51 protein-coding genes and 2 tRNA genes (1 of these 53 running past the window's edge) are annotated in these 56,258 nt (G+C 65.9%); 17 read left to right on the forward strand and 36 right to left on the reverse strand.

All coding sequences use genetic code 11. The features are described from left to right. The first annotated feature begins 207 nt into the window (after positions 1 to 207). The 6 genes from AC1RQG_RS11510 (at position 208) to AC1RQG_RS11535 (ending at position 8,625) form a co-directional block, all read left to right on the forward strand. Positions 208 to 2,415, forward strand: coding sequence for an ATP-binding protein (locus AC1RQG_RS11510; RefSeq protein WP_493131373.1), 2,208 nt, complete (start codon positions 208 to 210; stop codon positions 2,413 to 2,415). A gap of 4 nt (positions 2,416 to 2,419) precedes the next feature. Then, the gene (locus AC1RQG_RS11515; protein WP_493131375.1) at positions 2,420 to 3,577 is read left to right on the forward strand and encodes a GGDEF domain-containing protein; all 1,158 of its coding nucleotides are present in this window, start codon (positions 2,420 to 2,422) and stop codon (positions 3,575 to 3,577) included. Between the two features lie 8 nt (positions 3,578 to 3,585). Further along, positions 3,586 to 3,822 carry a hypothetical protein gene (locus tag AC1RQG_RS11520; protein ID WP_493131377.1) on the forward strand — a complete coding sequence of 79 codons (237 nt, stop codon included), beginning with the start codon at positions 3,586 to 3,588 and terminating at the stop codon, positions 3,820 to 3,822. 75 nt (positions 3,823 to 3,897) lie between these two features. Further along, the gene (locus AC1RQG_RS11525; protein WP_493131379.1) at positions 3,898 to 4,452 is read left to right on the forward strand and encodes a phasin family protein; all 555 of its coding nucleotides are present in this window, start codon (positions 3,898 to 3,900) and stop codon (positions 4,450 to 4,452) included. 133 nt (positions 4,453 to 4,585) lie between these two features. Next, positions 4,586 to 6,226 carry a VRR-NUC domain-containing protein gene (locus AC1RQG_RS11530; RefSeq protein WP_493131381.1) on the forward strand — a complete coding sequence of 547 codons (1,641 nt, stop codon included), beginning with the start codon at positions 4,586 to 4,588 and terminating at the stop codon, positions 6,224 to 6,226. 50 nt (positions 6,227 to 6,276) lie between these two features. After that, entirely contained in the window at positions 6,277 to 8,625 is a 2,349-nt protein-coding gene (locus AC1RQG_RS11535) for a helicase C-terminal domain-containing protein (protein ID WP_493131941.1), read from the forward strand. Here AC1RQG_RS11535 and AC1RQG_RS11540 read toward each other — a convergent pair. From AC1RQG_RS11540 to trhA, 3 genes are all read right to left on the reverse strand, one after another. Continuing rightward, entirely contained in the window at positions 8,612 to 8,773 is a 162-nt protein-coding gene (locus AC1RQG_RS11540) for a hypothetical protein (RefSeq protein ID WP_493131383.1), read from the reverse strand. The two genes, AC1RQG_RS11535 and AC1RQG_RS11540, sit on opposite strands and share 14 nt — an antisense overlap. Positions 8,774 to 8,958: 185 nt before the next feature. Then, positions 8,959 to 9,840 (reverse strand): LysR substrate-binding domain-containing protein, encoded by an 882-nt coding sequence (locus AC1RQG_RS11545; protein ID WP_493131385.1) that lies wholly within the window; start codon positions 9,838 to 9,840, stop codon positions 8,959 to 8,961. Between the two features lie 39 nt (positions 9,841 to 9,879). Continuing rightward, the gene (trhA, locus tag AC1RQG_RS11550; RefSeq protein ID WP_493131387.1) at positions 9,880 to 10,497 is read right to left on the reverse strand and encodes a PAQR family membrane homeostasis protein TrhA; all 618 of its coding nucleotides are present in this window, start codon (positions 10,495 to 10,497) and stop codon (positions 9,880 to 9,882) included. Positions 10,498 to 10,794: 297 nt separating this feature from the next. Between trhA and AC1RQG_RS11555 the strand changes: the two genes are divergently transcribed. Together AC1RQG_RS11555 and AC1RQG_RS11560 are read left to right on the forward strand one after the other, a co-directional pair. Then, on the forward strand, positions 10,795 to 11,889 hold the full coding sequence (locus AC1RQG_RS11555; protein WP_493131389.1) for a patatin-like phospholipase family protein: 1,095 nt from the start codon (positions 10,795 to 10,797) through the stop codon (positions 11,887 to 11,889). 122 nt (positions 11,890 to 12,011) lie between these two features. Beyond that, positions 12,012 to 12,596 carry a DVUA0089 family protein gene (locus tag AC1RQG_RS11560; protein WP_493131391.1) on the forward strand — a complete coding sequence of 195 codons (585 nt, stop codon included), beginning with the start codon at positions 12,012 to 12,014 and terminating at the stop codon, positions 12,594 to 12,596. A 96-nt stretch (positions 12,597 to 12,692) separates the two neighbouring features. On the opposite strand, the gene AC1RQG_RS11565 is transcribed toward AC1RQG_RS11560, so the two are convergent. Continuing rightward, positions 12,693 to 13,034: a hypothetical protein gene (locus AC1RQG_RS11565; RefSeq protein WP_493131393.1), complete on the reverse strand. Its 342-nt coding sequence runs from the start codon at positions 13,032 to 13,034 to the stop codon at positions 12,693 to 12,695. A gap of 428 nt (positions 13,035 to 13,462) precedes the next feature. Here AC1RQG_RS11565 and AC1RQG_RS11570 point away from each other — a divergent pair, with 428 nt between their 5' ends. Beyond that, the gene (locus AC1RQG_RS11570; RefSeq protein WP_493131395.1) at positions 13,463 to 14,548 is read left to right on the forward strand and encodes a type II asparaginase; all 1,086 of its coding nucleotides are present in this window, start codon (positions 13,463 to 13,465) and stop codon (positions 14,546 to 14,548) included. Positions 14,549 to 14,683: 135 nt separating this feature from the next. Here AC1RQG_RS11570 and AC1RQG_RS11575 read toward each other — a convergent pair whose 3' ends face one another. Further along, positions 14,684 to 15,316: a flavin reductase family protein gene (locus AC1RQG_RS11575; protein ID WP_493131397.1), complete on the reverse strand. Its 633-nt coding sequence runs from the start codon at positions 15,314 to 15,316 to the stop codon at positions 14,684 to 14,686. 227 nt (positions 15,317 to 15,543) lie between these two features. On the opposite strand from AC1RQG_RS11575, the gene AC1RQG_RS11580 reads away from it, so the two are divergent. Then, entirely contained in the window at positions 15,544 to 16,005 is a 462-nt protein-coding gene (locus AC1RQG_RS11580) for a GNAT family N-acetyltransferase (RefSeq protein WP_493131399.1), read from the forward strand. Between the two features lie 6 nt (positions 16,006 to 16,011). Here the strand turns inward: AC1RQG_RS11580 and AC1RQG_RS11585 are convergent, their stop codons facing one another. The 7 genes from AC1RQG_RS11585 to AC1RQG_RS11615 form a co-directional block, all read right to left on the reverse strand. Further along, entirely contained in the window at positions 16,012 to 17,121 is a 1,110-nt protein-coding gene (locus tag AC1RQG_RS11585; protein WP_493131401.1) for a 6-phosphofructokinase, read from the reverse strand. Between the two features lie 92 nt (positions 17,122 to 17,213). Continuing rightward, on the reverse strand, positions 17,214 to 19,586 hold the full coding sequence (locus AC1RQG_RS11590; protein ID WP_493131403.1) for a DNA polymerase II: 2,373 nt from the start codon (positions 19,584 to 19,586) through the stop codon (positions 17,214 to 17,216). A 77-nt stretch (positions 19,587 to 19,663) separates the two neighbouring features. Then, entirely contained in the window at positions 19,664 to 20,788 is a 1,125-nt protein-coding gene (locus tag AC1RQG_RS11595; protein WP_493131405.1) for an HPP family protein, read from the reverse strand. A gap of 101 nt (positions 20,789 to 20,889) precedes the next feature. Continuing rightward, a complete protein-coding gene (gene cfa / locus AC1RQG_RS11600) occupies positions 20,890 to 22,059 on the reverse strand; it encodes a cyclopropane fatty acyl phospholipid synthase (RefSeq protein ID WP_493131407.1) in 1,170 nt (389 codons plus the stop codon). A 248-nt stretch (positions 22,060 to 22,307) separates the two neighbouring features. Continuing rightward, positions 22,308 to 23,225: a LysR family transcriptional regulator gene (locus AC1RQG_RS11605; protein ID WP_493131409.1), complete on the reverse strand. Its 918-nt coding sequence runs from the start codon at positions 23,223 to 23,225 to the stop codon at positions 22,308 to 22,310. Between the two features lie 97 nt (positions 23,226 to 23,322). After that, positions 23,323 to 23,399 (reverse strand) — tRNA-Arg (locus AC1RQG_RS11610). A 77-nt stretch (positions 23,400 to 23,476) separates the two neighbouring features. Further along, a tRNA-Pro gene (locus AC1RQG_RS11615) sits at positions 23,477 to 23,553 on the reverse strand. A gap of 813 nt (positions 23,554 to 24,366) precedes the next feature. Between AC1RQG_RS11615 and AC1RQG_RS11620 the strand changes: the two genes are divergently transcribed. Continuing rightward, on the forward strand, positions 24,367 to 24,798 hold the full coding sequence (locus tag AC1RQG_RS11620) for a hypothetical protein (protein WP_493131411.1): 432 nt from the start codon (positions 24,367 to 24,369) through the stop codon (positions 24,796 to 24,798). A gap of 137 nt (positions 24,799 to 24,935) precedes the next feature. Here the strand turns inward: AC1RQG_RS11620 and glmM are convergent, their stop codons facing one another. From glmM to AC1RQG_RS11640, 4 genes are all read right to left on the reverse strand, one after another. Beyond that, positions 24,936 to 26,285, reverse strand: coding sequence for a phosphoglucosamine mutase (gene glmM, locus AC1RQG_RS11625; protein WP_493131413.1), 1,350 nt, complete (start codon positions 26,283 to 26,285; stop codon positions 24,936 to 24,938). A gap of 39 nt (positions 26,286 to 26,324) precedes the next feature. Continuing rightward, on the reverse strand, positions 26,325 to 27,164 hold the full coding sequence (gene folP, locus AC1RQG_RS11630; RefSeq protein WP_493131415.1) for a dihydropteroate synthase: 840 nt from the start codon (positions 27,162 to 27,164) through the stop codon (positions 26,325 to 26,327). Positions 27,165 to 27,252: 88 nt separating this feature from the next. After that, positions 27,253 to 29,133, reverse strand: a complete 1,881-nt coding sequence (gene ftsH, locus AC1RQG_RS11635; protein WP_493131417.1) for an ATP-dependent zinc metalloprotease FtsH — start codon at positions 29,131 to 29,133, stop codon at positions 27,253 to 27,255. Positions 29,134 to 29,315: 182 nt separating this feature from the next. After that, positions 29,316 to 30,011, reverse strand: coding sequence for an RlmE family RNA methyltransferase (locus tag AC1RQG_RS11640; RefSeq protein ID WP_493131419.1), 696 nt, complete (start codon positions 30,009 to 30,011; stop codon positions 29,316 to 29,318). A gap of 41 nt (positions 30,012 to 30,052) precedes the next feature. On the opposite strand from AC1RQG_RS11640, the gene AC1RQG_RS11645 reads away from it, so the two are divergent. Beyond that, the gene (locus AC1RQG_RS11645) at positions 30,053 to 30,523 is read left to right on the forward strand and encodes a YhbY family RNA-binding protein (RefSeq protein ID WP_493131421.1); all 471 of its coding nucleotides are present in this window, start codon (positions 30,053 to 30,055) and stop codon (positions 30,521 to 30,523) included. A 57-nt stretch (positions 30,524 to 30,580) separates the two neighbouring features. Here AC1RQG_RS11645 and AC1RQG_RS11650 read toward each other — a convergent pair whose 3' ends face one another. The 7 genes from AC1RQG_RS11650 to AC1RQG_RS11680 form a co-directional block, all read right to left on the reverse strand. After that, positions 30,581 to 31,027 (reverse strand): DUF4149 domain-containing protein, encoded by a 447-nt coding sequence (locus AC1RQG_RS11650; protein WP_493131943.1) that lies wholly within the window; start codon positions 31,025 to 31,027, stop codon positions 30,581 to 30,583. Then, complete coding sequence (greA, locus tag AC1RQG_RS11655) at positions 31,024 to 31,500, reverse strand: transcription elongation factor GreA (protein ID WP_493131423.1); 477 nt, start codon at positions 31,498 to 31,500, stop codon at positions 31,024 to 31,026. The genes AC1RQG_RS11650 and greA overlap by 4 nt, the downstream gene beginning before the upstream one ends. Positions 31,501 to 31,598: 98 nt before the next feature. Next, entirely contained in the window at positions 31,599 to 34,829 is a 3,231-nt protein-coding gene (carB, locus tag AC1RQG_RS11660) for a carbamoyl-phosphate synthase large subunit (protein WP_493131424.1), read from the reverse strand. Then, entirely contained in the window at positions 34,830 to 35,993 is a 1,164-nt protein-coding gene (carA, locus tag AC1RQG_RS11665) for a glutamine-hydrolyzing carbamoyl-phosphate synthase small subunit (protein WP_493131425.1), read from the reverse strand. It abuts the gene before it with no gap. Positions 35,994 to 36,192: 199 nt separating this feature from the next. Further along, positions 36,193 to 36,597: a GlcG/HbpS family heme-binding protein gene (locus AC1RQG_RS11670; protein ID WP_493131427.1), complete on the reverse strand. Its 405-nt coding sequence runs from the start codon at positions 36,595 to 36,597 to the stop codon at positions 36,193 to 36,195. 41 nt (positions 36,598 to 36,638) lie between these two features. Then, on the reverse strand, positions 36,639 to 37,550 hold the full coding sequence (locus AC1RQG_RS11675; RefSeq protein ID WP_493131429.1) for a patatin-like phospholipase family protein: 912 nt from the start codon (positions 37,548 to 37,550) through the stop codon (positions 36,639 to 36,641). Between the two features lie 105 nt (positions 37,551 to 37,655). Continuing rightward, complete coding sequence (locus AC1RQG_RS11680) at positions 37,656 to 38,564, reverse strand: DMT family transporter (protein ID WP_493131431.1); 909 nt, start codon at positions 38,562 to 38,564, stop codon at positions 37,656 to 37,658. Positions 38,565 to 38,688: 124 nt separating this feature from the next. Here AC1RQG_RS11680 and AC1RQG_RS11685 point away from each other — a divergent pair, with 124 nt between their 5' ends. After that, positions 38,689 to 39,615, forward strand: a complete 927-nt coding sequence (locus AC1RQG_RS11685) for a helix-turn-helix domain-containing protein (RefSeq protein WP_493131433.1) — start codon at positions 38,689 to 38,691, stop codon at positions 39,613 to 39,615. 21 nt (positions 39,616 to 39,636) lie between these two features. Here the strand turns inward: AC1RQG_RS11685 and AC1RQG_RS11690 are convergent, their stop codons facing one another. The 8 genes from AC1RQG_RS11690 to pstS form a co-directional block, all read right to left on the reverse strand. Continuing rightward, complete coding sequence (locus tag AC1RQG_RS11690) at positions 39,637 to 39,993, reverse strand: carboxymuconolactone decarboxylase family protein (protein WP_493131435.1); 357 nt, start codon at positions 39,991 to 39,993, stop codon at positions 39,637 to 39,639. Between the two features lie 249 nt (positions 39,994 to 40,242). Next, complete coding sequence (gene phoR / locus AC1RQG_RS11695; RefSeq protein ID WP_493131437.1) at positions 40,243 to 41,556, reverse strand: phosphate regulon sensor histidine kinase PhoR; 1,314 nt, start codon at positions 41,554 to 41,556, stop codon at positions 40,243 to 40,245. Between the two features lie 4 nt (positions 41,557 to 41,560). Next, positions 41,561 to 42,250 (reverse strand): response regulator, encoded by a 690-nt coding sequence (locus AC1RQG_RS11700; RefSeq protein ID WP_493131439.1) that lies wholly within the window; start codon positions 42,248 to 42,250, stop codon positions 41,561 to 41,563. Between the two features lie 18 nt (positions 42,251 to 42,268). Further along, positions 42,269 to 42,973, reverse strand: a complete 705-nt coding sequence (phoU, locus tag AC1RQG_RS11705; RefSeq protein ID WP_493131441.1) for a phosphate signaling complex protein PhoU — start codon at positions 42,971 to 42,973, stop codon at positions 42,269 to 42,271. A 40-nt stretch (positions 42,974 to 43,013) separates the two neighbouring features. After that, positions 43,014 to 43,814 carry a phosphate ABC transporter ATP-binding protein PstB gene (gene pstB / locus AC1RQG_RS11710; protein WP_493131443.1) on the reverse strand — a complete coding sequence of 267 codons (801 nt, stop codon included), beginning with the start codon at positions 43,812 to 43,814 and terminating at the stop codon, positions 43,014 to 43,016. 28 nt (positions 43,815 to 43,842) lie between these two features. Further along, positions 43,843 to 44,700 (reverse strand): phosphate ABC transporter permease PstA, encoded by an 858-nt coding sequence (gene pstA, locus AC1RQG_RS11715; RefSeq protein WP_493131445.1) that lies wholly within the window; start codon positions 44,698 to 44,700, stop codon positions 43,843 to 43,845. Next, complete coding sequence (pstC, locus tag AC1RQG_RS11720) at positions 44,700 to 45,644, reverse strand: phosphate ABC transporter permease subunit PstC (protein ID WP_493131945.1); 945 nt, start codon at positions 45,642 to 45,644, stop codon at positions 44,700 to 44,702. Before pstC ends, pstA begins: the two co-directional genes overlap by 1 nt. A 268-nt stretch (positions 45,645 to 45,912) precedes the next feature. After that, positions 45,913 to 46,959 carry a phosphate ABC transporter substrate-binding protein PstS gene (pstS, locus tag AC1RQG_RS11725; protein ID WP_493131447.1) on the reverse strand — a complete coding sequence of 349 codons (1,047 nt, stop codon included), beginning with the start codon at positions 46,957 to 46,959 and terminating at the stop codon, positions 45,913 to 45,915. Positions 46,960 to 47,262: 303 nt separating this feature from the next. Between pstS and ppk1 the strand changes: the two genes are divergently transcribed. The 3 genes from ppk1 to AC1RQG_RS11740 all read left to right on the forward strand — a co-directional run bounded on the left by ppk1 (position 47,263) and on the right by AC1RQG_RS11740 (position 50,107). Continuing rightward, entirely contained in the window at positions 47,263 to 49,359 is a 2,097-nt protein-coding gene (ppk1, locus tag AC1RQG_RS11730; RefSeq protein WP_493131449.1) for a polyphosphate kinase 1, read from the forward strand. 63 nt (positions 49,360 to 49,422) lie between these two features. Beyond that, a complete protein-coding gene (sixA, locus tag AC1RQG_RS11735) occupies positions 49,423 to 49,890 on the forward strand; it encodes a phosphohistidine phosphatase SixA (protein ID WP_493131451.1) in 468 nt (155 codons plus the stop codon). Positions 49,891 to 49,984: 94 nt separating this feature from the next. Then, positions 49,985 to 50,107: a hypothetical protein gene (locus tag AC1RQG_RS11740; RefSeq protein ID WP_493131453.1), complete on the forward strand. Its 123-nt coding sequence runs from the start codon at positions 49,985 to 49,987 to the stop codon at positions 50,105 to 50,107. Positions 50,108 to 50,202: 95 nt separating this feature from the next. On the opposite strand, the gene AC1RQG_RS11745 is transcribed toward AC1RQG_RS11740, so the two are convergent. From AC1RQG_RS11745 to alr, 5 genes are all read right to left on the reverse strand, one after another. Continuing rightward, positions 50,203 to 51,330: an extracellular solute-binding protein gene (locus AC1RQG_RS11745; RefSeq protein ID WP_493131455.1), complete on the reverse strand. Its 1,128-nt coding sequence runs from the start codon at positions 51,328 to 51,330 to the stop codon at positions 50,203 to 50,205. 77 nt (positions 51,331 to 51,407) lie between these two features. Continuing rightward, complete coding sequence (gene fliD, locus AC1RQG_RS11750; protein WP_493131457.1) at positions 51,408 to 52,202, reverse strand: flagellar filament capping protein FliD; 795 nt, start codon at positions 52,200 to 52,202, stop codon at positions 51,408 to 51,410. 127 nt (positions 52,203 to 52,329) lie between these two features. Further along, on the reverse strand, positions 52,330 to 52,707 hold the full coding sequence (locus AC1RQG_RS11755) for a PilZ domain-containing protein (protein ID WP_493131459.1): 378 nt from the start codon (positions 52,705 to 52,707) through the stop codon (positions 52,330 to 52,332). A gap of 116 nt (positions 52,708 to 52,823) precedes the next feature. Next, positions 52,824 to 54,200 carry a DNA repair protein RadA gene (gene radA, locus AC1RQG_RS11760; RefSeq protein ID WP_493131461.1) on the reverse strand — a complete coding sequence of 459 codons (1,377 nt, stop codon included), beginning with the start codon at positions 54,198 to 54,200 and terminating at the stop codon, positions 52,824 to 52,826. A gap of 1 nt (position 54,201) precedes the next feature. Next, positions 54,202 to 55,290 (reverse strand): alanine racemase, encoded by a 1,089-nt coding sequence (alr, locus tag AC1RQG_RS11765; protein ID WP_493131463.1) that lies wholly within the window; start codon positions 55,288 to 55,290, stop codon positions 54,202 to 54,204. A 162-nt stretch (positions 55,291 to 55,452) separates the two neighbouring features. Between alr and lplT the strand changes: the two genes are divergently transcribed. Beyond that, positions 55,453 to 56,258 carry the 5' portion of a lysophospholipid transporter LplT gene (gene lplT / locus AC1RQG_RS11770; RefSeq protein ID WP_493131465.1) on the forward strand. 457 nt of this gene lie beyond the right edge of the window, so the window shows 806 of its 1,263 coding nt (coding positions 1–806); the start codon lies at positions 55,453 to 55,455; its stop codon lies off the right edge, out of view.

The following is a 56,258-nucleotide window of genomic DNA, read 5'->3' on the forward strand; positions in this document are numbered from 1 at the left end:
AGGTCCATGTGCCGCAAGGTGTGGGGGTTCGAGTCCCTCCGTGGGCACCACTCTACCGGATACGCGAAAAAGCCGCGAACTTTCACGAGTTCGCGGCTTTTTTCATTTCCGCGCCACACCACGCGCCCAGCGTTGTCCAAAATTGACGCGCCGCCGCACGGAACCGCCCTGCCCTCTCCCATCTTGTACTACACTTGCATTACCCGAATGCAACCTGCCCCACCCATGACCCAGCTGCCCCCTTCCGGCCTGCCGCACACCGTCCTGATCGCCACCAGTTCGGCGCCGGACTTGTCAGAGCTGCAGCGCCTGCTGTCCGGGCATGGGCTGCTGCTGCAATCGGTCAGCAAGGGCGACAGCGTGCTCAGCGCCGCCAGCGAGGGCAACATCGCGCTGGTGCTGCTCGACGTGACGCTGGCCGGCAGCGCCAGCTTTGAACTGTGCCAGCGCCTCAGCCATGGCGCGCGCGTGCACGCCCCCGTGTTCCTGCTGTCGGCCACGCCGAGCGAGGACGAGCGCGCGCGGGCCACGGCGGCCGGCGCCAGCCGCTACCTGGCGTTGCCGTTCCAGCCCGGCGCGCTGGCCGAACAGATCGTGGCGCAACTGGGCACGCCGGCCGCCACGCCGCCGGCGCCGCGCCTCGATGACCTCGAAATCAATTACCACACCCTGCTGGCCGGTTCGCCCGATGCCGTGCTGCTGCTGGACCTGGAACAGAACCGTCTGGTCAACGTGAACCGCAGCACCTGCCAGATGCTGGGCCGCACCGAGAACGTGCTGCTGCAATCGAGCCTGCTGGCCCTGTGCCCGCCCGAGCAGCCCGACGGCAAGAGTTCCGCCGACCGCCTGGCCGAGCACATGGCGCTGGTGGCGGCCGGCGACATCCGCGTGTTCGAGGCCCGTTTCAGCGACGGCAGCGGCCGCCCCATCGACTGCGAACTGCGCATGGTGGCGCTGGACGTGCCGGGCCGGCGCCTGATGCACATCCGACTGGTCGACATCACCGCGCGCAAGCGCGGCGAGGCGCTGCGCGAAGGCCAGAACAAGCTGCTGGAAATGGTGGCCGGCGGCGCGCCGCTGCAAGCGACGCTGGACCAGCTGATGCTGCTGATCGAATCGCAGTCCGACGGCGTGCTGTGCTCGGTGATGCTGCTGAACGCCGACGGGCGCAGCATGACGCCGGCCGCCGGCCCCAGCCTGCCGCAGGACTACCTGCGCAAGCTCGACGGCGTCATCATCGGCCCCGGCGTGGGCTCGTGCGGCACGGCCATGTTCCGCAAGGAGATGGTGATCGTGTCCGACATCACCGTCGATCCGCTGTGGACCCCGTACAAGCAACTGGCCGCGCCCCATGGCTTGCGGGCCTGCTGGTCGATCCCCATCCTGCTCGACGGCGACCAGGTGCTCGGCTCGTTCGCCATGTACTACCGCGAAGTGCGCTCGCCGGCCGCCGCCGACCAGCGCCTGATCAACGTGGCCACCCACCTGGCCGGCATCGCCATCGTGCGCGCGCGGCGCGAGGAGGAGCTGGCGCGCCACCAGGAACGGCTGGAGGAGCAGGTGGCGGCCCGCACGGCCGAACTGCAAAAGGCCAAGGAACAGGCGGAGATGGCCAACGATGAACTGAGCACGGCGCTCGACAACCTGAGCATGACGCAGGACGAGCTGGTGCGGCGCGACAAGCTGGCCGCGCTGGGCACGCTGGTGGCCGGCGTGGCGCACGAACTGAACACGCCCATCGGCAACAGCCTGATCGTGGCCACCACCATGAGCGAGCGCCTGCGCGCGCTGCGCCAGGACGTGGAAGGCGGCTTGCGCCGCTCCACGCTGGAGACGTACCTGGCGCAGGCCACCGAGGCCGACGCGGTGGTGGTGCGCAACCTCACGCGCGCGGCCAGCCTGGTCGACAGCTTCAAGCGCATCGCCGTGGACGCGGCCAGCTCGCAGCGGCGCCGCTTCCTGCTCGACCGGCTGGTGGCGGAACTGGTGCTGCCGCTGCAGGCGGCCGTCAAGGACTGCGACCTGACCGTGATCGAGGACATCGCGCCCAACCTGGAACTGGACAGCTACCCCGGCCCGCTCGACCAGGCCTTGACCCACCTGTTCGACAACAGCGTGCTGCACGGCTTCAGCGGCCGCACGGCCGGCACCATCGCGATCCGGGCCCGTCCCACGACGGCCGGCGAAGTGGAGCTGACGCTGACGGACAATGGCGCGGGCATCGCGGCGGCGCAACTGGCGCGCATCTACGACCCGTTCTACACCACGCGGCTGGGCCACGGCAGCAGCGGGCTCGGCCTGTACATCACCCACAACATCGTCACCGGCGTGCTGGGCGGACGTATCGAAGCGGTCAGCACGGACGGCCAGGGCACCTGCTTCACGCTGCTGCTTCCGGCCGTGGCGCCGCGCTGACACCATGCGCCTCCCCCATGCCCCCCTGTCGCTGGACATGGCGCCCCTGCGCAGCGAATTCCGCAACGCCGACGCCGAGCGCCAGTTCCAGCTGCACCACCTGGCCGACACCCAGGCCCAGTTGCGCGTCACGTTCCTGTTCTGCTCGTTCTTCTACCTGGCCTTCGCCGTCACCGACGTGATGTGGATGGGCTACACCAGCCACAGCGCGCTGCTGGTCGGCGTGCGGCTGCTGGTGGTGGCCATCGCGCTCACCAGCCTGCTGCTGTTGCGCCGCTATCCGCGCTCGCTGGCCACGGCCCGCGTCGTCGCCACCGTCACCGAGGCGGCCGCGTGCGCGGGCTTCCTGCTGATCGCGGCGTGGCGCTCGTCGGAATTCTCGCTGCATGCGATCTCGATGACCATCCTGATCATCGTGCTCTACATTTACATCCCGAACCGGATGCTGTACACGCTGGGCGTGGCCATATCGGCCACCATCGGCTTCGTGCTGCTGGCGCGGCTGCTGGGCACCATGCGCGAGGTGGAACTGGCCACCATGGCCACCCTGCTGGCGCTGGCCAATGTGTTCGGCTACGTGGCCGCGCGCCGCTACCAGCTGCTGTGGCGCGACGAGTTCCGGGCCCAGACCGTGCTCAAGAACCTGTCCGTGCGCGACCCGCTCACCGGCTGCTTCAACCGGCGCCACCTGCACGAGCAACTGCTGGAGACGGAACTGTCGCGCGCCCAGCGCTACCAGCTCAGCCTGACCGTCATCATGTGCGACCTCGACCATTTCAAGAACGTCAACGACAGCTTCGGCCACCACGGCGGCGACGCGGTGCTGGTGGCCTTCGCCGGCCTGATGCAGGCCATGACGCGCGACAGCATCGACAGCGTGGTGCGCTACGGCGGCGAGGAATTCCTGCTGATCCTGCCGGAGACGGATCTGCGCGGCGGCGTGCAACTGGCCGAGCGGCTGCGGCAGGCGCTGGCGTCCAATCCCGTGCCCCACGGCGAGCACATGATCCGGGCCACGGCCAGCTTCGGCGTGGCCAGCATCGACTTCGCCGAGCCCGAGAGCATCGCGGCCCAGCAAACCATGATCGCCACGGCCGACAAGCTGCTGTACGCGGCCAAGGAAGGCGGGCGCAACCAGGTCTGCGCGCTCCAGCTGCCATGACGCGCACGATGCCCACCCCACATCTGCCATCCGGTGCCAGGCGCCGGCCGTTGGTGACGGCGCTGGCGGCCGTCCTGCTGGTGGCCAGCGCCGCGCTGTGCGCCAAGCCCGCGCCTTGGTACAAATGGCGCAGCAAGATCGATGGCGCCACCGCCTGTTCGCAATGGCCGCTGGGGCCGGGCTGGGAGCGCGCCGGCGGCCCCTATCGCGATGGTCGTTGCGAAAAGCCCCTGGTTGTTAAATAATGGGGAGCAAGGACAATTCAGCAGGACCGGCTTCAAGCGAACGATAGCACCATCCCATCACCACGAGGAGAACCTATGTTTACGAATCCCGAACAATTTGCCAACGCAACGAAAGCCCTGTTTGAATTTCAACTTGAAACCTTCAACGCCCTGACCAACCGCGCGGTCCAAGGGGTGGAACAGGTGGTCGCGCTCAACATGTCCACCGCCAAATCGAACGTGGAGGACAGCCTGGCGGCCGGCAAGGCGCTGAGCCAGGCGCAGGATGCCAAGGCCGCCATGGAGCTGGCCGCCGCCCACGTGCAGCCGGGCATGGCCGGCGCGGCCGCGTACAACCAGCAACTGGGCGACATCATCGCCGAGATCCGCGAGGAATTCACGCGCGCGGCCGACGCGCACGTGGCCGAGGCCAAGAGCAACCTGAGCGCGCTGATCTACGACGTGACGAAGAATGTGCGTCCCGGCTCGGAGAACGCCGTGCAGATCGTCAAGACGGCCATCGACAACGCCTTCGCCGGCTACGAGCAGGTGACCAAGGCCACCAAGGAAGCCGTGTCGGCGGTCGAAGCCCAGATCGCCAAGGCTTCGGCCATCGTGGAGCAGAACACCGCCAAGGCCGCAAAAAAATAGCCCGCTCCGCAATTGGGGACGTAACACAATAAGCAATGCGTTACGTCCCCAATTCTTCAATTGTGCTGTGCAAGCGGCGCCGGACGCGATAGACTGTACATAGATACAGTTATTCCGCCGTCCGTCCTCCGCAATGATCAAAGTCCTGGAAAACCCGTTTTACTATCTGGACAACTTCCAGCTTGTCCTGAGCTGGATCGGCGAACGCTACGACGATCTGCTGACGGCCGACGAACGCGCCTTCCTCCATGGTTTCCCCGCCCTGCCCCGGACGGCCCGCGCGCTGTTCGTGCGCATGGTGATGCGCAAGGGCGAGCTGTTCCGCGCCAGCAAGCTGGCCTACGCGGAAATCGGCAACAGCATGGCGGCCGCCGCGCCGCTGGCCGAACAGGGCTGGATCGAGGCCGATCCCGTGCTCACGCTGGAGCAGTTGTTCGAGCTGCTGCAAAAGCCGGAGATCGGCCGCCTGTTCCAGCTCTCGCCGCAGGAAAAGACCCTGCGCAAGGCCGACCAGCTGGAAGCGCTGCGCGCGCGCCATGCGGGCGCCCACCGTTTCTCGGCCTGGCATCCGGACGCCGGCGACCAGGTCTACCACATCGTCACCCAGCCCCTGTGCGACCGGCTGCGCCTGATCTTCTTTGGTAACTTCCACCAGGACTGGACCGAGTTCGTGCTGTCCGACCTGGGCATCTACCAGTACGAGAAGGTGGCGTTCTCGCCGGCCGCGCGCGGCTTCCGCACCCGCCACGATATCGACAACTACCTGCAACTGCACCAGTGCCGCGAGCGCTTCCAGGCCGGCGAGGACGTGGCGGCCGTGCTGGCCGACCTGCCGCCCTGCGCGCCCGACAACGAATGGCTGCACAGCCGGCGCGACCGGCTGCTGTTCCAGTTCGCCCAGCAGCTGGAAAAGCAGCAGGACTGGGCCGCCGCCCACGCGCTGTACGCCGGCTGCACCTACCCCGGCGCCCGCGCGCGCGCCATCCGCGTGCTGGAAAAGGATGGCCGCCACGCGGATGCCTACGCGCTGTTGCAAGCGGCGTGGCGGCAGCCGGAGAGCGAGGCCGAACGGCTGCAACTGCTGCGCATGGCGCCTCGGCTGGCGCGCAGCCTGGGCCACGCCAAACCGGCCGCCGCCGCGCCCGTCCAGCCCCGCCGCATCGACCTGAGCCTGCCGCCGCCGGCTGAACCGAGCTACGTGGAACTGGTGGTGCGCGACCACCTGACGCGCGACGACGCCCCCGTCTACTACGTGGAGAACGCGCTGATCAACTCGCTGTTCGGCCTGCTGTGCTGGGACGCCGTGTTCAGCGCCATCCCCGGCGCCTTCTTCCACCCGTTCCACCGTGGCCCGGCCGACCTGCACAGCGCCGACTTCCAGCGCCGCCGCGCGTCCCAGTTCGCGGCCTGCCTGGCGCAGCTCGACGACGGCAGCTACCGCGCCACCATCGCGCACAACTTCAGCGCCAAGTACGGCATCCAGTCGCCGTTCGTGTTCTGGGAGGCGCTGGACGAGCGGTTGCTGGCCCTGGCGCTGGACTGCATCCCGCCCCGTCATTTGCGGCACGCGTTCGAGCGCATCCTGCAGGACGTCAAGGCCAACCGCAGCGGCTTCCCCGACCTGATCCAGTTCTGGCCGGCCGAGCGGCGCTACGCCATGATCGAAGTCAAAGGCCCCGGCGACCGCCTGCAGGACAGCCAGCAGCGCTGGATCGACTACTGCGCCGCGCACGACATGCCGGTGGCCGTCTGCTACCTCCAATGGGCGCAATGAGCACGGCGGACGCGATGGAGGCGACGGACGCGATGGAGGCGGCGGACGCAATGGAGGCGGTGGCCGCTGTGGACGCTGTGGACGCTGTGGCCGCGACGACCGGGCAGCGCTACACGGTCGCCGTGCGCGCGCTGTGCGAGTTCACGGCCAAGGCGGGCGACCTTGATCTGCGTTTCACACCCGCGCCCACGGCGCAGGAAGGCATCGCCGGCCACGCCGTGGTGGCCGCGCGCCGCGACGACGATTACCAGCGCGAGCTGCCGCTATCGGGCGACCACGGCCCGCTGCGCGTGCGCGGGCGCGCCGATGGCTACGATCCGCGCCGCCGCCAGCTGGAGGAAGTGAAGACCTATCGCGGCGACCTGGCGCGCATGCCGGACAACCACCGCCAGCTGCACTGGGCCCAGTTGAAGATCTACGGCCACCTGCTGTGCCGCGAACGGGGGCTGGAACAAGTGCGCCTGGCCCTGGTCTATTTCGACATCGCCAGCCAGAAGGAAACCGTGCTGCACGAGGACCACACGGCCACCGGGCTGCAAGCCTATTTCGAGCAGCAGTGCGGCCTGTTCCTCGCCTGGGCGCGGCAGGAACTGGCGCACCGCGCCGAACGCGACGCCCAGCTCAAGGCCATGCGCTTCCCGCACGCCACGTTCCGTCCCGGCCAGCGCCAGCTGGCCGAAGCCATGTACAAGGCCAGCAACCGCGCCTGCTGCCTGCTGGCGCAGGCGCCAACCGGCATCGGCAAGACCGTGGGCAGCCTGTTCCCCATGCTCAAGGCGAGCGCCGAACACGGATTGGACAAGGTGTTCTTCCTGGCCGCGAAGACGCCGGGCCGCCAGATGGCGCTGGACGCGGCGGCCATGCTGCGCCGCGCCGCGCCGCTGCTGCCGCTGCGCACGCTGGAGCTGGCGGCCCGCAACACGGCCTGCGAGCATCCGGAACTGGCCTGCCACGGCGAATCGTGTCCGCTGGCACGCGGCTTCTACGACCGCCTGCCCGCCGCCCGCGCCGCCGCGCTGCAAGTGGCCACGCTGGACCGGGCCGCGCTGCGCGAGGTGGGCCTCGCGCACCAGGTCTGCCCCTACTACCTGGGCGCCGAGATGGCGCGCTGGGCCGACCTGGTGGTGGGCGACTACAACTACTATTTCGACGCCGGCGCCATGCTGCATGGCCTCACGCAGATGCACGGCTGGAAGGTCAATGTACTGGTGGACGAGGCGCACAACATGGTGTCGCGCGCCCGCGCCATGTATTCGGCCGAACTCGAACACGCGTCCCTGCGCATGCTGCGCAAGGTCGCGCCGGCGGAACTGAAAAAGCCGCTGGACCGCCTGCACCGCCAGTGGAACGCGCTGGAAAAGGAGCAGCAGGAAGACTACCAGGCCTACCCCGGCCTGCCGGACAAATACATGGCGGCCCTGCAGGGCGTGGCCGGCGCCATCACCGACCACATGGCCGACCATCCGGGCCACGTGGACCCGGAGCTGCAATCGTTCTACTTCGATGTACTGCAATTCACGCGGCTGGCCGACACCTTCGGCGACCATTCGCTGTTCGACATCGCCCAGGGCGGCCCGGCCGGGCGCAACGCGAGCCACAGCAACTCCGTTCTCTGCATCCGCAACATCGTGCCCGCCCCGTTCCTCAAGCCGCGCTTCGAGGCCGCCCACACCGTCGCCCTGTTCTCGGCCACCCTCAGCCCCTGGAACTATTTCAGCGACACGCTGGGCATGCCCGCCACCACGGCCTGGGTGGACGTGGAATCGCCGTTCGCGGCCGAACAATTGTCGGTGCGGGTGGCCGGCCACATCTCGACCCGCTACCAGCACCGGCGCCAGTCGCTGGCGCCGATCGCGGCGCTGATGGAGGCGCAGTACCGCAGCCAGCCCGGCAACTACCTGGCCTTCTTCAGCAGCTTCGATTACATGGAGCAGGCGGCCACGCTGTTCGCCGAACGCTGCCCGGACGTGCCGCAGTGGCGCCAGGCGCGCCGCATGGACGAGGCGGAACGGGCGCAATTCCTGGAGCGCTTCGCGCCCGACAGCGTGGGCATCGGCTTCGCCGTGTTGGGTGGTGCGTTTGGTGAAGGGGTGGACTTACCGGGTGCGCGCCTGATCGGCGCCTTCATCGCCACGCTGGGCCTGCCGCAAATTAATCCCGTCAACGAGCAGATACGGGTGCGCATGCAGGCCACGTTCGGCGCCGGCTACGACTACACGTATCTGTATCCGGGCATCCAGAAGGTGGTGCAGGCGGCGGGCCGCGTGATCCGCACCCAGACCGACCAGGGCACCGTGTTCCTGATCGACGACCGTTTCGGCCGGCCGGAGATCCAAGCCCTGCTGCCAGGCTGGTGGCACATCGAGCGGACCGCGCCGCCCGCCATCACGCCCGGCTGACGCTTGCGTAGGGCCAGCCCGACAGAGACAGGCCCCAGCCCAGCTGGCGGCGGATTTCGTGCGGCGAAGGCGGTGGTTTGGCATCACGCGAGCGGCGCTCCAGGTAGGCGCGCACGAGGTATTTGGATGGATGGTTGGATTGAACCATGATGCCCTCGCATTGGTAGCGTTGTTGGTGCCGGGGACTCGGGGCGCCCGGCCAACCCGCCGGTGGTGCCGGATCCTTGTCGGTATCGCCCCACCAGGCAATTCATCATATGCCCGCGCCGCGCGTGCACACTGTACGCTCACGCACACACGCCGCCGCGCGGCGCGGCGCGGCGCGCGCCACGCTCACAGTTTTTGCTGGAGGAAGTCGAGGAAGCAGCGGATGCGCTGCGACAACTGCGTGTTGCGGTAGTAGACGGCGTGGATCTGCTGGCGGTGGCCCGTGTAGCTGCCCACCAGCACCTTGACCAGGCGCCCGGCCTCGATGTCGGCGCGGGTCATGAACTCGGCCAGACAGGCGATGCCCTGGCCGGCCAGCGCCAGCTGGCGCAGCGTCTCGCCGCTGGTGGCCGTCATGGTGGGCGTGATGTCGAGGCTGTTGCCGCCGGCGTGGCGCAGCGGCCAGTGGTTGTCCGCCGCGTTGTGCGCGTAGCCGAGCAGGACGTGGCCGGCCAGTTCCTCCGGCGAGGCGGGGATGCCATGCGCGTTCAGGTAGGCCGGGCTGGCCAGCAGGTACAGCGGGCTGGAGCCGAGCGCATGGGCGTGCAGCGTCGTGTCGGCCACGGTGCCGACGCGGATCGCGATGTCGGTGCGCTGCTCGATCAGGTCGTCGAGCTGGTCGTTGCTGCTCAATTGCAGCCGGATCTCCGGGTACATGGCGCGAAACGCCGCCACGTGCGGCACCACGCAGTGCAGCATGAACGGCGAAGCGGCGTCCACGCACAATCGCCCGGCCGGTTTTTGCTGGCGGATGCGGATCGCCTCCTCGGCCTCCTCCATGGCGGCCAGGATGTTGCGTGCCCTGTCCAGGAACAGCTGCCCTTCCTCGGTCAGCTCCATGCGGCGCGTGGTGCGCGTGAGCAGCGAGGTGGCCAGCTTGTCTTCAAGGCGCGACAGCGCGCGGCTGACGCCGGAGGTGGTCTGCCCGAGGTGGACCGAGGCGGCGCTCAGGGTGCCGCTGTCGATCACGGCGACGAAGGTTTTCAAATCGTCGGAATGGATATCCAAAATAGTCCCGCGTGGTGAGGTCGTTGAAACGCACCACCGTCACGCCACATACAGCAGCACCGCGCCGAAATGGCACATGCTGCCGCCAAGGACGAACAGGTGCCAGACGCCGTGCCCATGGCGCAGCTTGTGATCGGTGGCATAAAATCCAATGCCGCCCGTGTACAGCAGGCCGCCGGCGGCCAGCCACAGGAAACCGTTCCAGCCCAGCGCGGCGACCAGCGGCCGCACGCCGATCACGCTCAGCCAGCCCATCAGCACGTAGATCAGCAGCGACAGCACGCGCGCCCCGCGCGCATACCACAGCTCCTGCACGATGCCGATCGCCGCCAGCGTCCACACGGCGCCGAACAGCCACCAGCCCCACGGTCCGCGCAGGCTCACCAGCGTGAACGGCGTGTAGCTGCCCGCGATCAGCAGGTAGATGGCGCAGTAGTCGAGCCGGCGCAGCCACTGCTTGGCCGGACCGCGCACGCTGTGGTACAGGGTCGAGGCCAGGTACAGCGTCAGCAGCGAAGCCACATAGACGCTGAAGCTGACCACCTTCCAGGGATCGCCGCTGCGCACCGCCATGGCGATCAGCAGCGTGCCGCCGACGGCCGCGAGCGCGGCGCCCACGGTGTGGGTGATGCTGTTGAAGCGTTCTCCGTAGTACATGAACTGGTTCCGATGCGGGCCGGGGACCGCAAAGCGTGCGGCGACATCCCGCATTCTAGCCCTCGGCCAGCCTCGCCGTCTTGACATGGCATAGGTTCGAGCCCGCTTTAGTGGTCCCCCACTACCGGCCGCGATACCAGACGAACATTGGTAAAAACGCAATCCTAGCACAGCATTTTGTTGGCGAGAAGAAATGTTACAATTTTATCGACAATATGAAAAAATTATTGCCGGCGCCGCTGACGATTTCCGCCGCCCAGCCGGCGTGCGTCCGCGCCGGTGTGGTATGGTGCCCCCATGACGCAAGCAACTCCCTATCAGCGCTGCATGGTGATGGCCGGCGGCGGATTCCGTTTCGGCATCTACCTCGGCATGTACGCGGCCGCGCGCCAGGCCGGCTGCGCGCCCGACCTGCTGCTGGCCAGCTGCGGCGGCTCGATCGCCGCCACCATCATCCACCAGCTGCCGGACGACGCCGCCCGGCGCGCCTGGCTCACCTCGCGCGCCATGTACCGCTTCTGGTGCGAGCTGAGGTCGGCCCAGCACGCGGGCATGGCCGGCACGTTGCTGGGCGCGGCCCGGCGCAAGCTGTCGGCGGCGCGCGCGCCCGTCATTCCCGACCTGTTCCGCGACTACCTGTTCGAGATCCCGCCCGCCCTGCCGTTCCCGCCCGTCACCGGCACCCCGGCGGTGGACGTGGCCATCATCGGCGGCAAGCTGCTGTTCGGTCCGGACGACGTGGGGCGGCCGCGCGGCCAGCGCAAGCTGTTCGCGGAAACCGTGTTCTGCGGCCCGCGCGCGGCCGCCCTGCTGGACGGCATGGCCTCGCCCCTGAGCGATCCGCGCTGGGGCGAGCACGCGGTGGCCGACACGCTGCAGACCGACGGCACCGTCCCGCTGACGGAAGCGGCCCGGCTGTCGATCGCCGACATGATTTATTTCCGCTGCCAGCATCACGGCGGCCACGATTACATCGGCGGCGTGCTCGACCTGTTCCCGATCGAGATCGCGCGCCGCCTGGCCGGCCACGTGGCCATCGAATACAAGGAAGCGTTCGACCAGGCGTTCGCCATCCCCGCCTGGCGCGCCGTGCTGGGCCTGGACGGCAACGAGCGGCTGCGCTACGCCAACAGCCACCCGGCCGACGTGCGCATCGACGCCTCGGACGTGTCGCGCGCGCTGGCGCGCCAGCAGATGCAGAAGAAGCTGGATTGGCGCCGCAACCGCATCCGGCTCGTCATGCCGCGCGACTACGCCACCTTCGTCCAGCACATGAACGACCAGTGGCAGTATGGCTACGAGCGGGCCATGGAAGCCTATGGCCGGCCGCCGGGCGCGCAGCCCGCGTTCCGCCGCAGCAACCGCCATACCGAGGCGCGGCGCGGCGCCTGAGGCTGCCCCGTTGCTTGCAGCACGCAAGCGGCGATATCAAAAAAGCATGACAAAAATTCCATTCTTTGAAATAATGCACTGTCTTTTTGACATTGTTTTAAATTCAATTTTGGGGATATGATATGAAGAAACTCAAGCTCTTGCTGGGCAGTGCCCTGCTGGCCGCCTTCGCCGCACCGAGCCAGGCCGCCGACTTCAACTTCAGCGGCACCATCCGCTACCAGAAGGACGTGATCCAGATCCCGTTCACGCTGCTGCAGGACGCCACCAATGTCAAAGTGTGGACCGACTCCTACCTGCACGGCGTCAATTTCGACCCGATCACGGCGGTCTGGAAAGACGGCGCCCTGGTCGGCCAGAACGACGATGCCGACGACATCGCCCCCGGCCAGACCGTGTTCGACTCGGGCCTGAAGTTCGACACGCTGGCGGCCGGCAACTACCTGTTCACCATCGCCGCCTACAACAACTGGGCCAACGGCAACCAGCTGAGCCAGGGCTTCCGCTTCGACAATGACGACGCCATCCCGCTGGCCAACTGGGACCAACCGGCCAGCCACCGCGGCATGGGCCCGAACTGGAGTGTGCACCTGAGCGGTGTGGACGGCGCCACCCCGCCGCCGGTGCCGGAACCGGAAAGCTACGCCATGCTGGCGGCCGGTCTCGGTCTGCTGGCCTGCGTCGCCCGCCGCAAGAACAAGGCGTAAGCCGCGTCAGCGCGCAATGGCGCCACGCTCATTTATCGCGGTCTGCGATAAATCGGGCCTGGCGCCATTTTTATTTGATGAATGGCGTGGACCGCGTCAGCGGCACAATTGCGCCCACGATGCATCGAATTCGGCCGGCGCCACGTCCTGCGCCAACAGGGTCAGGTCGCGCGCGACCGATATGTAGCGCTGGAAACCGATGTAGCCGCCGAACGCATCCTTGGCGTTCACTTCGCCGCACGGCGCGCCTTTTTTACCGATGAACTGGTTGCGGAACTGGGCCGACGAGGGTTCCAGCACCTTTTCCTTCACGTATTTTTCACCGAGACTGGTCAGCGTGGCCGCCGATTCCTGCTGGCGTTGCGCTTCGGACTTGCCGCAGCCGGCCACGCTCGCGCACACGAACACGGCCAGCCACACGGCCGATAGCTTGTTCATAATCTTCCATCCTGATGTGTTTCGCATAGTTTTAGTGCATTATCGGTCAAAATCGCGCGGTCTGCATGGATTCATTGTCAAAGTGAAATTTTAATAGAATTGACATCCCCGCCCCGTCCAACTATTCAGAACCGGATCCGGGGCCGCGTCCAAGCGATTGGACGGCAGCGCCGGCAGCCGGCGACGGCAGCGGGAAAAAACCGTTTAATTACAAGACCTTGCCAACCAGCCCAAGGCAGGCATACGCAGGCATGCGGTTTGCTAACCAGACAAGTTGTCCGGGGCGCCACGCCACCGGCCGATAGCAAAGCCACGGCGGAAGCGTTTCCCCGACCTGTCCATAACGCGCCAGCGACGCGCGTTGTTGACACGAATGAAATCGCTTCCCACAATGTGAATTTGTGACCACCTACTATAACGGAGAACACATGCTGCATCGCACACCCAAGCCCTTTCTGACCGTCGTCTTCGCCTTTGTCGTCCTGCTCGCCGGCAACGCGCGGGCCGACACGGCCGCGCCGCACCTGGCCAACGTCACCATCCTCGCCACCGGCGGCACCATCGCCGGCTCGGGCAGCACCACCACCACCACCATCGGCTACACGGCCGCCACGGTCGGCGTCAACAGCCTGATCCAGGCGGTGCCGGAACTGAACAAGGTGGCCCATGTGACGGGCGAACAAGTGTTCCAGATCGCCAGCGAAAACATGAACAATGAATACTGGCTCACGCTGGGCAAACGCGTGAACGAACTGCTGGCGCGCCCGGACGTGGACGGCATCGTCATCACCCACGGCACCGACACGCTGGAGGAGACGGCCTACTTCCTCGACCTGGTGGTCAAGAGCCACAAGCCGGTGGTGCTGGTGGGCGCCATGCGCCCCAGCACGGCGCTGTCGGCCGACGGCCCCATCAACCTGTACAACGCCGTGCTGCTGGCGGCCAGCCACGAGGCCGTCGGCCAGGGCGTGCTGGTGGCCATGAATGACCAGATCCACGCCGCGCGCGACGTCACCAAGACCAACACCTCCACGCCGGACACCTTCAAGACCACGGAACTGGGCATGCTCGGCTACATCCAGGGCAACCACCCCTACTTCTACCACCGCGCCATGCGCAAGCACACGGCCGACACCGAGTTCGACATCAGCAAGCTGCAGAGCCTGCCGCAAGTGGACATCGTGTACGGCTACGCCAACATGGGTCCGGCCGCGCTGAACGCCTTCGTGGCCGGCGGCGCCAAGGGCATCATCCACGCCGGCGTGGGCGACGGCAGCCTGGCCAACAAGGTCAAGCCTGCACTGGTGGCGGCCCGCAAACAGGGTGTGGTGATCGTGCGCGCCAGCCGCGTCGGCCAGGGCATCGTGGCCCGCAACGGCGAAGCCAACGACGATGAACTGGACTTCGTGGCGGCCGACACGCTGAACCCGCAGAAGGCGCGCATCCTGCTGATGCTGGCCCTCACGCGCACCAGCGACAGCAAGGAAATCCAGCGTATCTTCTACACCTACTGATCGCGCCCGGGACGCCGGCCTCCGGCGTCCCTCTCCACCTTGCCGGTCTCCGGCGTCCCTCTCCACCTTGCCGGACCCCGGCGTCCCTCTTCACCGTGCCGGCTTCCGGCGCGCCACTTCAACGCGCGGCCCGGTTCAGGGCCAGGACGGACGCGCCATGCGGAACAGCGCATCGGCGCCGATTTCAAAATAATCGGCCGGGCCGCCGCCGCGCAGGATGGGCCGCGCGGCGGCCGTGTCGTACACCCCATCGACCAGCAGGGGGCGCGCGATGTGCACGCCCACCACCTCGCCGAGCACCAGCCAGGTCGGCACGGCGCCGCCATCGGCCCGCGTCAGCTGGATGATCTGCGTCTTGCGGCATTCGAACGCCACCGGGCTTTGCGCCACGCGCGGCACTTGCACCAGCCGCGACGGCGCCGCCGCGAGACCCGCCAGGTCGAATTCGTCGACCTCGGCCGGCGCCGCCGCGCAGCTGGCGTTCATGGCCTCGGCCAGCGGCCGTGTCGCCAGGTTCCACACGAATTCCCCCGTCTCCTCGATATTGCGCAGCGTGTCCTTGCGGCCGATGCTGGCGAAGCCGATGATGGGCGGCGTGTAGTTGAAGGCGTTGAAAAAACTGTACGGCGCCAGATTGCGCTGTCCGGCCGCGCTACAGCTGGCGATCCAGCCGATGGGACGGGGACCGACGATGGCGTTGAACGGGTCGTGCGGCAGGCCGTGGCCGAGCGCGGGCTGATAGAAATGCATGGAGTCGGGAGGCGTCATGGATGGTCGCATAAGCAGGCGTTGGCCTGACTGTCGCATTTTCGCACATGGCGGGCCCCGGACCGGGCCACGACATGGCGATTTTGCCTCATACAAACGCAACGGAAACAATTTATACAAATAAGTGATTGCGAGTCAATTGTGCGCGGCATAGGATCAACGGACGGACGGCCCCTCCGCGCACCCCGCGTGACGGCCAGCCATACCCTCACTCACCGATCAGCCCCATGTCGCTCGCGCTTACCTTCCACCCCCTCGCCAAACCGCCCACCAAACTGTTGCACAGCATGCGTCGCGACGCCGGCTGGCCCGAAACCACCGCTGCCGACCATGCCCAGCCCCATCCGATGGGACGGGTGCAGTGGGTCAGCGTGGAAAGCGCCAGGACCACGATCGCCATCGCCCGGCTGGAACTGGCCCCGCCCGAATTCTGCTACGTGGCCGACCTGATCGTCGCCAGCAAGCACCGGGGCCAGGGCGTGGGCCGCTGGTTCCTGCGGCACATCGAACAGTATTGCCTGGACCTGGGCATACGGCGGCTGCTGCTGCAGGCGGCGCCCGACACCGAGCGCTTCTACGCCACCCTGCTGTTCGCGCCCGACGCGCGCGCGCCCGGCTTCCTGAAGAAGGAACTCAATCCCTTCCAGCGCAAGAGCTTCATCGCGCCCACCGCCCGCATGCGTCCCTGAACGCGGCTAATCGCCGAGGCAAATCCCCAGGTCGCGCGCGGTGCGCACCGTGTCGCCATCGAGCGGCACGTTCTTCATGCGGCCCGCCACCTGCGCCAGCGGCACGTATCGCATATTCGGATAAGCCAGCGACACCATGACGCCGGACTGCCCCGCGTCCAGCGCCCGCACGGCCGCCGCGCCGAAGCGCAGGGCCGCCAGCCGGTCGAACGCGCTCGGGCTGCCGCCGCGCAGCAAGTGTCCGAGCACGACGGCGCGCGCATCCTTGCCGGTGCGCGCCTGCAGCTCGCGCGCCACGTGCTCGCCGGCCCCGCCCAGCCGTTCGGCGTGGCCGGCCACGGCCGGCGCCAGCACGTCGCGCGCGCCGCCGGCCGCCTGCGCGCCCTCGGCCACCACCACGATCGAGTAACTGTGGCCGGCCCGTTCCCGGGCCGTGATGGCGGCCGCCACCCGTTCCAGGTCGTAGGGTATCTCGGGCAGCAGGATGGCGTGCGCGCCGCCGGCGATGCCCGTGTGCAGCGCGATCCAGCCGGCATACCGGCCCATCACCTCCACCACCATCACGCGCTGGTGGCTCTCGGCCGTGCTGTGCAGCCGGTCCACGCATTCCGTGGCGAAGGCGACGGCCGTGTCGAAACCGAAGGTGGTGGTGGTCTGGTCCAGGTCGTTGTCGATGGTCTTGGGCACGCCCACCACGCGCAAGCCCTTGCGCGCCAGCGCGTCGGCGATGGTGAGCGAGCCGTCGCCGCCCACGGCCACCAGCGCGTCGATGCCCTCGCGCGCGAACCAGGCCAGCAGCTCGTCGCTGCGGTCCACTTCCAGCACCGAGCCGTCGGCCTGCGTGGTGGGGAAGCTGAGCGGGTTGCCGCGGTTGGTGGTGCCCAGCATGGTGCCGCCCAGGTGGGCGATGCCGCGCACCCGTTCGGCCATCAGGCGCAGCACGCCGCCGTCCGGATAGCGTTCGGGGCACAGGATGCCGTTGTAGCCGTCGCGGATGCCCACGCATTCCCAGCCCCGCTCCAGCGCCGCCAGCACGGTGGCGCGGATCACGGCGTTCAGGCCGGGCGCGTCGCCGCCGCCGGTGTTGATGGCGATGCGGCGTATCGGTGATGACATGACGTTCTCCTGCGGACGGGTTGATGGCGACGGGTTGAAGGTATTAGTCACGCAGTATCCGCGCCGGGCATGGCCGCGTCAACCGCGCCGCCTCAGAACAGGGTTTGCTGGCGGCTGGTCAGGCTGCTGAAGTCGTCGTCGAGGAACGGCAGGATGGCGTCGGCCACCGGCTGCAACTGGCGCGCCAGATAGTGCTCGTAGTCGATGGCGGCGCGCCTTGCCTCCAGCGGTTCCGGGCCGGCCACCGTCATCACGTAGCGGATCCAGCCGCCGCGCTGGTATTGCAGCGGGCGGCCGTGCTGGCGGTTGTACTCGTCGGCGCTGCGCGCCGCGCGCACGTGGGGCGGCACGTTGCGCTCGTAATCCTCCAGCGGGCGGCGCAGGCGCTTGCGGTACACCAGCAGGTGGTCGTACTCGCCGCTGACGGTGCGCAGCGCGTAGTCGCGCACATAGTCGCGGTAAGGCTGACCCTTGAAGATGCGCTCGTACAGCCCTTGCTGGAACTGCTGCGCCAGCGGGGTCCAGTCGGTGCGCACCGTCTCCAGCCCCTTGTAGACCATCCGGTCGCCGCCGCCGGCGTCCGTCACCAGGCCCGCGTAGCGCTTCTTGCTGCCCAGGTCGGAGCCACGGATGGTGGGCATGAGGAAGCGCCGGTAATGGGTCTCGAATTGCAGCTCGAGCGCGCTGGCCAGGCCGAATTGCTCGCGCAGGTGCGCGCTCCACCACTGGTTGACGTGGTCCACGAGCGCGCGCCCGATCTCGCCCGCGCGCGCGTCGTCGTGCGCCTTGCCCAGCCAGACGAAGGTGGAATCGGTGTCGCCGTAGATGACCTGGTAGCCCCGCGCCTCGATCAGTTCGCGCGTGCGGTGCATGATCTCCTGGCCACGCAAGGTGATCGAGGAGGCCAGGCGCGGATCGAAGAAACGGCAGCCGCTGGAACCGAGCACGCCGTAGAAGGCGTTCATGATGATCTTGAGCGCCTGCGACAAGGGCTTGTTGTGCTCGCGCTTGGCCGCCTCCCTGCCCTGCCAGATCTGGTTGACGATGGCCGGCAGGCAGTGGCGTTCGCGCGAAAAACGGGCGCCGCGGAAGCCGGGCACGGTGTCCGCTTCCGCCGGCGCGCGCATGCCCTCCACCAGTCCCACCGGGTCGATCAGGAAGGTGCGGATGATGGACGGGTACAGGCTTTTGTAGTCGAGCACCAGCACGGAATCGTACAGGCCGGAGCGGGAATCCATGACGTAGCCGCCGGGACTGTTCTCGCCGACCACGTCGCCGAGGTTGGGCGCCACGTAGCCCTGGCGGTGCATCATGGGCAGGTACAGGTGCTCGAACGCGGCCACGGAACCGCCGCTGCGGTCGGTCGCCAGCCCCGTCACGCTGGCCCGCTCGAGCAGGAAGGTGAGCAGCTCGGTGTGGGCGAAAATGCGCGTGACCAGTTCGCAGTCGTGCAGGTTGTAGCGGGCCAGGGCCGGCTTGTCCTCGGCGAAGCGGCGCTCGATCTCCGCCATGCGCTGGTAGGGGTTGTCGATATCCTTGCCTTCGCCGAGCAGCGTCTGCGCCACATATTCGAGGCTGAAGGACGGGAAGCTCCAGGTGGCCGATTTGAGCGCCTCGATGCCGTCGATGATGAGCCGCCCGGCGGCCGCCGCGAAGTAGTGCTGCTGGCCGCCGCCGTGCTCGCGCCACTCCATGGCGCTGCCGTCGCGCCCGAACAGCAGCGGCACCTGCAGGCGCTCGGCGTGTTCGCGCAGCACGCGCAGGTCGAACTGCACCAGGTTCCAGCCGATGATGGCGTCCGGGTCGTGCGCGGCCAGCCATGCGTTGAGGCGTTCCAGCATCTGCGCGCGGCTGTCGCAGTAGTCGAGCGCGAAATCGCGCGGCCCGTCGACGCCGTTCGGCGGCCCCAGCATGTAGACCTGGCGCCGGCCGCAGCCTTCGAGCGCGATCGAGTACAGGTCGCCGCGCGAGGTCGTCTCGATATCGAGCGACACCATGCGCAGCGCGGGCCGGTAGCCGGGCGCCGGCTTCAATACACAGTCCAGCAGGAGGCCGGCGCCATCGGGGCCGGGCTGGCCGCTGAACGCCACGGGCGCCGTGATGAAGCGCTCCATCAGGTAGCGTTCGGGCGGCCGGATATCGGCCTCATACACGTCCACGCCGTGCGCGCGCAGCCGCTTCTCCACCTTGAGCAGCTGGCGGTACTGGCGGCAGTACAGGCCCAGCACCGGGCGGCTGTGGAAGTCGCTGAGCGACAGTTCGCGCAGTTCGCAACCGCGTTCCGCTTGCAGCAGCAGTTCGGCCTGCGCGCGCTGTTCGGCCGGCACGAACGCCACCGCGCGCTGCACGGGCAGGCGCAACCGGCGCGGACCCCGGTCGGTGGCCAGCCAAAATTCAACCTCGGTACCGGCCGCCGTATCGCGCCAGTGCCGGGTCAACACGAAGCCCTGCTCTTCTTGCACCACCTGCCTACCCTTATCCAGACTCAGAACGCCGCCGCGCGGCATCCCACACTGTACCAGCCGGGCGGCGAAAACTCATCCTAGGCGGCGCGGGCGGTCATCTGATCCAATGACTTCTGGTACAGGCCGGCCACCAGATTGGCCTGGGTGACCATGCCGCGCAGGCGGTTCGCCGTGTCCACCACGGGCAGATGGTGGTGGCCGTAACTGGCGAACATGGGCACGAGTTCGGAGATCGGTTGCAGCAGATGGGCCGTCTTGACCTCGCTGCTCATGACGTCGCGCACCAGCACGCGCGGCCGCAGCCGCACCGTGCCCGGCAGCTCGGCGCTCGCATGGGCGTGGGCGTGCACCACGAAATCCGTCTGCGTGACGATGCCGATCACGCGCTGCTCATCGTCGACGACGGGCAAGGCCTTGATCTGGTGCTCGCGCAGCAGGTTCCAGGCCGCGTCGGCCGTCGTCTCGGGCCGCACCGTGCGCGCCGCCGTCGTCATCACGTCGGCGCAGAACAGGTTTTCCATGTGCCGGCGGTAGGCGCGGATCTCCACTTCGTTGAACAGCGTCTGCAAGTCCTCGGCTTCCACGTCGAGCATTTCGCCATGCTGGGCCAGGGCTTCCTCCAGGTCGGCCCGCGTGAAGCCGGTGCGGCGCGCCGGCGCGGCGTTGGCGGCCGCGCGGTGCGGATAGCGGTGGCCGGTCAGCCGGTGGTACACGAGGGCGCTGACCAGCAGGGCCACGGAATTGAGGCCGACCGGCGCCAGCACGAAGCCGTACCCCAATCCGTGGACGGTGGTGCCCCCCAGCACGGCCGTGAGCGCGACGGCGCCCGATGGCGGATGCACGCAGCGCAGATAGAACATGGCGGCGATCGCCAGCGGCACGGCCATCGTGGCCGCGACCATGGAGTCGCCGACGGCGCGCACGCAGGCCACGCCCACCAGCGCCGACACGAGGTTGCCGCCGATGATGGACCACGGCTGCGACAGCGGGCTGGCCGGCACGGCGAACAGCAGCACGGCCGAGGCGCCCATGGGCGCCAGCAGCAAGGGCAGGCTGCTGTTGGCGCCCACGGCGAGCCGGGTCAGGCCGGCCGTGAGGGCGATGCCGATCAGCGCGCCGAGGCAACTGCGCAGCCGTTCCTTGTTATTGAGATGGATGGCGGCGGGGGTGAGACTGAAAAACCATTTTCTAACCGAAGACACAACAAAACCTTTACGCGGACAGACGATCATCAGCGATGGCGGCAAGCCGCCATCGCCCAAGTGGGGAGGAAACTGGAGCCGGGCGCGGGGGCGGCGCGGACTCAGGAAAGGCGGCGGTATCCGCCCGTGATGCCTTCCCTGGAAAATACCCATTGCCACAACTGGATATCGCGCGCCCGGAACGCGCCGGCGCACGACAGCAGGTAGTAGCGCCACATGCGGTGGAAGCGCTCGCCCAGCTGGGCCGCGAAACGGGGCCAGGCCGCCTCGAAATTGTGGTACCAGGCCATCAGCGTCTTGTCGTAATCGGCGCCGAAGTTGTGCAGATCCTCGGCCACGAACAAGCCGTCCGCCGCGTCGCCGATCTGGCCGATCGACGGCAGCGCGCCGTTGGGGAAGATGTATTTGTCGACCCACGGATCGGGCACCGAGGCGCGCACGTTCTTGCCGATGGTGTGCAGCAGGAACAGGCCGTCGTCCTTCAGGCAGCGGTGCGCCACCTCCATGTAGGTGCGGTGGTTCTTGTGGCCGACGTGCTCGAACATGCCGACACTGACGATGCGGTCGAAGCGCTCGTTGAGCTCGCGGTAATCCTGCAGCCGGTACTCGACCGGCAAGCCCAGGCTATGCTCCCTGCCCCACTGCGCCTGCTCGCGCGAGATGGTGACGCCCACGCAGCTGACCTGGTAATACTCGGCAGCGAAGCGCATGAAACTGCCCCAGCCGCAACCGATGTCGAGCACCTTCATGCCGGGCCGCAGGTCGAGCTTGCGGCAGATGAGGTCGAGCTTGTCCTCCTGCGCGGCCGTCAGCGTCTTGGCGCCCTTCCAGTAGCCGCAGGTGTAGGTCATGCGCGGATCGAGCATGGCCGCGTAGAACTCGTTACCGAGGTCGTAATGGACCTTGCCGACCTGCCAGGCGCGCCGGCGCGTCTGCAAATTGAGCAGTTTCGCGCTCAGGGCGTGCACCAGCAGGCGCACGGGTTTGACCTGCTGATCGAGCCGCGCCCGCAGCAAGCGGCAAAAAAATTCATCGAGCCGTTCCGCCTCCCATGCGCCGTCCATATAGGCTTCCCCCAGGCCCAGGTTGCCCTGGTCGAACACGCGTTCCAGCACGCCTTTGCCGCGTAGCTGGATGTCCCACGGGGCATTGCCGTTGATGGCGATGCCAGCCGTGGCCAGCAGGCTGGCGGCGGTGTCGTAGAGCCGGGAGTTGGGGAAGAAGGGATCGGAACTGGATGAACGGAGTGCGGTGGACGAAATCTGATTCATAAGCCTGATAAGTGGACAAGCGCGGCGCCGTGACGGCGGCCGGCCCTGCGGTACATCATCCATCTGACACGACGGAAGCCAAGAGGTGACGCGCGGTTATGTTCTGATACGGCAAAGCCGGTCTGAACGGGAGGAAACAGTGTCGCACCCACAAGGTTTCTTGACTAATGAAAAATTCTGGCAATTCATATCAAAAAAATGTTTTTGAAATTGCCTGGACTGCGCCCGCCTGGCGCGGGCGGGCCCGCTCAGGCGTCGTCCAGCGTGTCGCCGCAGGGCATGGCGGCCGGACGGGGGCCGATGGTGTGCTGGAGGCTGGCGCGGTCCGTGCTGGCGACCACGGCCCGCATGGCGTCGCGCACCCGGTCCAGCGTGGCGCTGTCGCGCTGGCTGGCGTAGACCACGTAGGCCGAGTGGGAGAATTCTGGCGTGTCGCGCACGCGGCGCAGGCGGCCGTCCGCGATGAATTGGCGGGCCATGCTGGCCCGGAAATAGCCGGCCCCGCCCACGCTCAGCAGATAGGTCATGGCCAGCGGCCCCAACGAGATCGACATGGGCGGCATGCTCAGTTCCGGGTGGGCCGCCTCATGGTTGATGGAAAACTGCGGCCCCCAGTCCACGTAGATGTAGCGCTCGGGATCGACCTTGCCGTCGGCGTCCGTGGTCACCATGATCAGCTTTTCCTCAAGCAGCAATTCCGACACGAGGCCGGCGCGCGGACGCGGGTTGTACAGCACGGCGATGTCGAGCGAGCCGTCCTGCACCCGGTCCAGCAGGCGGCCGGCCATCGCCACCTCGGATCGGATCGACACCTCGGGATGGCTGCGGTTCATCCACACCAGCCAGTCGGCCAGGAACGGATGCCACAGGCTCAGCTCGGTGCCCACGCTCACGCCCACTTCCCTGCCGGCCGGCAAGGCGATCTGGCGCCGCGCGCGTTCCCACACCTGCACCAGCGCATGGGCGTGACTCATGAATTGCTCGCCCGCGGTAGTGAGCCGGGCGCCGGCCTTGTTGCGCACGAACAGGCGCTGGCCCAGCTGCTCCTCGAGCGTGCGGATGCGGGCGCTGACGGCCGTCTGCGTCAAATGCATGCGCTGCGCCGTCTGGATGAAGCTGCCGTTGGCGGCCACTTGAAGAAAGGTTCGTGCCAGGTTGATATCCATGGGCACTATAGTAATGCAAGGAATACTTGTTTGTCCCCAAGCTCGAACGCATGACGTGACGGGGCGGACAAAACGTGTGGCACTGTGCCTGTGGGGATGGCCTGCCCAGCAGGAATCGAACCTGCGACCCTCAGCTTAGAAGGCTGATGCTCTATCCAACTGAGCTATGGGCAGCGCGATGCGGGGTGCGCATGCGAATGCACGCACAAATGAAAAACGGGTTGTCGATGACAACCCGTTTTATACGTTCTTGGTCGGAGTACAAGGATTCGAACCTTGGACCCCCTGGTCCCAAACCAGGTGCGCTACCGGGCTGCGCTACACTCCGATGACGACATCATAACCGCTGACGCCATTTTCGTCAATGTAAGTGTGCGTGATGGATTTTTCAGCGCCCGGCCGCCGCTATCGCGTCAATCCCGGCCGCGTGCTCCGCCAGATATCGCCCTATTCCGGCCTCATTTAAAAAGCCATATTCGGCGCGATGGGCCATATATTTTATGCAGCCGCCCGGCATTAACGATAGAAATATATTTAGTTACATTTTCCCCGATTAATAGCAGAATGACTAGCAATCAGATATTCTTACGCTGCGTGACCGTCCACGAGACGCTACAGGATAATCTCCGCGCACCCGCCGGAGTCGCAGCAGGGGACGAATGGGCACTACTGCCAGAGAGCAGCCGCACACGCTTCTCTCAGTAATACCAAATGACCGCCCGTCGTCAACCAGGCGCGCGCCACACGCGTCTTATTCAGCCGGCCATTCTCAAGGCGCCGGCAGGAATCTTCCCCATCTCGGATGGTGTGAGCGACATCGTTGCTTTTGCTTCAGCAGTTACGCTGCGCTGGTTCGCCCCTGCCTTGCGGAGGCGGACGGAGCTGGCGGGATTCCGGTCGGCCGTTATTTTCCCGCCAGGTCGGCGCACGGCGAATTGATATTCAAATGGAATCGCCGACGATACATAATCGGCATGATCAGGATATTAACCCGTCAGCATCAAAATGATACAAAACCAGAACCCTCCATGCAGAATCAGCATGATGAAGTTTATACCACAAAGAAAGTTCGCCAATATTAACGGATTAAATCAGCGCTAAAAAAAACGGCGCTGTTCAATAAGAAAGAATGGTGAAAATCATGAACAAGTTTATTCTCGCCTCACTGCTCGGCGCGACGTCGCTGGTCGCATTCAGCCAGACCGTCACGCCCGGTGAAACCGTCACGGTGGCCGGCCATGCGCTGCGCATCGACGCGCCCACCCATGTGCGCCTTATGGACCAGGATGAATTCTATCCGTACAAAGCCACTTACACGCTGGCCAACGGCCAGGAGCTGACCCTGACCGCACGCGGCCGCACAATGTTTGCCGAGGTGGACGAACTGGGCAAGCACCAGATCGTGGCCACCGGCGCCCATTCCTTCACGGCGCTGGACCAGCAATTGCAGATGACGATCAATCTGGAGCCCAACGATAACGTCACGGGCGAGCTGTTGATGGTGGTGCCGGAGAGCAGCATCTCCGATGGCACCGTGATCCCGGCCCGCACCGTGTCGCTGGCCGTGCGCTGAACGCGCCACGGTCAGGCGGGCTGGCCGCCTGGCGTCCGGCCCGCATCGCCCTGCACGCCTGATCCCCTCCATGCGCGCAGGGCGGGCCCGGTCTGACGGCCGGGCCGCTGCCCGCCCTTTCCCCGTCCTTCCCCCGCTCAGGCCGCCAGCTGGCTGTCGACCTTGTCGGCGATGCGCTGCGCCATGGCGGCCGCGTCGGCCGCGTTGCGCGCTTCCACCATCACGCGGATCAGCGGCTCCGTGCCCGAGGCGCGGATCAGCACGCGCCCGCTGTCGCCCAGCTCGCGTTCGACCAGTTCCTTCTCGTGCACCATGGCCGCGTTGCGGGTCCAGTCGAAGCCGGGCGCCACACGCACGTTGACCAGCGTTTGCGGGAACAGCACCAGCTCCTGCGCGCACTGTTCCAATGACTTGCCGCTGCGCACCAGCGCCGACAGCACTTGCAGCGACGAAATGATGCCGTCGCCCGTCGTATGCTTGTCCAGGCACAGCAGATGGCCCGAGCCTTCGCCGCCCAGGATCCAGCCCTTCTCCTGCATCACTTCCAGCACGTAGCGGTCGCCCACCTTGGCGCGCGCGAAGCCGATGTTCTTTTCCTTGAACGCCACTTCCAGCGCCATGTTGGTCATCAGTGTGCCCACGGCGCCGGGCACGGGGCCCGTGGCCAGTCGGTCCATCACCATCACGTACAGCAGCTCGTCGCCGTTGTACAGGCGGCCCGTGGCGTCGCACATGATGAGGCGGTCGGCGTCGCCATCGAGCGCGATGCCGAGGTCGGCGCCATGGGCGCGCACGGCGGCCGACATGGCGTCGGGCGCCGTGGCGCCGTGGCCGGCGTTGATGTTGAAGCCGTCCGGCTTGTTGCCGATGGCGATCACTTCCGCGCCCAGTTCATGGAACACGTGGGGTGCGATGTTGTAGGCGGCGCCGTGCGCGCAGTCGACCACGATCTTCAGGCCGCGCAGGTCCAGCTCGTTGGGGAAGGTGCTCTTGCAGAATTCGATGTAGCGGCCCTGGGCGTCGTCCAGGCGCTTGGCGCGGCCCAGCTTCTCGGACGGCACGCACGCCATCGGCAAGTCGAGCGCGGCCTCGATGTCGAGTTCCACGGCGTCGGGCAGCTTGGTGCCCTGGTCGGAGAAGAACTTGATGCCATTGTCCTGGAACGGGTTGTGCGAGGCCGAGATGACGACGCCGGCCTGCAGGCGCAGCGCGCGCGTCAGGTAGGCGATGGCGGGGGTGGGCATGGGGCCGGCCAGCATCACGTCCACGCCGGCGGCCGAGAAGCCGGCCTCCAGCGCCGCTTCCAGCATGTAGCCGGAGATGCGCGTGTCCTTGCCGATCAGCACGGTCGGCTTGCTGCCGCCCGCGCGGGCCTTGGCCAGCACCTTGCCGGCCGCGTAGCCGAGGCGCATGACGAAGTCGGGCGTGATGGGCGCCTCGCCGACGAGACCCCGTACACCATCGGTGCCAAAATATTTGCGTGCCATAGTTATCGTAGTCCTAATTTAAGATTCGTTGAATTTCGTTTATTGCGCCGCCTGCCACACCTTGAGGGCATCGACGGTCTCCGCCACATCATGCACCCGCACGATCAGCGCGCCCTGCGCTACCGCAGCGAGCGCGCCCGCCAGGCTGCCGGCCAGGCGCTGCTCGACGGGCTTGCCCGTCACCGCGCCGATCATGGACTTGCGCGACAGGCCGGCCAGCAACGGCAAGCCCAGCTGTTCGATCAACTGCCCGGTGGCCTTGAGCAAAGCATAATTATGCGCGACAGTCTTGCCAAAACCAAAACCTGGATCGATGCACAACCGGCGCGGGTCGATGCCGGCCGCCGTCAACGCCGCCACCCGCTCGCGCAGGAAGGCCGTCACCTCGGCCACCACGTCGCCGTAGGCCGGTTGCTGCTGCATCGTGTCGGGCGTGCTCTGCATGTGCATGATACACAGCGCGCAGTCACTGTCGCGCACGGCTTCGATGGCGCCCGGCGCGCGGAAGCCGTTGATGTCGTTGATCATGTCGACGCCGGCGATGATGGCTTCGCGCATCACCTGCGGCTTGTAGGTGTCGACCGAGAGGGCCTTGCCGCAATCGCGCAGCGCGTACAGCACCGGCATCACGCGCTGCAGCTCCTGCTCCAGCGGCAGCGCCGGCGCGCCGGGACGGCTCGATTCGCCGCCCACGTCGATGATGTCCACGCCCTGCCCTATCATCTGCTCGGCGTGCGAGACGGCGAACTCGAGCGACTGGTAGTGGCCGCCATCGGAGAAGGAATCGGGGGTGACGTTGAGGATGCCCATCACGCGCGGGCGGTGGCCGTCGCCCGCCAGCGGGAAATTGTAACGGCCGAACTGAAGTTGTTGTCGCATTGAAACTATTGTTGGTGGGCGCCGTGGCGCATAACGAAAAAGGGCGAGGATCGCTCCTCACCCTTTGCTGGTGGTCGTACTGAACGGATCAGGCCGGCGCGGTCACGCTGGGCGTCACGCCGGGGCCGCCATCGCTAGGATGCTTGCGGATGGTCACGCCCGCCTTCGGCGGACGCGGCTCCTGGCCGGCCATGATGTCGTTGATCTGGTCGGCGTCGATGGTCTCCCACTCCATCAGGGCCTTGGTCATCATCTCGACCTGCTCGCGGTGTTCCTCAAGCAGCTTGCGGGCCAGCGAATACTGGGTGTCGAGGATGCTGCGGATCTCGGCGTCGACCTTCTGCTGGGTGGCCTCGGAGATGGTCTTGGAGGCGCCGCCGAAGAAGCCGTCGTTCTGGCTGTCCTCGTACACCATCACGCCCATGCTGTCGGACATGCCGAAGCGGGTGACCATGGAACGGGCCAGCTTGGTGGCGCGCGCGAAGTCGTTCGAGGCGCCGGTCGACATCTGGCCGACGAAGATCTCCTCGGCGATGCGGCCGCCGAACAGGATCGAGATTTCCTCCAGCATCTTGTCCTTGTAGCCGGACAGGTTGTCATGCTCGGGCAACTGCCAGGTCAGGCCCAGGGCCCAGCCGCGCGGCATGATGGTGACCTTGTGCACGGGGTCGGCCTTGGGCAGCAGCTTGGCCACGACGGCGTGGCCGGACTCGTGGTAGGCCGTGTTGCGGCGCTCTTCCTCGCGGATGATCATGGACTTGCGTTCCGGACCCATGAAGATCTTGTCCTTGGCGTCCTCGAAGTCGATCATGTCGACCAGGCGCTTGCTGCGGCGCGCCGCGAACAGGGCCGCCTCGTTGACCAGGTTGGCCAGGTCGGCGCCCGAGAAGCCGGGCGTGCCGCGGGCCAGGATGTCGGCCTTGACGTCGGTGCCGATCGGCACTTTGCGCATGTGCACATTGAGGATCTGCTCACGACCGCGGATGTCGGGCAGGCCCACGGACACCTGGCGGTCGAAACGGCCCGGACGCAGCAGCGCCTTGTCGAGCACGTCGGCGCGGTTGGTGGCGGCGACGACGATCACGCCGGAGCTCGCCTCGAAGCCGTCCATCTCCACCAGCAACTGGTTCAGCGTCTGTTCGCGCTCGTCGTTGCCGCCGCCCATGCCGGCGCCACGGTGGCGGCCGACGGCGTCGATCTCGTCGATGAAGATGATGCACGGCGAATGCTTCTTGGCGTTCTCGAACATGTCGCGCACGCGCGACGCGCCCACGCCGACGAACATTTCCACGAAATCGGAACCGGAGATCGAGAAGAACGGCACCTTGGCCTCGCCGGCGATGGCGCGCGCCAGCAGCGTCTTACCGGTGCCGGGAGGACCGACCATCAGCACGCCGCGCGGGATGCGGCCGCCCAGTTTCTGGAATTTGGTGGGGTCTTTCAGGAAGTCGACGATCTCGTTGACCTCCTCCTTGGCCTCGTCGCAGCCGGCCACGTCGGCGAAGGTCACGGTGTTGTTGGTTTCATCCATCATGCGCGCCTTCGACTTGCCGAAGGAGAACGCCCCGCCCTTGCCGCCGCCCTGCATCTGCCGCATGAAGAAGATCCACACGCCGATCAGCAGGATCATCGGGAACCAGGAGACGAACATTTGCTGCAGGAAACCTGGCTCCTCGGGCGGCTTCACGTCGAAGCGCACGCCGTTGTCGCGCAGGTCGCCGATCAGGCCCCGGTCCAGGAAGGTGGCGCTGGTGCGCACCTTGCTGTCATCGACGCGGGTGGCCGTGATGGTGCCGCCCTCGATCAGCACTTCCTTGATGCGTTTCGCTTTCACTTCATCCAACAAGTCGGAATACGCGATGGCCTTGGCGCCGCCGCTGATGCCATGGTTGTCGAATTGCTTGAACAGCATGAATAAGAGCAGCGCAACGACTACCCAAATGGCCGATTTGGAAAACATGTTATTCACGAAAACTCCTTGGATGCGGGGCGCATCTTTTACCAATAGCTAGAAACCCGATTTTACTCGCAATAAGCAGGCGGTGCCAGAAACCATCCCGTGCGCGGGGCCGAACAGCCAACGCGGGCGCAGGAAAGCCACTGATTTTGAAAAAAAACCGGCTCTATCCATGGCTAAGTGCGGCCCCACCCTTAAATATCAAGGGGAAAATCATCCATCTCGTCGGGCAAATGCATGGCGCCGCTGGCCGGGTTTTTCAAACCCTTACCGAGAAGAAATATCTCCGACGATTTATCGCGACTGGCCTTGGGTTTTTTCTGGACCACGACCTTGAATTCTGCCCGGAATTTCTCCACGATCTGGCTGAATCCCATGTCCTTGAAACATTTGACCAACAACGCGCCGCTCGGTTTCAGGTGCGATTGCGAAAATTCGATGGCCAGGTCGATCAGATGCTCCATGCGGGCCGCATCGGCCGTGGCGATACCGGACAGGTTGGGCGCCATGTCCGACAGCACCAGGTCGACCTTGCGGCCGGCCAACACGGATTCCAGTTCGCGCAACACGCGGGCGGTGCGAAAGTCGCCCTGGATGAAGTGGAAATCGGCCACCGGCTCCATGGGCAGCATGTCGAGTCCGATCAGGGTGCCATGCACGCCGCCGCCCTCCTTGCCCGCCAGCTTGCGCCGCGTGTACTGGGCCCAGCTGCCGGGCGTACAGCCGAGGTCGACGATGACCTGGCCTGGTTTGATGAGTTTCTCGTCCTCGTCGATCTCCTTGAGCTTGAACGCCGCGCGGGCGCGGTAGCCCTCCTTCTGCGCCAACTTCACGTAGGGATCGTTAATGTGGTCGTGCAACCAGTTCTTGTTTAATTTTTTCTTTGCCATTCGCGTAGAATACTGCTTTTAAGGAACCACTAAAAATTATTATGATCAAACTTACACCCGTTGAGCGCAGCGCCCTGCGCGCCGAAGCCCATGGCTTGAAGCCTGTTGTGATGATCGGCGAGGCGGGACTGACCCCGGCCGTCATGAAGGAAATCGAACTGGGGCTCGATTCCCACGGACTGATCAAGGTCCGCGTGTTCGGTGACGACCGCGAAGCGCGCGTGGCCATGTACGACACCATCTGCGAACAACTGGGCGCCGCCCCCGTGCAGCACATCGGCAAGCTGCTGGTGCTGTACCGCCCGAAAAAAGAGGTGGCCAAGGAACGCAGCGGCAAGACCGGCAAGGGCTTGCGCGAAGTCACCATCGTCAAACCGAGCGCCAGCGGCACCAAGCGGCCGTCCGTGACCAAGGTGATGATCAAAGGGAATGAACGCGTGACCGAAGGCGGCTCCATCAAGCGCGCCAAACCGCGCCAGACCTCGGCCAAGAAGAGCGCGCTGGGCAAATAAGCCCCGCCGCGAACAATTGGGGACGTGACACATTTGAATGTGTCACGTCCCCATTTTTTATTGCCTGACGACCAGCCAGGCCGCCAGCAGGCTCTGGAACAGATAAATGCTGCTCGATATACCGTGCAGCATGCCGAAGCGGCCCTTGGCGGCCGACTCCATCACCCCGCCCGGCCCGGCCGCCGCCCGCAGGGCCGCCATTTCCGGCTGCAGGCCGAAATGCGACACCAGCGTGCACGCCAGCATCACCAGCGCCAGCACCGCCGTCGTGCGGCGCGCGCCGGGCACACCCGACTTATCGCGCCACAACAGCAGCAACAGCAGCAGCAGCGCGCACGCGATCGCCACCAGCGCCTGCACATGGAACAGGCTGGCCGCGATGGTGCCGGCCAGCACCCGGTCGCTCAGCGTGGCGAACAGCGTGGGCGCGGCCAGATAGCCGACCGTCCACAGGCTGCCTGCCCAGGCCGTTGCCACCAGCAGGCGCGCGCGGGCCAGCATCAGATGTAGCGTACTTCCAGGATTTCGTATTCGCGCGGGCCGGACGGCGCCTGCACTTCCACCACGTCGCCGGCCGACTTGCCGATCAGCGCGCGGGCGATCGGCGAGGTGACCGACACCTTGCTCAGCTTCAGGTCCGCTTCGTCGATGCCGACGATCTGGTAGGTCACCTTGGCGCCCGATTCCAGGTCTTCCAGGTCCACGGTCGAGGCGAACACGACGCGGCCTTCGGCGTCGAGCTGGGTCGGGTCGATGATCTGGGCGGCGCTCAGCTTGCCTTCCAGTTCGGCGATGCGGCCTTCCACGAACGCCTGGCGCTCCTTGGCGGCATCGTACTCGGCGTTTTCCGACAGGTCGCCATGCGAACGGGCCTCGGCGATGGCGTCGATCACGATGCGGCGCTCCTTGGTCTTCAACTGATGCAACTCTTCTTTCAAGAGTTCCGCGCCGAACTTGGTGAGTGGGACTGAAGTCATGTTTTATCTGCTATTTACGTGTTATTACAACGGAAAACCACAGAGGCCGCGCCTTCCTGCTACGCGGGCTCTGTGGTTCAAGGGTGATGCAAAGAGGCTTAGTGTAAGGTTTTATGCAGACCTTGTAAATCGTACACGCGCAACTCGTCCAGGTGGCGGATGCCCTCGACGGCCGCTTCCGCGCCGGCGATGGTGGTGTAGGTCGTCACGCGCGACGCCAGCGACGACGTGCGGATGGCACGCGAGTCGGCGATGGCGGTGCGCTTCTCCTCCACCGTGTTGATGACCAACACGATCTCGTGGTTCTTGATCATGTCGACCACGTGCGGACGGCCTTCGGTCTTCTTGTTGACCGGGGTGACCGGGATGCCGGCGGCCGCGATCACGGCGGCGGTGCCCTTGGTGGCCACCAGCGTGAAGCCCATCTCCACCAGGTCGCGCGCCACTTTCACGGCGCGCGGCTTGTCCGACGCCTTCACGCTCAGGAACACGCGGCCCGACTTGGGCAGCTTGACGCCCGCGCCCAGCTGCGACTTGACGAACGCTTCGCCGAAGGTCATGCCCACGCCCATCACTTCGCCGGTCGATTTCATCTCGGGGCCGAGGATGGTGTCCACGCCCGGGAATTTCACGAACGGGAACACGGCTTCCTTGACGCTGAAGTACGGCGGCACCACTTCCTGGGTAATGCCCTGCGAGGCCAGCGACTGGCCGACCATGCAGCGCGCCGCGATCTTGGCCAGTTGCAGGCCGGTGGCCTTGGACACGAACGGCACGGTGCGCGAGGCGCGCGGGTTCACTTCCAGCACGTAGACCACGTCCTGCAGCTGGCCGTCGATCTCCTGCTTCTGGATCGCGAACTGCACGTTCATCAGGCCGACCACGTTCAGGCCCTTGGCCATCAGCGAGGTCTGGCGCTTGAGTTCATCGATGGTTTCCTGCGCCAGCGAGTACGGCGGCAGCGAGCAGGCCGAGTCGCCCGAGTGCACGCCAGCCTGTTCGATGTGTTCCATCACGCCGCCGATGAAGGTGGTCTCGCCGTCCGAGATGCAATCCACGTCGCACTCGATGGCGTCGTTCAGGAAGCGGTCCAGCAGCACCGGCGAGTCGTGCGACACCTTGACGGCTTCGCGCATGTAGCGTTCCAGGTCGCGCTGCTCGTGCACGATTTCCATCGCGCGGCCGCCCAGCACGTACGAAGGACGCACCACCAGCGGGTAGCCGATTTCCTGCGCCAGGCGCAGCGCGTCTTCCTCGGTGCGCGCGGTGCGGTTGGGCGGCTGGCGCAGTTCCAGCTTGTGCAGCAGCTGCTGGAAGCGCTCGCGGTCTTCGGCGGCGTCGATCATGTCGGGCGAGGTGCCGACGATGGGCACGCCGTTCGCTTCGAGGTCCAGCGCCAGTTTCAACGGGGTCTGGCCGCCGTACTGGACGATCACGCCCACCGGTTTTTCCAGCTCCACGATTTCCAGCACGTCTTCCAGCGTCAGCGATTCGAAGTACAGGCGGTCGGAGGTGTCGTAGTCGGTCGACACGGTCTCGGGGTTGCAGTTGACCATGATGGTCTCGTAGCCGTCCTCGCGCATGGCCAGCGCCGCGTGCACGCAGCAGTAGTCGAACTCGATACCCTGGCCGATACGGTTAGGGCCACCGCCCAGCACCATGATCTTCTTCTTGTCGGTCGGGTTGGACTCGCATTCCTCGTCGTAGGTCGAGTACATGTAGGCCGTGTTGGTGGCGAATTCGGCGGCGCAGGTGTCGACCCGCTTGTAGACCGGACGGATGGCCAGCTCGTGGCGCTTGGCGCGCACGGCGGCCGGCGTGGTCTGCAGCAGGAAGGCCAGGCGGCGGTCCGAGAAGCCCTTTTGCTTCAGCTTGTACAGCGTGTTCTTGTCCAGCGCTTCCAGCTTCTGGGTGTCGAGCCACAGCTCGAGGTCCACGATCTCCTTGATCTGCACCAGGAACCATGGGTCGATGCGGGTCAGCGTGTGCACCTCGTCCAGCGTGAAGCCCTGGGCGAACGCGTCGCCCACGTACCAGATGCGCTCAGGACCGGGCTCGCCCAGTTCCTCTTCGATCTTCTCGCGGTCCTTGGTCTTCTCGTTCAGGCCATCGACGCCCACTTCCAGGCCGCGCAGGGCTTTCTGGAACGATTCCTGGAAGGTGCGGCCGATCGCCATCACCTCACCGACCGATTTCATCTGGGTGGTCAGGTGGTGGTCGGCGGTCGGGAACTTCTCGAACGTGAAGCGCGGGATCTTGGTGACGACGTAGTCGATCGACGGTTCGAACGAGGCCGGGGTGGCGCCGCCGGTGATCTCGTTGCGCAGCTCGTCGAGCGTGAAGCCCACGGCCAGCTTGGCCGCCACTTTGGCGATCGGGAAGCCGGTGGCCTTCGAGGCCAGCGCGGACGAACGCGACACGCGCGGGTTCATCTCGATCACGATCATGCGGCCATCGGCCGGGTTGATCGAGAACTGCACGTTGGAGCCGCCCGTGTCCACGCCGATCTCGCGCAGCACGGCCAGCGAGGCGTTGCGCATGATCTGGTATTCCTTGTCGGTCAGCGTCTGCGCCGGCGCCACGGTGATCGAGTCGCCGGTGTGCACGCCCATCGGGTCCAGGTTTTCGATCGAGCAGATGATGATGCAGTTGTCCGCCTTGTCGCGCACCACTTCCATCTCGTACTCTTTCCAGCCGATCAGCGATTCCTCGATCAGCAGTTCCGAGGTCGGCGACGCTTCCAGACCGCGTTTGCAGATGGTCTCGAACTCTTCCTCGTTGTAGGCGATGCCGCCGCCGGTGCCGCCCATGGTGAACGACGGACGGATGATGACGGGGAAGCCCAGCTCGCGCTGCACGGCCCACGACTCTTCCATCGTGTGCGACACGCCCGACTTGGCCGAACCGAGGCCGATCTTGGTCATCGCGTCCTTGAACTTGGAACGGTCCTCGGCCTTGTCGATCGCTTCCGGCGTGGCGCCGATCAGCTCGACCTTGTACTTGTCCAGCACGCCGTTGTGGAACAGGTCCAGCGCGCAGTTGAGCGCGGTCTGGCCGCCCATGGTCGGCAGGATCGCGTCCGGACGCTCCTTGGCGATGATGCGCTCGACCACCTGCCACGTGATCGGCTCGACGTAGGTCACGTCGGCCATCTCGGGGTCGGTCATGATGGTGGCCGGGTTGCTGTTGACCAGAATGACTTTGTAGCCTTCCTCGCGCAGGGCCTTGCAGGCCTGGGCGCCGGAATAATCGAACTCGCAGGCCTGGCCGATGATGATGGGGCCAGCGCCGATAATCAGAATACTTTTAATGTCAGTACGTTTAGGCATTTATTTTTTCTCCGTAGCTTCCATCATGCCGATGAAGCGGTCAAACAGGTAAGCGACGTCAGTCGGGCCGGGCGATGCTTCAGGGTGGCCCTGGAAGCAGAAGGCCGGCTTGTCGGTGCGGGCGAAGCCCTGCAGCGAGCCATCGAACAGCGAGCGGTGGGTCACACGGCAGTTGGCCGGCAGCGTGTCGGCGTCGACCGCGAAGCCGTGGTTCTGGGACGTGATCAGCACTTGCTTGCTGTCGAGGTCCTGCACCGGGTGGTTGGCGCCGTGGTGGCCGAACTTCATCTTCAGCGTCTTGGCGCCGGAGGCCAGGGCCATGATCTGGTGGCCGAGGCAGATGCCGAACACGGGGATGCCTTTTTCGATCAGCTCACGGGTGGCGGCGATCGCGTAGTCGCATGGCTCCGGGTCGCCGGGGCCGTTGGACAGGAACACGCCGTCCGGGTTCAGGGCCAGCGCGTCGGCGGCCGAGGACTGGGCCGGCAGCACCGTCACCTTGCAGCCGCGCGCGGCCAGCATGCGCAGGATGTTGCGCTTGACGCCGAAGTCGAACGCCACCACGTGGAACTTAGGCGCGGTCTGCTGGCCGTAGCCTTCGCCCAGCGCCCATTCCGTTTCCGTGAATTCATAGGCGGCCGTGGTCGAGACCACCTTGGCCAGGTCCATGCCGGCCAGGCCGGGGAAGGAACGGGCCAGTTCCAGCGCCTGGGCGACGGACGGCTCGTTGCCCTGGGTGCCGACCAGGATGGCGCCGGCCTGGGCGCCCTTCTCGCGCAGGATGCGGGTCAGCTTGCGGGTGTCGATACCGGCGATGGCCACCACGTTCTCAGCCTTCAGGTAGTCCGACAGCGACTGGGTGGAACGGAAATTGGACGCCATCAGCGGCAGGTCGCGGATGATCAGACCTGCGGCGTGGACTTTGGTCGACTCGACGTCTTCAGGATTGACGCCGGTGTTGCCGATGTGCGGATACGTCAGGGTGACGATCTGGCGGCAGTAGCTGGGATCGGTCAGGATTTCCTGATAACCGGTCATGGATGTATTGAACACCACCTCGCCGGTCGTGTGACCGGCGGCGCCGATGGAAAAACCTTTGAAGATGGTTCCGTCAGCGAGGGCGAGGATGGCTGGAACAGCGGGGCCAGAAAAAAATGGCGGCAAGGGCAACTCCTGATAAAGTTACCGTAGCTGCGCCACGTCAGACGACCGTCGAGTATCCCCGGCCGAGGCCCGGGTCGAGGTCAGATCGAAGATGGATGGGTGGTAGTCGCTACGGTAGATGTGAGATTGGCTAAACCTTTGAATTATAACCAAAACCCTGCCCTTTGGCAAGATGGCGACCACCACCCTCCGGTGTGAATCAGGCGATGGCGGCGATGCCAGCCTTGGCGATCTGCGCGTCTTCCGCCGATTTCACGCCCGACACGCCCACGGCGCCCACGTAGTGGCCATCGACCACGACGGGCACGCCGCCTTCGAGCAAGCCTTCCACTTCGGGCGCGCTCAGGAACGACATGCGGCCGTTGTTGATCATTTCTTCATAAATGCGCGACTCGCGGCGGCCGAGCGCGGCCGTCTTGGCCTTGGCCGGGGCGATGTGGGCCGACAGGGGCGCGGCGCCGTCCATGCGCTGCAGCCACAGCGGGTGGCCGCCGTCGTCCACGATGGAGATCACGACGGCCCAGTTGTTGGCCACGGCTTCCGCTTCCGCCGCGGCGGCGATCTTCTTGACGTCTGCGAGGGTCAGGAATGGTTTGGTTTGCATAGTACTTTCCTAATAAAGAATTGAACGACGATGATAGGCCGTTACAGCCGGCGCTTCGCTTCAAGTTTTTGCTTGATTTGCGGCATTAACGCTGCCGCCGCTTGCTCGCCGGCAAGAATCGCCTGGTTGCGGCTGTTGAAATCGCTGCTGCCCATCTTGCCCAGCGCGGGCTGGATCACGATGTCGGCATCCTTGAGTTCGAACTGGTTGATGCGCTGGCCCATGATGCTGAAGGTCTGCATGATCACCTCCAGCGAACTGACGGTGGCCTGGGCGTCGGCCTGGGTCGAGATATTGACGGCGATGACAAAATCGGCCCCCATCTCGCGCGCGAAACGCACGGGCACCGGCGCCACCAGGCCGCCATCGACATAGGTGTGGCCGTTGATGGCCACGGGCTGGAACACGCCCGGCACCGACGACGAGGCGCGCACGGCCATGCCGGTGTTGCCGCGCTGGAACAGGATCGGCTGGCCCGTCTTCAGGTCCGACGCCACGGCGCCGAACGGAATCTTGAGTTTTTCCAGCGGCTGGTTGTTGACCGCCTTGTTGACGTAGGCTTGCAGCGCCTCGCCCTTGAGCACGCCCGAACTCTTGCCGAACAGGGGCAAGGCCCAGTCCGAAATGGCGGCCTCGTCCATGTCAAACGCCAGTTTCTGCAACTGGAAGCCCGTGTTGCCGGCCGCGTACAGCGCGCCGACCACGCTGCCGGCGCTGGTGCCGACCACGATATCTGGGTAAATCCCCTGCGCCTCGAGCGCCTTGATCACGCCGATGTGGGCGAAACCGCGCGCCGCCCCGCCGCCCAGCGCCAGGCCGATCTTGATCTTGCGCGGCGGCTGCGGCGCCGCCTGGGGCGTGGCGGCCGCCGTGGTGTCCACGTGGTGCGTGGTGCTACAGGCGGACAGCGCGAACGCGGCGAGCGCGAAAGTGAAAAGGCGTCTAGGGTGCATGGGCGGTGGCTGGGGGAGTAAAGGCGCCGCAGATTGTATACCAAATGCGGGCCTTGCTCCTGAGAACCACCTTAAAACCATGCCCAGATCCAGCCGGGGCGGGTCTCAGCATGCGGCCGCGCGGGTCGACGTCTTCGGTCCGGGCGGGGCCAGCGGCAGAAACGCCAGCAGATTCCCCGCCAGCACCAACCCCAGCCCGGCCAGGGCCGTCGGCGTCCAGTGGTAGCCTTCGTAGACGGTCGAAATGGTCAGCGCCACGATGGGGAACAATACCGTGGAATAGGCCGCGCGGTCCGGTCCGATGCGGCCGACCAGCAGCAGGTAGGCGGTGAAGCCGATGACCGAGCCGGGGAGCGCGAGGTACAGCAGCGCGCCGACGTAGCGCGTGCCCGGCTCCAGCGCGAACGGCATGCCCAGCGCCAGCGCCGCCAGGCCCAGCGTCGTGGCGCCGATCAGCATGGCCCAGGTGTTGGTCAGCCACGGCGTCAGGCCCAGCGACTGCATGCGGCTCGACAGCAGGTTGCCGCAGGAGAAGCACAGTGTACCGGCCAGGGTCAGCGCCAGGCCCATCATCGCCCGACTGTCGTGCCAGTGGCCGGCCATCTGCGGCGCAAACAGCAGCACGATGCCGGCCAGTCCGAGCAGCGCGCCCATCATCACCTGACGGCGTATCGGCCGGCCGAGGAAGACGCGGCCGTTGATGGCGTTCCAGATCGGCGCGGTGGAGAACACCACCGCTTCAAGGCCGCTGGTGATCCACTGGCTGGCGTAGTAGAAGCACAGGAAGTTCAGGCAGAACAACGCCAGGCCTTGCGCCAGCAGGTAGCGCCACGCCTGGCGCGGCGGCCACCACGGCTTGCGGGTGACGAGCAGAAATCCCATCAGCACGGCGGACGCCAGCCAGAAGCGGTAGGCGATCGATACCGGCGCCGGCACCACGCCGACCTGGAAGGTGATGGCGATCCAGGTCGTACCCCAGATCAGGACAGTGAGCAGGTAGAGGAAAATATTCATGCCGCCAGCATGCCGCGCGCGCGGCGCGCGCGCTTGTCTGAAATTGCGCAAATCGCCCGGCCGCCTGCGGAGACGGCGTGCGCCGTGCTAGACTTTCAGTCAACTCCCACCGAATGTGCGCACCGTGCCAGCCAGCCCCGCCAACGCCACCGACGCCTCCCCCGCCCGCGCGCCGGACGCGATGATCTCGCACGCCGTGTTCCGCACCATGTCCGAAACGGACGCGGTGCTGGAGCGCTTCGCCTGGCTTGGCGACAATCTGGCGGTGGCGATCTGGCGCCGCGACGCCGAAGTCGCCGGCACCAGCTACAACAAACCGGGCCACCACACGCTGTCCTACTACATGGGTGGCGGCTACCGCACCGAGCGCGACGAGCTGCCCGGCGTGTACGGCGCGCCCGAGCGTTTATGCACGCTGCCGGACTGGCACGAGTCCAACTGGACGGTGCGCGGGCCGCTGCGTTTCCTGCATCTCTACTTTCTTCCCGAGCATTTCACGCGGCGCGCCGTGGTGGAGCTGGACCGCGAGCCGCGCGAGATCACGCTGGCCGACCGCACCTATTTTGAGGATGAGCGCATCGGGCTCCTTTGCGCCGGGCTGGCGAACATGTCGTGGGAAGGCGCGGACGGCCGGCTGCGCGCCAATGAGACGGCGCACGAGACCCTGAGCCATCTGCTGCTGTCGCAATCGATGCCGCACCACCGGCAGCGCATGCGCGGCGGGCTGGCGCCGGTGGTGCGGAGCCGGCTGGCCGACTACATCGAGGCGAACCTGGGGCGGAATATCTCGCTGGGCATGCTGGCGCAGCTGGCATGCATGTCCGAGTACCACCTGGCGCGCATGTTCAGGATCTCGTTCGGCATGCCGCCGTCGGCGTGGATCGCGGCGCGCCGCGTGGAGCGCGCGCGCCACCTGCTGAAGACCACCGACCAACCGTTGCAGCGGATCGCCGACGCCTGCGGCTACGCCGACCTGAGCCACTTCAGCCACCGCTTCCGCGACAGCGTAGGCGCGCCGCCCAGCCGCTACCGCAGCATCGTGACGGCCTAGGGTATGCGAACGGGCAGCCCCTTACTGCGCCTCGGAGAACTCCGCGAAGGCCGCCATCGCATTGGCCGAATACATCAGCGACGGACCGCCGCCCATGTAGACGGCCATGGCCAGCGCCTCCTCCAGCTCGGCCTTGGTCACGCCCAGCTTGACCAGCGCCTGCACATGGAAGCCGATGCAGGCGTCGCAGCGCACGGCCACGCCCAGCGCCAGCGCGATCAACTCCTTGGCCTTCTTGTCCAGCGCGCCATCCTTGGTGGCGGCGCGGGCCATGTCGTTGAAGCCCTTCATCACCTCGGGCATGTCGGCGCGCAGCGTGGCCAACTGGGTGGAGACGGCCTGGGTCAGTTCGCGGTAACCAGTCAATGGGGTGCTCATAGCAATTCCTTTATCAATTAGAGACGGATCGGGTTTTCTACAATCTACGATTACACAATATATTATTTTATATAGTGTTGTCAACAGTAACGCGCTTGGGCGACGCGACGGGACCAGTCTACGGGTGCGGTGGCCGCCGGCGCCACAACCTGGATCAAGAAAAGCGAAAACCGGGGTCAGGTCATACCACCAGGCAAGATGCGCGCATCTTGCCTGGTGGTATGACCTGACCCCGGTTTTTTAGAGTGCTTAGCCCAGCTGGAGTTCCGGCTGCTTGGGGACGATGGCCGTCTTGGGCAGGCAGACGATGAAACTGCTGCCCTTGCCCGCTTCGGATTTGATCTGCAGCGTGCCGCCATGGCGCAGCAGCACGTGCTTGACGATGGCCAGGCCCAGACCCGTGCCCTGCGTCTCGCGCGAACGACTCTTGTCGACCCGGTAGAAGCGCTCCGTCAGCCGCGAGATGTGCTCGGGACTGATGCCGATGCCGGTGTCCTCGACCTTGAACTTGATGCCGCTCGGCCCTTCCGCCCACGACAGGTGGATCCTGCCGCCGGCCGGCGTGTAGCGCACGGCGTTCGAGGCCAGGTTGCCGAAGGCCGAGTGCAGCTCCTCCGTGCTGCCCATCACGTCCGGCCCCGACACGTCCATCGTGATCTCGTGCTTGCCGGCCGACAGCGCGCGCGCGTCGCGCTGCACCTGCCCCATCAGCTTGACGATGTCGACCCGCTCGGGCCGCATCGGGTAGTCGACCGATTCCAGCCGCGACAAGGTCAGCATGTCCTCGATCAGATGCTGCATGCGGTGGCCCTGCTCCGTCATCAGCTTCAGGTGGGCGGCGCGGGTGGCCGCGTCCAGGTCCTCCGAGGCGGCGATCTCGAGGAAGCCGACGATCACCGTCAGCGGCGTGCGCAGCTCGTGCGAGGCGTTGGCGATGAAGTCGCGCCGCATCTCCTCGATGCGCTCGGTCTCGGTGGCGTCGTGCGTGACGAGGATCTGGCGCCGGTTCTCGAACGGGATGATGTGGACGATCAGCTTGCGCTCGCGGAAGCTCAGCGTGAGCGGCTGGTCGTAGCGGCCCAGGATGATGTAGTCCATGAAGTCGGGGCTGCGCACCAGGTTGGTCACGCGCATGCCCTTGTCGCGCTCGTGGGTCAGGCCCAGGTGCTGCTCGGCGGCCGGATTGCACCATTCGAGGAACAGCACGTCGTCCATGATCACCACGCCGTCGGGCAGCAGATGCATGGCCTGGCGGAAGCGGGCCAGCCATTCGGTCAGCTCGGTCTGGTTCTTCTCGTCGTCGCGGCGCAGCTTGTACAGGCGCGAGAAGATGTTGGTCCAGGCGCCCCAGCCGTCGGGCAGCTTGGCGCTTTGCGGGTCGTCCAGCCAGTCGCTGAGCTGGTACAGATAACCGAGCTGGACGAACACAAGCACGGCCATGACCAGCGTGGCCACGACCAGCGCCGAGACGGCGCCGAACATGAACCACAGCACGCCCACGCCCGCCAGGATCAGGCCCATGCGCAGCGCGGCGGGCACCCAGAACAGCAGTTTTGGATTCATGGATTTACTTTTCAGACAGCATGTAGCCGACGCTGCGCACCGTGCGGATCAGGTGCTCGGCCTCCTTCAGCGCCTTGCGCAGGCGCAGCACGTGCACGTCGACCGTGCGCTCCTCGATCACGACGTGGTCGCCCCACACCTTGTCGAGCAGCTGGCTGCGCGAGAACACGCGCTCGGGGTGGGCCAGCAGGAACTTGAGCAGCTTGTACTCGGCGTGGCCGATGTCGATCTTCTGCTGGTCCAGCATGACGGTGCAGCTGACCGGGTCGAGCATCACGTTGCCGGCGCGCATGGTCGACTGGGCGTGCTCGGGGCTCTTGCGGCGCAGCAGCGCCTTGGCCCGCGCCAGCAGTTCGCGCGGCGAGAACGGCTTGGTGATGTAGTCGTCGGCGCCGCTGTTGAGGCCGGCCAGCTTGTCCTCCTCCATGCTCTTGGCCGTCAGCATGATGACGGGGATCTCGTTGAACTGGCGGTCGGCGCGGATGCGCGCCAGCAGGCGCAGGCCGGTCTGGTCGGGCAGCATCCAGTCGAGCAGGATCAGCTGCGGCGTGCGGTGCTGGATGAAATCCCAGGCCTCGCCCACGGTGGGCACGGCGCAGCAGTTCCAGCCGGCCTCGCGCAGCGAGAACGTCACCAGCTCGACGATGGCCGGCTCGTCCTCAACAATCAATATCGTGGTTTTATCGGTTGCCATGTGCGGTCGTGCGGACGGTTACTCGGCGCTGTCGTCGGCCAGCGGGGCGGCCTTGCTGTGGCGGATGTCGCGCCCCTCGACCACGTAGATCACGTATTCGGCGATGTTCTTGGCGTGGTCGCCGATGCGCTCGATGGCCTTGGCCACCCACAGCGTGTCGAGCGCGGCCGAGATGGTGCGCGGGTCCTCCATCATGAAGGTGATCAGGTTGCGCATGATGGAGCGGAATTCGTGGTCGATCACGGCGTCCTGGGCGATCAGCTGCAAGGCCTGCTTGCCGTCGTTGCGGGCGAAGGCGTCGAGCGCGTCGTGCAGCATGTCGCTGGTGTTGTTGGCGATGCCGCGCACCATCTCGTAGTGGTTGACGGTGACGGCGCCGCGGCTGTGCAGCGACTTGGCCGTGCGCGCGATCTTGGTGGCCTCGTCGCCGATGCGCTCGAGGTCGGTGATCACCTTGATGGTGGCCATGATGGTGCGCAGGTCGTTGGCGGCCGGCTGGCGGCGCACGATCAGGTGGCTGCAGGCGTCGTCCAGCGACACCTCGAGCTGGTTGACGCTGTCGTCCTCGCGGATCACGCGGTCGGCGCGCTCGGGGTTGCCGATGCGGAAGCAGGTCATGGCGTCGAGGAACTGGGTCTCGACGATGCCGCCCATCAGCAACACCTTGGAGCGGATGGCTTCGAGTTCTTGGTCGTACTGCTTGGAGGAATGCTCGCCTAACATGCTGGTCTCTCTTCGTAACGATGTTGTAGATATTGTAAGGTTAGCCGAAGCGGCCGGTGATGTAATCCTGGGTTTCCTTGCGGGCCGGGTTCATGAAGATCTGGTCCGTCTCGCCGAATTCGACCAGCTCGCCCAGGTACATGTAGGCAGTGTAGTCCGAGCAACGCGCGGCCTGCTGCATGTTGTGGGTGACGATGGCGATCGTGTAGTCCTGCTTCAGTTCCGAGATCAGCTCCTCCACCTTGGAGGTCGAGATCGGGTCCAGCGCCGAGGTCGGCTCGTCCAGCAGCAGCACGTCGGGCCGCACGGCCACGCCGCGCGCGATGCACAAGCGCTGTTGCTGGCCGCCCGACAGCGACAGGCCGCTCTTGTTCAGCTTGTCCTTGACCTCGGTCCACAGGGCCGCCTTCTTCAGCGCCCACTCCACGCGCTCGTCCATCTCGCCCTTGGACAGGTCCTCGTACAGGCGCACCCCGAAGGCGATGTTATCGTACACCGACATCGGGAACGGGGTCGGCTTCTGGAACACCATGCCGACCTTGGCGCGCAGCATGTTGACGTCCTGGCCCGGTTCCAGGATGTTCTTGCCGCGGTAGATGATGGAACCCTCGGCGCGCTGGCCCGGATACAGGTCGTACATGCGGTTGAGCGTGCGCAGCAGGGTCGACTTGCCGCAGCCGGACGGGCCGATGAAGGCCGTCACCTGCTTCTCGTGGATGTCGAGGTTGACGTTGGTCAGGCTCTGCGTCTTGCCGTAGAAGAAGTTCAGGCCGGAAATCTCGATGGTCTTGCGCTTGGGCGTCATGGCGGCGGCGGGTTCCTGGATCAGTTGCGTATTCATGGTTGCTCTCGTCGATTCTGTGCGTCGTTCAATGCGGAGTGCGCTGGTGGAACACCGTGCGCGACAGGATGTTCAGTGCCAGCACGCTGAAGGTCACCAGCAGCGCGCCGCCCCAGGCCAGGCTGCGCCAGTTGTCGTACGGGCTCATGGCGAACTGGTAGATCACCACCGGCAGGTTGGCCAGCGGGCGGTTCATGTCGGCGCTGAAGAACTGGTTGTTCAGGGCCGTGAACAGCAGCGGCGCCGTCTCGCCCGAGATGCGGGCCAGCGCCAGCAGCACGCCCGTCACCACGCCGGCCTTGACGGCGCGCAGGCGCACCAGCAGCGCCACCTTCCAGCGCGGCGCGCCGAGCGCGAAGGCCGCCTCGAGCAGGCTGTTGGGCACCAGGCGCAGCATGTTGTCGGTGGTGCGCACCACCACCGGCACGGCGATCAGGGCCAGCGCGATGGTGCCGGCGTAGCCGGAGAAGTGCTTGACGTTGGCCACGTACATGGCGTACACGAACAGGCCGATCACGATCGACGGCGCCGACAGCATGATGTCGGTCACGAAGCGCGTCACGTGCGCCACCTTGTTCTCGTCGCCGTATTCGGCCAGGTAGATGCCGGCCAGGATGCCGACCGGGGTGCTGACCAGGGTCGACAGGCCCACAAGCATCAGGCTGCCCACGATGGCGTTGAGCAGGCCGCCCCCTTCGCTGCCGGGCGCCGGCGTGGTCTGCGTGAACATGGCCACGCTCAGCGCGCCGAAGCCCTTGAACAGCAAGGTGGCCAGGATCCACACCAGGAACGCCAGGCCCAGCGACATGGCGGCCACCGACAGCGCGATGCCGACCCGGTGCACGAACAGGCGCTTGCGGTAGACGGGGTTGATTGCTTGATTCATTATTTCACGCCTTCCTTGCGAGACATTCCGGCCAGCATGAGCTTGGCGGCCGACAGGACGATAAAGGTGATGGCAAACAGGATCAGCGCCAGCGCGTACAGCGACGACACATGCAGCGTCGATTCGGCCTCGGCGAACTCGTTGGCCAGCGTGGAGGCGATGCTGTTACCGGCCGAGAACAGCGACAGCGACAATTCGTTGGCGTTGCCGATCACGAAGGTGACGGCCATGGTCTCGCCCAGCGCCCGGCCCAGGCCCAGCATGACGCCGCCCACCACGCCGGTCTTGGTGTAGGGCAGCACGATCTTGCGCACCACTTCCCACTTGGTGCAGCCGAGGCCGTAGGCCGATTCCTTCAGCACGGCCGGCACGATCTCGAACACGTCGCGCATCACGGACGAGATGAAGGGGATGATCATCACGGCCAGGATCAGGCCGGCCGTCAGGATGCCGATGCCCATGGTCGGGCCGCTGAACAGCTGGCCGATCAGCGGCAGGTGGCCGATGGTGTTCTTCAGCAGCGGCTGCACGGTGTCGGCGAACAGCGGCGCGAACACGAACAGGCCCCACATGCCGTAGATGATGGAGGGCACGCCGGCCAGCAGTTCCACGGCCGTGCCCAGCGGGCGGCGCAGCCAGACCGGGCAGATCTCGGTCAGGAACAGCGCGATGCCGAAGCTGACGGGAAAGGCGATCAGCAGCGCGATGCCCGAGGTGGTCAGGGTGCCGACGATGGCGATCAGGGCGCCGAATTTGTCGTTGACGGGATCCCACTCGACGGTGGTGATGAAGCCGGGACCGAATTCCTTGAACGCGGGCCAGGCGCCGATCATCAGCGAGATGATGATGCCGACCAGCACCGCCAGCACCGACAACGCGAACGTCATCGTGATCTTATGGAAGATGAAATCCTGGATGCGCTGCTTGCGCATGGTCGCATGCATGGCGGCCAGGCTGGCGGCCTGCTCCGCCTCGGCGGCGGCCTGCGCGCGCGCCGAGGTCGTCGTTGCGGCGGGCTGGGCGGCCGGGGCGGGATGGTCGGTGACGCTCATGGGGGGCTCCGACTGGATGACGGGCGGGGAAGTAAGTTCAGCGCTCATATTGGTTTTGATCTCTTGGATGACAGCTAGCCTGCGCCGCCCGGAGCGAGCGATGCAGGCTAACCCCCTGGGCCGCCGCCGTTGCAGGCGCGACGTCCCAGGGGCGATCCGCTTAGTAGATGGCCTTGCCCGAAGCGTCCTTCAGGTTGGCCTTCCAGGCGTCCTGCACCAGCTTGACGACGGAGGCCGGCAGCGGCACGTAGTCCAGTTCGGTGGCGGCGGCGCCGCCGTTCTTGAAGGCCCAGTCGAAGAACTTGACCACTTCCTTGCCCTTGGCGGCGTCGGCCTGGTGCTTGTGCATCAGGACGAAGGTCACGCCCGTGATCGGCCACGAGCTCTTGCCGGCCTGGTCGGTCAGCACCACGCCGAAGCCGGGGGTCTTGGCCCACTCGGCCGAGGCGGCGGCGGCCTTGAAGAAATTGTCGTCCGGCTGCAGGAAGTTGCCGTCCTTGTTCTTCAGCTGGGTGTGCGCCATCTTGTTCTTCTTGGCGTAGGCCCATTCCACGTAGCCGATCGAGCCCTTGATGCGCTGCACGTTGGCGGCCACACCCTCGTTGCCCTTGCCGCCCACGCCCACCACCCACTTGACGGCGGTGCCGGAACCGATCTTGGTCTTGAATTCGGCGCTGGTCTTGGACAGGAAGTCGGTGAACAGGAACGAGGTGCCCGAGCCGTCGGCGCGGTGCACCACGGTGATCTCGGTGGCCGGCAGCTTCACGCCAGGGTTGATGGCCGCGATTGCCGCGTCATTCCACTGCTTGACCTTGCCCAGGTAGATGTCGGCCACCACGGGGCCGGTCAGCTTCAGCTGGCCCGGGGCGACGCCGTCGATGTTCACCACGGTCACCACGCCGCCCATGATGGCGGGGAATTGCATCAAGCCTTCGGCGTCCAGCTCCTCGGCCTTGAGCGGCATGTCGGAGGCGCCGAAATCGACGGTCTTGGCTTTGATCTGTTTGATGCCGGCGCCCGAGCCGACGGACTGGTAGTTCAGGCCGTTGCCGGTGGCGGCCTTGTAGGACTCGGCCCACTTGGCGGCGATCGGGTAGATGAAGGTCGAGCCGGCGCCGGTCATGTCGGCGGCCGTCGCGGCGGACGAGAATGCCATCACGGCGGCAACACCGACGACCATGGAGGTCAACAACTGTTTCATTCGCATAACAAGTCCTTCAAGAAGGTGACAGGGGTTGGAATGCAGCGCAGTCTACCGGCGAAATATGACAGGTTTATGACATCGATGTAATTCAACTAAAACTAGACGGAAACAGCGCGACCACTGGGAAAAAGCGGTGATTCGCCCAGCATATTACGCCGTTCTTGTCATAATTGGACGGCCCGGGCGGGCAATTATGACAGCTGATGTCATGGACTTGTCATATTTGATATCTACACTGGCGCGCTGTGACACAAATGAAGTGATGACAGGCTAGAATCTATTATCTGCAAAGTGAGCAAGAAAACCATGAAGCCTGATTTGCGCGCGGAAGCTGGGTCTTCCAGCATTTTTCTTGATCGGGAACTGTCCCAGCTCGCCTTCAACCGGCGGGTGCTGGCCCAGGCCGAGGACCGCGGCATCCCCCTGCTCGAACGGCTGCGCTACCTGTGCATCGCCAGCAGCAACCTGGACGAGTTCTTCGAGGTGCGGGTGGCCAGCCTGCTGGCCGCCGCCAGCGTGGACGGCCCGCTGTCCGAGCACCCGGCCCTGAAGGCCACGCTGAGCCGCATCAGCCAGGAGTGCCACGCGCTGGTGGCGCACCAGTACGAGATCCTGAACCAGGAGGTGTTGCCGCAACTGCAGGCGAAAGGCGTGCATCTGGTGCGCCACAACGAGCGCAACGAAGCCCAGCGCGCGTGGGTGAAGGAATACTTCGAGCGCGAAGTGCGCCCGCTGCTGACCCCGATCGGCCTGGACCCGGCCCACCCCTTCCCCCAGGTGGTCAACAAGAGCCTCAATTTCATCGTCTCGCTGTCGGGCAAGGACGCGTTCGGGCGCGGCACGGCCATCGCCATCGTCAAGGCGCCGCGCGTGCTGCCGCGCGTGATCCGCCTGCCCGACCATCTGTCCAAGAGCGGCGGCGTGTCGTTCTGCCTGCTCTCGTCCATCATCCACGCCCACATCTCCGACCTGTTCGCCGGGCGCGAAGTGATCGCCTATTCCCAGTTCCGCGTCACCCGCGACAGCGACCTGTGGGTGGACGAGGATGAGGTGAAGAACCTGCGCCAGGCGCTCAAGGGCGAGCTGCAGGGGCGCCAGTTCGGCACCTCGGTGCGGCTGGAGGTGGCGATGAACTGCCCGCCCGAGCTGTCGCAATTCCTGCTCGACCAGTTCGGCCTGCACCACAGCCGTCTGTACGCCGTCAACGGCCCGGTCAACCTGGTGCGGCTGACGGAGATGATCGACCACGTCAACCACGCCACCCTGCGCTTCCCGCCGTTCTATCCGGGCGTGGGCCGCAAGGCGCCCGGCACCGACATCTTCAGCGAGCTGCGCCAGCACGACATCCTGCTGCACCACCCGTTCCAGACCTTCCAGACCGTCATCGACTTCATCCGCAGCGCCGCCCACGACCCGGCCGTGGTGGCCATCAAGCAGACCATCTACCGCACCGGCATGAACTCGGACCTGATGGAGTCCTTGCTGACGGCGGCCCGCGAAGGCAAGGAGGTGACGGTGATCGTGGAGCTCAAGGCGCGCTTCGACGAGGAGGCCAACATCAACTGGGCCGACAAGCTGGAGCAGGCCGGCGCCCAGGTCGTGTACGGCGTGGTGGGCCTGAAGACGCACGCCAAGGTGGCGCTGGTGATCCGCCGCGAGGAAGGCGAGCTGCGCTACTACGCCCACCTGGGCACGGGCAACTACCACCCCACCACCACCAAGCTGTACACGGACTTCGGCCTGCTCACCTGCCACCCGCAGATGAGCCAGGAGGTCAACGAGATCTTCATCCACCTGACCAGCCTGACCAAGCCGCACAAGCTGACCCATTTGTGGCTGGCCCCGTTCGCGCTGCAGAGCGAGATCATCAAGTCCATCCGCAACGAGGCACGCATCGCGCGCGCGGGACGGCCGGGGCGGATTATTGTTAAAATCAATGCACTGGTAGACGAATCGGTGATACGGGCCCTGTACGCCGCGTCCAAGGACGGCGTGAAGATCGACCTGATCGTGCGCGGCGCCTGCACCCTCAAGCCCGGCGTGCCGGGCCTGTCGGAGAACATCCGGGTGCGCTCCATCATCGGCCGCTTCCTTGAACACAGCCGGATTTACTACTTCCGCAACGACCTGGCGCACGACGTGCTGCTGGCCAGCGCGGACTGGATGAGCCGCAACCTGTTCCGCCGCATCGAAGTGGCCTTCCCCGTGCTGGACCGGGCCCTGAAGCGGCGGGTGATCGCGGAAGGCTTGAACCCTTATTTGAAGGACAACACCAACGCCTGGGATCTGGAACCGGATGGCCATTACCAGCGCCGCAAACCGCGCGGCAAGCAAGCGCCGTTTGGTGCCCAGCAGTTCCTGATGCAATCGCTGGGCACGCCAGCCAGCGAAGTGGGTGACTAAGCGCATGCGCGGCGGACGCCCGATCCGCCGTGATGTGCCCGTTTCGTTCGAAGGGAGCACAACATGGACCTGATATTGTGGCGTCACGCGGAGGCGGAGGAAGCCGGACCCGGCCTGTCCGACCTGGAACGGGCCCTGACGGGCAAAGGCCAGAAGCAAGCCCGCCGCATGGGCCAGTGGCTAGCTTCCCAACTGCCGGACAGCTGCCGCGTGCTGGTCAGCCCGGCCGTGCGGGCGCTGCAGACGGTCGAGGCGCTGGGGCGCAAGTACAAGATCCACGCCGACCTGGCGCCGGGCGCCGATCCCGAGGACATCCTGAAGGCGGCCAACTGGCCGGCCAGCCGCGAAGCGGTGCTGATCGTCGGCCACCAGCCCACGCTGGGCCAGGCGGCCGCGCTGCTGATGACGGGCGACGTGCAGGACTGGGACATCCGCAAGGCCGGCGCGTGGTGGCTGTCGCAGCGCGATCCGGGCGAGCCGCTCAGCGTTTATTTGAAAGCCGTGATGGCCGCGGACCTGGTTGTGAAATGAAAGCGAACGGCTGGGATGGGCTTGCAAAGCGGTAACGATCTGCTACATTTAAAGTGTACCAACTCTAGGGAGCAGCCGTCGTAAGGCGACTGATATGACTATGATCACCTGGTTCACCATGGGCATCTTTGGTGGCATGATCGCCCTGGTCATTTACGAACTCGTGGCGGAAATGCGGGGGAGTAAGCACAAACTGATCGACCGCTATCACGAATAGCATCCAGCTTCATCGAAGCCGTGGCGCCAGCGGCAAAGTCCTCGCGGATTTTGCCTCTCGCGCCATTCCCGTTTCCGCCCTCCCCCTTTTTACAATCACATCCCCGACTTGAACTTGGTGAACACGCGCGTCACGTGGCGGCGGATGTCGGCCGGCACGGCTTCCGGTGCGGCCATGCGCTGCTTGTCCGCATCCGACAGGAACACGCTCTTGTTGCCGGCGATATCCTTGCGCACGTATTTCAAGCCGGCCTTGTTCGGGTTGGCGTAGAACACCTTGTTGGTCAGGCTCGCTTGCACCGGGCCGCGCAGGATGTAGTTGATCCACAGGTGGGCGTTGTTCGGGTGCGGCGCGTCGGCCGGGATGGCCATGGTGTCGAACACCAGCGCGGCCGAGGTCTTGGGCACCAGCACTTCGATCACATTGCCGTTCTTGGCGTCGATGGCGCGCTGGCGCGCGATGTTGATGTCGCCCGACCAGCCCAGCGCCACGCACACGGCGCCGTTGGCCATGTCGTTGATGTAGCCCGAGGAGCTGAACAGGGTCACGTACGGCCGGATGGCCTGCAGCATCTTGCCGGCCGCGTCGTAATCGGCGACATTGGCTGAATAGGCGGGCTTGCCCAGGTAGATCAGCGCGGCCGGCAGCACCTCGGACGGCGAATCGAGGAAGGAGACGCCGCACGACTTGAGCTTGGACGCGTACTTGGGATTGAAGATCAGCTCCCACGCGTTGTCGGGCATCGGCATGCCGCCCAGCGCCGCCTTGACCTTGTTGACGTTGATGCCGACCGTCGTGTAACCCCACAGCCAGTCCACCAGGTAGTCGTTGTTGGGGTCGATCTTGGACAGCTTGGCCTGGATGGCCGGGTCCAGGTTGCCCAGGTTGCTCAGCTTGGACTTGTCGAGCTTGCGCAGCAGGTGGGCGTCGATCTGCAGCCGCGCCCATTGGGCCGTCGGCACCACGATGTCGTAGCCCGAATGGCCGGCCACCAGCTTGGAGTTGAGGATCTCGTTGTTGTCGAACAGGTCGTAGCGGACCTTGATGCCGGTCTCCTTCTCGAAGTTCTTGACCGTATCGTCGGCGATGTAGTCCGACCAGTTGTAGATGTTGAGGACTTTTTCTTCCTGCTGCGCGCGCGCGGCCGGCGCGGCCAGCGCCGCCATCACCGCCGCAGCGGCCAGTCCCAAACCGAACAGCTTGCCCAACCCTTTGCCTGCCATGCCCGCCTCCTGAAGATGGAATTCCGTGTCAAGCCGAGATGATCGGGCATAGTGGTCACGATTGCAAGCGTTGCGCTTCACGCCAGGAAGTCGAAGGCGGTGCCGGTGCCGCCGGCCACGCCGCCCGGCAAACCGCCGCCGCCCGTCTGCGCCTGCTGCGTGTACAGCGCGGCCAGCGCGTTGGCCTGGGTGGTGAGCGCCTTGGACAGCACGGTGCGCTTGCCGTTGATGGCGGAGATCTCCTTGTTGAGCGTGGCGGCCTCGCGCCGGATCACGCTGCTGTCGCTGGTGAAGGCGCCGGCCTTGGCGGCCAGCTGGTCGGCCATGCCCTTGCCGCCGTTGCTCAGCAGTTTGGCCACGCCGCCGGCGTTGGCCGTCAGCGCGGCCGCCAGTTTCTTGTCGTCCACCTGCAGGTTGCCGCTGGCGTCCAGCGTCACGCCGGCCCTGGCCAGCGCGCCGGCGGCCACGCCGTCGCCGCCCGTTTTGAGCAGTTGCGCCATCTGGCGGCTGACCTGCCCCAGCGCCACATCGCCCTTCAGGCCGCCGCTCTGCAAGGTCAGCATTTTCTGGTTCAATTCGTTGAAGGCCGCCACGAAGGCGCGCACATCCTTGCCGGTCTGCGCGGCATCGGGCGTGGCGTCAGCGGTCTTGCCGCCCGCCAGGCTGGCGGCCTTGGCCTGGAACGTGGCCAGCGCGCTTTGCAACTGTCCCAGTCCCGACAAGCGGGTCTGGTCGCGCGTGAGCGTGGCGTTGAGCTTGGCCACGCCCGTGTTCTGCGAGCTCAGCGTCTGCTGCACGCGGTTGTACACGTCGGTCGACGGCGCGGCGCCGAGGTTGCCGGCAGTGCTGGCGTGGATGGTGGAAGTGGCCATGGCGGTCCCCAAAAGTTGGCGGCCGCCCAGAAATGGCGCCGGCCCTGTCTTTATTGATTATCCACTATTGCCGAATAATCAAAACAAGGAACAGGGCCGGATTCTCCCTCCATTCGCGCGTTTGGTCCTAGCGCAGGAACTTGGTGATGGCGTTCAGCGCCGTCGGATCGAGGTTGACGAACTGGTAGCCGATCTTGAAATGGTCGCCGCTGAAAATGCAATAGCTGACCTTGGAGCGGCAGGTGACGATGTGCGCCTTGCCATCCAAAAACAATTCAAACGACACGCTGCCCAGGTGGCCGACCTCCAGCTTGTGCTCGAAGGTGAGCGACATGCCGCTGGCGCCGATGTCCAGCGTGCGCGCGGGCTGGGGCGGCATGCCGTCCATGGCCACCACCGCTTTGGCGCGCATGATCTTGCGCGCCGATGATCTCTGATCTACTGACACTTCACGTTCCGATAAGGTAAGAGCTTGCACGAAATAAAACGGCGCGACGCGCCGCATGCCTGCATGGCCAGCCGTGTCATCGCACGGCCGGCACTGCCCGATATTTTACAGGCCAAACGGGATCGGCGTAGCGCGCCCGGCCAGGCGGGCGTCCGATGAGCGGCCGGCCGCCGTCACTGGTGCTCGCGCATGCGGGCGAAGGCGTCGTCGATACGCTCGACGGCGATGATGGTCATGCCTTCGATGGCTTGTTTGGGCGCATTGGCCTTGGGAATCATGGCCAGCGAGAAGCCCAGCTTGGCCGCCTCGCGCAGGCGCTCCTGGCCGCGCGGCGCGGGCCGGATCTCGCCGGCCAGCCCCACTTCGCCGAACACCACGAAGCCGCGCGGCAGCGCCTTGTTGCGCATCGACGAATTGATGGCCAGCAGCACGGCCAGGTCGGCCGCCGGTTCCGTGATCTTGACGCCGCCCACGGCGTTGATGAACACGTCCTGGTCGAACGCGGCGATGCCCGCGTGGCGGTGCAGCACGGCCAGCAGCATGGCTAGCCGGTTCTGCTCCAGGCCCACCGACAGCCGGCGCGCGTTGGGCAAATGGCTGGCGTCCACCAGCGCTTGGATCTCCACCAGCAGCGGCCGGGTGCCCTCCTGCGTCACCATCACGCACGAACCGGGCACCTGGTTGTCGTGCTGGGACAGGAACAGGGCCGACGGGTTGGACACCCCCTTCAAGCCCTTCTCCGTCATCGCGAACACGCCCAGTTCATTGACCGCGCCGAAGCGGTTCTTGATGGCGCGCACCAGCCGGAAGCTGGAATGGCTGTCGCCCTCGAAGTACAGCACCGTGTCGACGATGTGTTCGAGCACGCGCGGGCCGGCCAGCGCGCCCTCCTTCGTCACGTGGCCCACCAGGATGATGGTGATGCCGGTGGTCTTGGCCACGCGCGTGAGCTGGGCCGCGCACTCGCGCACCTGGGCCACCGAACCGGGCGCGGAACTGAGCGCGTCCGAATACATGGTCTGGATCGAGTCGATCACGGCCACCTCGGGCCGCAGCTCGGCCAGCGTGCCGAGGATCTTCTCGAGCTGGATCTCGGCCTGCAGCTTCAGCTCCTTGGCGTCGATGGCCAGGCGCTTGGCGCGCAGCGCGATCTGGGCGCCCGACTCCTCGCCCGACACATACAGCACGCTTTTCAGGTGCGACAGATTGGCCAGCGCCTGCAGCAGCAGCGTCGATTTGCCGATGCCGGGGTCGCCGCCGATCAGCACCACGCCGCCGGCCACCAGGCCGCCGCCCAGCACGCGGTCGAATTCCTCGATGCCGGTGCCGAAACGGGGCACGTCGATGGCGTCGATGTCGGCCAGCGACAGCACGGGCGCCGTCTGCGCCAGCGCCTGGTGCTGGAGGTTCGAATAGCGGTTGGCGCCGGGGCTGTCGGGCACCGTCTCCACCATCGTGTTCCACTGCTGGCACGCGCCGCACTGGCCGGTCCACTTGCTGCTGATGGCGCCGCAGTCGCTGCAGGTGTAATTGGTCTTGATCTTGGCCATATCAGCCTTCGACCACGCGCACGCGCGGCGCCAGCGCGCACATGAGTTCATAGCCGATGGTGCCGGCCGCCTCGGCCACCTCGTCGATCGGCATGCCCTTGCCCCACAGGGTCACGGCGCTGCCCACGCGGGCCTGCGGAACCGGGGTCAGGTCCACCGTCAGCATGTCCATCGAGACGCGGCCCACGAGGCGGGTGCGCACGCCGTCCACCAGCACCGGGGTGCCCAGCGGCGCGTGGCGCGGGTAGCCGTCCGCGTAGCCGCAAGCGACCACGCCGACCCGCATCGGGCCGTCGGCCCGGAAGCGGCTGCCGTAGCCCACCATGTCGCCCGCGACGATATCCTGGGTGCCGATGATCTCGCTCGCCAGCGTCATGGTCGGCAGCAGGCCAAAGTCGGCCGCGCTCCTGCCGCCCGGCGTGCCGCCGTACAGCATGATGCCGGGCCGCACCCAGTCGTTGGTCAGCACGTCGGCCAGCGCATCGGCCTGCAGGATGCCGGCCGAATTGGACAGGCTGCGCGCGCCCGGCAAACCGGCCGCGCCCAGCTCGAAGCGGCGGATCTGCTCGCGCAGCGGCAGGCCGGGATGGGCCAGTTCATCGGCGTTGGCGAAGTGCGTCATCATGGTGATCTCGCCCACGCAGTCGAGCGCGCGCAGGCGCGCGTGGGCGGCGGCGAACGCCTCCGGCTTGAAGCCGAGGCGGTTCATCCCCGTGTTCATCTTCAGGTGCAGGTTCAGCTTGCGCGGCAGCCGGGCCGCCTCCAGCCAGGCGATCTGCTGCTCGCAGTGGACGGCGCCATTGAGGTCGTACTGCGCCATCGTCTGCAGGTCGGACGCGTCGAAAAAGCCTTCCAGCAGCATGATCGGCTTGGTCCAGCCCAGCTCGCGCAGGCGCACGGCGTTGTCGAATTCGATCAGGGCCAGGCCGTCGGCCGCCGCGAAACCGCGCATGGCCCGTTCCAGCCCGTGGCCATAGCCATTGGCCTTGACCACCCCCCAGGTCTTGGCGTGCGGCGTGCATTGCCGGGCGCGCGCCAGGTTGTGCTGCATGGATTCGAGGTGGATGGTTGCGACTATCGGCCGTGGCATAGGAAATCGGAGCGGGATGATGGAAGCCGTATTTTACCGGAGCCGCCCCGATCTGCGCGGGCCGCACGGCCATAAGGCATATCAGTGGCGGCCGCCGCCATGCTTCGGATCGCTTGGCATTTATGGTATAAAGCATGCCAGATAAGTTTTCAGGTCACCCGTATGAATCGTGGTTTTTATACCATCATGGCAGCGCAGTTCTTTTCGTCCCTGGCGGACAATGCGCTGCTGTTTGTTGCGATCGACCTGTTGATCAGCATGAAGTCGCCCGGCTGGATCACGCCGCTGCTGAAATTGTCCTTCGTGCTGTTCTATGTGCTGCTGGCCGCCTTCGTCGGCGCCTTCGCCGACTCGCTGCCCAAGGGCCGGGTCATGTTCATCGCCAACCTGATCAAGATTTCCGGCTGCCTGCTGATCTTCTTCGACGTGCACCCGCTGCTGGCCTACGCCGTGGTGGGATTCGGCGCGGCCGTCTATTCGCCGGCCAAATACGGCATCCTGACGGAGCTGCTGCCACCGGAGAAGCTGGTGGCCGCCAACGGCTGGATCGAAGGCTTGACGGTGGCCTCCATCATCTTCGGCACCGTGATGGGCGGCGCGCTGGTGAGCGGGCGCACCTCGGCCTTCCTGCTGAGTTTCGACATGCCGTTCCTGGACACCGGCATCGACACGCCGACGGAAGCGGCGCTGTGCGTGGTGGTGGGCATCTACGTGCTGGCCACCCTGTTCAACCTGAAGATTCCGGACACCGGCTGCAAATATCCGCACCAGGAACACAATCCGATCAAGCTGGTGACCGACTTCGCCAATTGCTACGGCCTGCTGTGGAAGGATAAGCTGGGCCAGATTTCGCTGGCCGTGACCACCCTGTTCTGGGGCGCGGCGGCCACCTTGCAGTTCATCGTGCTGGAATGGGCCAAGAAGTCGCTGCATCTGCCGTACGACAAGGCCACCAGCCTGGTGGGCGT

The organism is Rugamonas sp. GW822-FHT03B10, assembly GCF_058801745.1.

What these genes read in the sequence shown, in the direction of transcription:
- AC1RQG_RS11510 (WP_493131373.1), top strand. Translation starts at nt 208, where the DNA reads ATGCAACCTGCCCCACCCATGACCCAGCTGCCCCCTTCCGGCCTGCCG.
- AC1RQG_RS11515 (WP_493131375.1), top strand. Translation starts at nt 2,420, where the DNA reads ATGCGCCTCCCCCATGCCCCCCTGTCGCTGGACATGGCGCCCCTGCGC.
- AC1RQG_RS11520 (WP_493131377.1), top strand. Translation starts at nt 3,586, where the DNA reads ATGCCCACCCCACATCTGCCATCCGGTGCCAGGCGCCGGCCGTTGGTG.
- AC1RQG_RS11525 (WP_493131379.1), top strand. Translation starts at nt 3,898, where the DNA reads ATGTTTACGAATCCCGAACAATTTGCCAACGCAACGAAAGCCCTGTTT.
- AC1RQG_RS11530 (WP_493131381.1), top strand. Translation starts at nt 4,586, where the DNA reads ATGATCAAAGTCCTGGAAAACCCGTTTTACTATCTGGACAACTTCCAG.
- AC1RQG_RS11535 (WP_493131941.1), top strand. Translation starts at nt 6,277, where the DNA reads ATGGAGGCGGTGGCCGCTGTGGACGCTGTGGACGCTGTGGCCGCGACG.
- AC1RQG_RS11540 (WP_493131383.1), bottom strand. Translation starts at nt 8,773, where the DNA reads ATGGTTCAATCCAACCATCCATCCAAATACCTCGTGCGCGCCTACCTG.
- trhA (WP_493131387.1), bottom strand. Translation starts at nt 10,497, where the DNA reads ATGTACTACGGAGAACGCTTCAACAGCATCACCCACACCGTGGGCGCC.
- AC1RQG_RS11555 (WP_493131389.1), top strand. Translation starts at nt 10,795, where the DNA reads ATGACGCAAGCAACTCCCTATCAGCGCTGCATGGTGATGGCCGGCGGC.
- AC1RQG_RS11560 (WP_493131391.1), top strand. Translation starts at nt 12,012, where the DNA reads ATGAAGAAACTCAAGCTCTTGCTGGGCAGTGCCCTGCTGGCCGCCTTC.
- AC1RQG_RS11565 (WP_493131393.1), bottom strand. Translation starts at nt 13,034, where the DNA reads ATGAACAAGCTATCGGCCGTGTGGCTGGCCGTGTTCGTGTGCGCGAGC.
- AC1RQG_RS11570 (WP_493131395.1), top strand. Translation starts at nt 13,463, where the DNA reads ATGCTGCATCGCACACCCAAGCCCTTTCTGACCGTCGTCTTCGCCTTT.
- AC1RQG_RS11575 (WP_493131397.1), bottom strand. Translation starts at nt 15,316, where the DNA reads ATGACGCCTCCCGACTCCATGCATTTCTATCAGCCCGCGCTCGGCCAC.
- AC1RQG_RS11580 (WP_493131399.1), top strand. Translation starts at nt 15,544, where the DNA reads ATGTCGCTCGCGCTTACCTTCCACCCCCTCGCCAAACCGCCCACCAAA.
- AC1RQG_RS11585 (WP_493131401.1), bottom strand. Translation starts at nt 17,121, where the DNA reads ATGTCATCACCGATACGCCGCATCGCCATCAACACCGGCGGCGGCGAC.
- cfa (WP_493131407.1), bottom strand. Translation starts at nt 22,059, where the DNA reads ATGAATCAGATTTCGTCCACCGCACTCCGTTCATCCAGTTCCGATCCC.
- AC1RQG_RS11605 (WP_493131409.1), bottom strand. Translation starts at nt 23,225, where the DNA reads ATGGATATCAACCTGGCACGAACCTTTCTTCAAGTGGCCGCCAACGGC.
- AC1RQG_RS11620 (WP_493131411.1), top strand. Translation starts at nt 24,367, where the DNA reads ATGAACAAGTTTATTCTCGCCTCACTGCTCGGCGCGACGTCGCTGGTC.
- glmM (WP_493131413.1), bottom strand. Translation starts at nt 26,285, where the DNA reads ATGGCACGCAAATATTTTGGCACCGATGGTGTACGGGGTCTCGTCGGC.
- folP (WP_493131415.1), bottom strand. Translation starts at nt 27,164, where the DNA reads ATGCGACAACAACTTCAGTTCGGCCGTTACAATTTCCCGCTGGCGGGC.
- AC1RQG_RS11640 (WP_493131419.1), bottom strand. Translation starts at nt 30,011, where the DNA reads ATGGCAAAGAAAAAATTAAACAAGAACTGGTTGCACGACCACATTAAC.
- AC1RQG_RS11645 (WP_493131421.1), top strand. Translation starts at nt 30,053, where the DNA reads ATGATCAAACTTACACCCGTTGAGCGCAGCGCCCTGCGCGCCGAAGCC.
- greA (WP_493131423.1), bottom strand. Translation starts at nt 31,500, where the DNA reads ATGACTTCAGTCCCACTCACCAAGTTCGGCGCGGAACTCTTGAAAGAA.
- carB (WP_493131424.1), bottom strand. Translation starts at nt 34,829, where the DNA reads ATGCCTAAACGTACTGACATTAAAAGTATTCTGATTATCGGCGCTGGC.
- AC1RQG_RS11670 (WP_493131427.1), bottom strand. Translation starts at nt 36,597, where the DNA reads ATGCAAACCAAACCATTCCTGACCCTCGCAGACGTCAAGAAGATCGCC.
- AC1RQG_RS11675 (WP_493131429.1), bottom strand. Translation starts at nt 37,550, where the DNA reads ATGCACCCTAGACGCCTTTTCACTTTCGCGCTCGCCGCGTTCGCGCTG.
- AC1RQG_RS11680 (WP_493131431.1), bottom strand. Translation starts at nt 38,564, where the DNA reads ATGAATATTTTCCTCTACCTGCTCACTGTCCTGATCTGGGGTACGACC.
- AC1RQG_RS11690 (WP_493131435.1), bottom strand. Translation starts at nt 39,993, where the DNA reads ATGAGCACCCCATTGACTGGTTACCGCGAACTGACCCAGGCCGTCTCC.
- phoR (WP_493131437.1), bottom strand. Translation starts at nt 41,556, where the DNA reads ATGAATCCAAAACTGCTGTTCTGGGTGCCCGCCGCGCTGCGCATGGGC.
- AC1RQG_RS11700 (WP_493131439.1), bottom strand. Translation starts at nt 42,250, where the DNA reads ATGGCAACCGATAAAACCACGATATTGATTGTTGAGGACGAGCCGGCC.
- phoU (WP_493131441.1), bottom strand. Translation starts at nt 42,973, where the DNA reads ATGTTAGGCGAGCATTCCTCCAAGCAGTACGACCAAGAACTCGAAGCC.
- pstB (WP_493131443.1), bottom strand. Translation starts at nt 43,814, where the DNA reads ATGAATACGCAACTGATCCAGGAACCCGCCGCCGCCATGACGCCCAAG.
- pstA (WP_493131445.1), bottom strand. Translation starts at nt 44,700, where the DNA reads ATGAATCAAGCAATCAACCCCGTCTACCGCAAGCGCCTGTTCGTGCAC.
- pstC (WP_493131945.1), bottom strand. Translation starts at nt 45,644, where the DNA reads ATGCATGCGACCATGCGCAAGCAGCGCATCCAGGATTTCATCTTCCAT.
- pstS (WP_493131447.1), bottom strand. Translation starts at nt 46,959, where the DNA reads ATGCGAATGAAACAGTTGTTGACCTCCATGGTCGTCGGTGTTGCCGCC.
- ppk1 (WP_493131449.1), top strand. Translation starts at nt 47,263, where the DNA reads ATGAAGCCTGATTTGCGCGCGGAAGCTGGGTCTTCCAGCATTTTTCTT.
- sixA (WP_493131451.1), top strand. Translation starts at nt 49,423, where the DNA reads ATGGACCTGATATTGTGGCGTCACGCGGAGGCGGAGGAAGCCGGACCC.
- AC1RQG_RS11740 (WP_493131453.1), top strand. Translation starts at nt 49,985, where the DNA reads ATGACTATGATCACCTGGTTCACCATGGGCATCTTTGGTGGCATGATC.
- AC1RQG_RS11745 (WP_493131455.1), bottom strand. Translation starts at nt 51,330, where the DNA reads ATGGCAGGCAAAGGGTTGGGCAAGCTGTTCGGTTTGGGACTGGCCGCT.
- fliD (WP_493131457.1), bottom strand. Translation starts at nt 52,202, where the DNA reads ATGGCCACTTCCACCATCCACGCCAGCACTGCCGGCAACCTCGGCGCC.
- AC1RQG_RS11755 (WP_493131459.1), bottom strand. Translation starts at nt 52,707, where the DNA reads ATGCGGCGCGTCGCGCCGTTTTATTTCGTGCAAGCTCTTACCTTATCG.
- radA (WP_493131461.1), bottom strand. Translation starts at nt 54,200, where the DNA reads ATGGCCAAGATCAAGACCAATTACACCTGCAGCGACTGCGGCGCCATC.
- alr (WP_493131463.1), bottom strand. Translation starts at nt 55,290, where the DNA reads ATGCCACGGCCGATAGTCGCAACCATCCACCTCGAATCCATGCAGCAC.